The sequence below is a fragment of the Sedimenticola selenatireducens genome (genome assembly GCF_963675335.2).
GTDB lineage: Bacteria > Pseudomonadota > Gammaproteobacteria > Chromatiales > Chromatiaceae > Sedimenticola > Sedimenticola selenatireducens.
Genome location: NZ_CAXXYC010000003.1, coordinates 1,494,485 through 1,552,155, shown reverse-complemented (window position 1 = coordinate 1,552,155; position 57,671 = coordinate 1,494,485). Strand labels below are relative to the sequence as shown.

Genomic DNA, 57,671 nt, shown 5'->3' with positions numbered 1-57,671 from the left:
CTACACCTTGTTGCTGAGGCCTCATCCGGGGAGGAGGGCTTGTCCAGGGCGCAGGAACTGAAGCCGGAACTGATCCTGCTGGATCTTAATATGAAAGGGATGGATGGTCTGGAGACCCTCAAGGCACTGAAGCAGACGGATCTGGAGAGCTATGTGGTGATGTTGACCGTCTCCGATAACGAGAGTGATGTCACCGCCGCACTGCGCCTGGGGGCGGACGGCTACCTGTTGAAGGATATGGAACCGGAGAGTGTTCTGGAGCATATACAGATTGCCGCGTCCGGCAGACTGGCGATCACCGATAGCCTGACTGAACTGCTGGCCCGGGCGCTGCGCGAAGATGCGCGCCCCAGAACTCCCGGAGAAGCGGGCCTGACCCGGCGAGAAGAGGAAATTCTGGACCTGATAGCCACCGGCATGAGCAACAAACAGATCGCCCGCGAGTTGGATATTGCAGAGGGCACGATCAAGGTGCACGTGAAGCATCTGCTGAAAAAACTCAACCTGCGCACCCGCCTGGAGGCGGCGGTCTGGTGTACCAAGAACAGCCCGATCGGGTGAGGCGGCCTGAAGTCCATAGGCATGGGGCGCCCCGTGGGCGCCAACGGATCTTGTACCAATAGTCCGCAGGTTGCGCGCCTCCCGCAAGACCGACCAAACCCCGGAGTCAGGAAAGGGCTGCATCCTCCAGGCAGGCGTCGACCATTGCCTGGGCCGCATTGGATAGGGAACGGTTGGTGTGGGTGACGGCCCCCAGGGTGCGACTCAACTGCAGTTCCGAGATATCCAGTACCTTCAGATCCGGGGCATGGGTCATGGTCTCCGGCAACAGGCTCCAGCCGAGCCCGATGGAGACCATCATCTTAAGGGTTTCGAAATAGTTGGTGGCCATGCCGATTTTCAGGCTCAGCCCCAATGGTTGCAGGGCCCGTTCCAGAATACGCTGTGTATAGGTGCCCTTGGCCACCAGCACCGCCTGGTAACTGACCAGATCGGCCAGTGAGACCCGGCGGCAGCTGGCCAGCGGATGTTCTGTCGATACCACAAACAATAACGGATCGTGCCATATTGGCCGGGTGGTCAGGTTGGCGATCGGCTCGGTGGGCAGGGTGACAATCGCCAGCTCCAGATCCCCCTGCAGTACGGCGCTGCAGGCGGTTTCTGAATCCATGAAGCGGATATCCAGCTGTACCTCCGGATAGTTTCGGCTATAACGTTTGAGTGCCGGCGGCAGACGTCGCAACCCGATATGGTGACTGGTGCCCATGGTCAGCCTGCCGTTTACCTCGCCATTCAGGTTGGAGATGCTGCGACGGATATCCTCCAGTTCGTAGATCATCCGCTGAGCCCGGGGGAGCAGTTGCCGGCCCGCTTCGGTAAGGCTGATCCTGCGGCTGATGCGATCGAACAGACGGGTGTTCAGTTCCTCTTCCAGGGAAGCGACCCGTTTGCTGACTGCCGGCTGGGTCAGGTGTAGCTGTTCGGCGGCGACCGAGAAGGAGGCGGTCTCTGCCACCGCCAGGAAGGCTTTCAATGCATTGATGTCCATGTGAAGTCTTTGTTCCCGTTAGCCAGTGGGTTGAGGTTCGCAGGCTCACCCCGACTTGCGGGCTATATTTCAACCGCGAAGAACGCAAAGAGCGCGAAGGAAAACAACGGCTTGTATTCTCGAGAACTTCCAGCTGCCGGGTTGGGCCGAAGATGAAGATAAACCATTGTATCTCTTTGCGTACTTGGCGTTCTTCGCGGTTAGATCTAATCCGTTGGGGTTCGCGGATTCGCCTCACGGTTTCCGCCCCCAGCCCGAAGAATACAGTATTCCCGCAAAGAATTATAAACATAAAAAAGATGAATTTGTTTTATATTTAGTCGAGGTTTATGCTTTCTGCTCCATTCAAAGGTGGCGGAACGATGAGCGCAAAAACACTCTACGACAAGATTTGGCAGGAGCATGTGGTACGAACCGACGCGGACGGCACCACGCTCTTATATATAGACCGGCAACTGGTGCACGAGGTGACCTCACCCCAGGCCTTCGAGGGTCTGCGGATCGCCGGGCGCAAGCCCTGGCGCACCAGTGCCACCATTGCAACCCCCGATCACAACGTGCCGACCCTGGGCCGGGCCGATGGCATCGATGACCCGATCGCTCGCCTGCAGGTGGAGACCCTGGATCGCAACTGCGAAGAGTTCGGTATTACCGAATTCGGCATGTCCGATGTGCGTCAGGGCGTGGTGCATGTGATGGGTGCCGAACAGGCGCTGATCCTGCCCGGTATGACCGTCGTGTGTGGTGATTCCCATACCGCCACTCACGGCGCCTTCGGCGCGCTGGCGTTCGGTATTGGTACCTCGGAGGTGGAGCATGTGTTGGCCACCCAGACCCTGATCCAGAAAAAATCCAAGTCCATGCTGGTGAGTGTGGACGGTGAGGTCGGCCCCGGGGTCACCGCCAAGGATATCGTGCTGAAAATTATCGGTGTGCTGGGTACCGCAGGCGGCACCGGCTATGTGATCGAATTCGGTGGTGAGGCCATTCGCAATCTCACCATGGAAGGACGTCTGACGGTCTGCAACATGGCAATCGAGGCAGGCGCCCGGGCCGGACTGGTGGCAGTGGATGACACCACCATTAACTATCTCAAGGGCCGCCCCTATGCCCCGAAAGGTGAGCAGTGGGATCAGGCCGAGGCGGTCTGGCGTGGCCTGCAATCGGACGAAGGGGCCGAGTTTGATGCCGTTGTGCGTATCGATGCCGCAGATATCCAGCCTCAGATAACCTGGGGAACTTCGCCTGAGATGGTGTTGCCGGTCAACGGTATCGTGCCCGATCCGGATCAGGAGAAGGATCCCACCAGGGCGGACGGCATGCGCCGTGCCCTGCAGTACATGGGGCTTGAGGCGGGTACGCCGCTAGTGGAGATTCGTCCGGATCATGTGTTTATCGGATCCTGCACCAATGGCCGCATCGAGGACCTGCGGGCCGCCGCCGCCGTCGCCAAGGGTCGCAAGGTGGCGCCCAATATCGTGCAGGCGCTGGTGGTGCCGGGCACCGGTCTGGTGAAGCAGCAGGCGGAAGCGGAAGGCCTGGACAAGATATTTATCGAGGCCGGATTTGAGTGGCGCGAGCCCGGCTGCTCCATGTGCCTGGCGATGAATGCCGACCGGCTGAAACCGGGCGAGCGCTGTGCCTCCACCTCGAACCGTAACTTCGAAGGCCGCCAGGGGCAGGGTGGGCGCACCCATCTGGTGAGTCCGGCGATGGCGGCGGCTGCCGCCGTGATGGGTCATTTTGTTGATGTGAGGGGGCTCTGATGGAAGCTTTTAAAACCTTTGCTGGTGTGGTGGCCCCGCTGGATCGCTCCAATGTGGATACCGACGCCATTATTCCCAAGCAGTTTCTGAAATCGATCAAGCGCACCGGCTTTGGTCCCTACCTGTTTGATGAGTGGCGCTACCTGGATCACGGCGAGCCGGATATGGACTGCAGCAACCGGCCGTTGAACGATTCGTTCGTGCTCAATGATGCGCGCTATGCCGGTTCGCAGATACTGCTGGCACGGGACAACTTCGGCTGTGGTTCCTCGCGCGAACACGCCCCCTGGGCACTGGCGGATTACGGCTTCAAGGTGATCCTCGCCCCCAGCTTCGCCGATATCTTTTTCAACAACTGCTTCAAGAACGGTATCCTGCCGATCCGCCTGAGTGGAGCGCAGATCGATGGCCTGTTCGCCAAGGCAGCTGGTGATCAGGCGCTGCAGATCAGCGTGGATTTGCAGGCCCAGACTCTCACCTTGGCAGATGGCGAGGTGATCGGCTTCGAGGTGGACGAATTCCGCAAGCAGTGTCTGCTGGAGGGATTGGATGATATCGGACTCACCCTGCGGCACAGTGACGAGATCGCCGCGTTCGAGCAGCAGCGCCGGGCCAAGGCGCCCTGGGTCTTTACTTGATAAACCGCTAAGCGCGCCAAGTGCGCTAAGGCAAACACAGGGAGGTGTTTGAAAGAAATTGAAGAGGTTGCAAGTGACGTTTGAACTTCAATGTGAAGCACATGAAAGACGGCATTAAGCGCATGGTGAATAGGCTTTAAGCTTTGCGCACGTGGCGTACTTTGCGGTTATTTTAATAAATCATTGAGAATGAATTGAAGGTTAGAGAATGAGCAAAAATATTCTGGTACTGCCGGGTGACGGCATTGGGCAGGAGATCGTCACCGAGGCAGTCAAGGTGCTGGCCTGCCTGCGCGACGACTACGGTCTGGATATCGAGATGGATGAGGCGCTGATCGGCGGTACCGCCTACGACGCGGCTGGACACCCGCTGCCCGAGGCGACTCTGAATCTGGCCAGGGAAGCAGACGCCGTGCTGCTCGGCGCCGTGGGTGGCCCCAAGTGGGAGCCGCTGGATATCTCGGTACGGCCGGAGAAGGGCCTGCTGGGTATCCGCAAGGAGCTGGGACTGTTCGCCAATCTGCGACCGGCCATTCTTTATCCGCAACTGGCGGATGCCTCCACCTTGCGTCCTGAAGTGGTCTCCGGGCTGGATATTATGATCGTGCGTGAGCTGACCGGCGGCATCTACTTTGGTCAACCCAGGGGTGTGCGTGTTCTAGAAAATGGTGAAAAAGAAGGCTTTAACACACTGATTTATAAAGAATCAGAGGTTGATCGCATTGTCCGCGTGGCCATGGATATTGCCATGAAACGCAACAAGCGGGTCTGTTCGGTGGACAAGGCCAACGTGCTGGAGTGCACCGAGATGTGGCGCGAAGTGGCGGTCAAGGTCGGTGCCGACTATCCCGAGGTGGAGTTGTCACACATGTACGTGGACAATGCCGCCATGCAGCTGGTGCGCGCACCGAAACAGTTCGATGTGATGGTGACGACCAACATGTTTGGCGATATTCTATCCGATTGCGCCTCCATGCTGACCGGCTCTATCGGCATGCTCCCCTCTGCCTCGCTGGACGAGAACGGCAAGGGCATGTACGAGCCGATTCACGGTTCCGCACCGGATATCGCCGGTCAGGGTGTGGCCAATCCTCTGGCAACCATTCTCTCAGTCGCGATGATGCTGCGCTACTCGCTGGATGAGGATGCCATGGCGGATCGGGTTGAGCAGGCAGTGAACAAGACGCTGGACCAGGGGCTGCGTACTCCCGACATCTACTCCGAGGGCACCCGGAAGGTGGGTACCGAGGCGATGGGCGACGCGGTTGTCGCGGCACTTCGGGCAGGATAAGTCAGATCAAATTATTCTCGCCGGGGCGCAAAGTGCGTAGGTTGGGATGAGCGGAGCGAATCCCAACGGATAGCGGTTTTTTTCAATGCCATATGTTGGGGTTCGCAAGCTCACCCCAACCTACAGCATAAGGCCGTTAGAAAAACGGCTTATTTACGATTTTTTTATCTATATAGGTGATAGCAATGAAACGGGTAGGTTTTGTCGGCTGGCGTGGCATGGTGGGCTCGGTCCTGATGGAGCGGATGCTTGCGGAGAAGGACTTCGATCTGATTGACGAGCCCGTCTTCTTCACTACCTCGCAGGTGGGCCAGGACGGTCCCGATATCGGCAAGCCGATACCCGCACTCAAGGATGCCGCCAGCATTGATGAACTGAAGGCGATGGATGCCATCGTCTCCTGCCAGGGTGGCGACTACACCAAGCAGGTCTACAAGGATCTGCGTGGTGCCGGCTGGGATGGTTACTGGATTGATGCGGCGTCCGCGCTGCGCATGGAAGAGAGCAGCGTAATCATCCTTGATCCGGTCAACATGGATGTGATCAGAAATGCCCTGGCCTCTGGCGTCAAGGATTTCATTGGCGGTAACTGTACCGTCAGCCTGATGCTGATGGCCCTGGGTGGCCTGTTCAACCGGGATCAGGTGGAGTGGGCCACGGCCATGACCTACCAGGCGGCATCCGGTGCCGGCGCCAAGAACATGCGCGAACTGCTGAGCCAGATGGGGGCGGCACACGCCTCGGTGCAGGGGCTGCTGGCCGATCCGGCCTCGGCCATCCTGGATATCGACCGCGAGGTGGCCACCGCCATGCGTAGCGAGGCGTTTCCCACCGATAACTTCGGGGTACCGCTGGCCGGTAGCCTGATCCCCTGGATCGATACCCAGTTGCCCAGCGGCCAGAGCCGCGAGGAGTGGAAGGGCGGGGCGGAGACCAACAAGATCCTGGGTCGCGAGGCTAATCCGGTGCCGATTGACGGGCTCTGTGTGCGCATCGGCGCCATGCGTTGCCACAGTCAGGCCCTGACCATCAAGCTAAAGCGGAATCTGCCGATAGATGAGATCGAGGGCATGCTGGCGGAGGCCAACGACTGGGTCAAGGTGATCCCGAATGACCGGGAGCGTACCATCCGTGAACTGACCCCGACGGTGGCGACCGGCACGCTGAGTGTACCGGTGGGTCGTCTGCGTAAACTGGCCATGGGTGAGGACTACCTCTCGGCATTTACCGTCGGAGATCAGTTACTCTGGGGTGCGGCTGAACCGCTACGGCGCATGTTGCGAATCCTGCTCCAGGACTGATCTAACCAATAACGACAGACCGGGAGTTGGCCCAGCGGCATCGAAAGGCTGTTGGGCCAGCTCCTTTTTCTATTATGGTGAGGGTAAATGACGGACAAGAAAGTGGATATCGCGATAGTGGGTGTCACTGGCGTCGTTGGCGAGGCGATGCTTTCGATACTCGAAGAGCGAAAATTCCCGGCTGGAAAGATCCACGTGCTGGCGAGTCAGCGCTCTGCGGGCAAGCGGGTCCCGTTCGGGGAGAAACACCTGGTGGTAAAGGATCTGGCCGAGTTCGATTTTTCCCAGGTACAGGTCGCACTGTTCTCGGCCGGCGCGGCCGTTTCTGCCGAATATGTTCCGAAAGCGGTGGATGCCGGCTGTATCTGTATCGATAATACCTCACAGTTTCGCTATGATGACGAGATTCCGCTGGTGGTACCGGAAGTCAATCCGGAGCGGATTGCCGATTATCGGCAACGTGGTATCATCGCCAACCCCAACTGCTCTACCATCCAGTTGCTGGTAGCCTTGAACCCGCTCCATAGGGCGGTGGGTATAGAGCGTATCAATGTCTGCACCTACCAGTCAGTTTCCGGTGCAGGGCACAAGGCGATCGAAGAGCTGGCCGGGCAGACTGCCCGTCTGCTCAATGGCCAGTCCATCAAGCCGCATGTTTTTCCCAAACAGATAGCCTTCAACGTACTGCCGCAGATTGATCGCTTTATGGAGAACGGCTATACCCGGGAAGAGATGAAGATGGTATGGGAGACCCGGAAGATACTCGGTGATGAGTCAATCCAGGTCAATCCGACAGCGGTGCGGGTACCGGTGTTTTTTGGTCACTCCGAGGCGGTGCATATTGAAACCCGGGAGAAGATCAGCGCGAAACAGGCGAGGGATTTGTTGTTGAATTCTCCAGGCATTGAACTGGTGGATGAGTGTGATGATGGCGGATATCCCACGCCGGTGACCGAATCTGCCGGGCAGGATGGCACCTTTGTCGGGCGTATCAGGGAGGATATTTCCCATCCTCGAGGGCTCAATTTGTGGATTGTGTCCGATAATGTGAGAAAGGGTGCGGCACTTAACACTATTCAGATTGCTGAGATTTTGGAAAAAGACTATTTGTAAGCTATAGTTAGGCAACAATTATTAAGTCCATTCTATGTTGTGGGTATTTGCCGGATTTTCCTGTCTGGAAATTAAGGAAAGTGGGTATCGAAGGGGGAGACATGGTTCGTAAATTATCCTTGGCTGTGGCCTTGGTATTGGGGATATCGCCGTTCAGCACTTTTGCGGTAGGGTTGGGGAATATCCACCTTAATTCTGCATTGAACCAGTATTTTGACGCGGAGATCGATCTGCTCTCGGTTGATCAGGATGAGATCGCGGATATCAAGGTGACGCTGGCCAGTCCCGACGCCTTTCGTCGCTCCGGAATCGAGCGTCCCTTCATTCTCAGCAAGCTCCGTTTTAACGCGGAAGAGACAGCCGATGGTAAAACGGTTATCCGGGTTTCCAGTCGTGACCCAATCCGCGAACCTTTTCTCAATTTCCTCATAGAGGTGAACTGGCCGAAAGGCAAGCTGTTGCGTGAATACACCGTGCTGCTGGACCCGCCGGTCACCCTGGATCGACGGCCGGCACCGGTACAGCAGGCGCCGATGCAACGGGCACCGAGCCGCCAGATGGCTGCTCCGGCTACCCGGACGCCGGCATCCCCCGGCGGTTCAGCAGTAGCCCCTTCGGATGTGGCCTGGGCGGGTAGTCCGTCGGTCAGTGAATATGGGCCGACCCAGCGTAATGATACGCTGTGGGGTATTGCCAAGCAGGTGCGGACCAGCGGCGCCAGCATGGAGCAGATGATGATTGCCCTGCAGCGGGCCAATCCGCAGGCATTCATTAACCAGAATATCAATAATCTCAAGGTGGGGCAGATTCTCCGCGTCCCGAAGGCCGATGAGGTACAGGAGCTGAGTCGTCGGGAAGCGTCGATAGCCTACCGCGAGCAACTGCAGGATTGGCAGGCGGACAGTAAGCCGACCGAAATGCCTGCAGACACGGCTGACGCCGACCAACCGATGGCCACGGAAAGTCCGGTGGAGGTCACGCCCGAGCCCGTAGTGGAGCTGAAGATTGCTTCTGCGCGGCCCTCTGGTGAAGGTGAGGCGGGTCCCAGTGAAGGTGCCAGTCAGGGCGCCGCACTCGAACAGCTGAAACAGGATCTGATCGCATCGGAAGAAGCGAAAGAGGCAGCGCTGCAGGAAGCAGAGAATGTGCGGTCCCGCGTGGACGACCTGGAGTCCCAGCTTGAAGACCTGCAGCGCCTGCTGAGCCTGAAGAGCGAACAGTTGTCCCGGTTGCAGGCTGGCGTCGCGGGAACTCCCGAGGCTGCGGAAGAAACTCCGGTGATGGCCGAAGGCGCAGAGGGCGCGGCAGAGGGAGAGGGCTCGCCGGTGATGGCTGAGCCGGAGCAGGAGATCGCGCTGCCCGCCGAGGGTGAGACAGCAGAGGCAGATGTACCGGCGGTGATGGAAGAGGCGGCTGTCGATGCGGGTGCACCAGAGGAGCCCCCCGTTGCAGCCGAGCCTGTTGTAACCGAAGAGGAGTCCTCGCCTGTAATGGAGGAGGCACCCAAGACCGAAATGGCTGCACAGCCAGCGGAAACCGCAGTTGAACCAGCACCGGAAGAGGATGCAAAACCGACGCCCCAGCCGGCACCTGCCAAGGATGAGGGGTTGCTGGACATGATTACCGGTGACACCACCATGCTTGGTGTGGCGGTGGCCGGTATCGTGGTGTTGCTGGCGCTGCTCTGGGTGGCTGTCAGTCGGCGTCGTTCCAGCAGCGCGGACTTCCAGGAGAGTATCCTTATCAGCACCATCGATGAGGGTGATTCCGAGCAGGTAATGGATGAGATCAGCCAGGAACCGGCGTCGCATCCAACCGAGGAAACCTCGTTCCTGAGTGATTTTTCGCCCAGCGATATCGACGCCCTGCAGGATGAAACCGGTGAAGTCGACCCGTTGGCGGAGGCGGATGTCTACATCGCCTACGGACGTTACCAGCAGGCGGAAGAGCTGATTCGCCAGGCGATAGAGAAGTTCCCGGAGCGGCCGGAACTGAAGCATAAGCTGCTTGAGATTCTCTATGCCACCAAAGACAAAGATGCCTTTGTCGCGCTGGCCGAAAGCGCGGCGGCCGAAGGTCTGGATCGAAAAGACCCGATAGCCTGGGGCAAGATCGTGACCATGGGAGCCCAACTGGCCGCCGGCCACGCACTGTTTGCTGGTGGCGAACAGGCCGGTCAGTCCGAGCTGGATGATGACGAGCTCACTTCCCTGGAAAATGAACTCGGGCTGGATAACGGGCTTGACCTGGATGAGGTGTCGACCACGGTTGACCTGATAGACCAGGATGCCACTGAAGAGTTGGAGTCTGTCAGTGCGCTGGATCTGGATAAGACCTCGGAGTTTTCAGAACTGGACGATCTGGATGATTTCAGCCTGGACAGTGAACTGCTCAAGGCCAATCTGGACGAAATCAGCACGGATCTGGGATTTGAGCCGGAAGGCTCGGAACAGCAGTCTGCACCGGAGGCGGATGAGGAAATGCTCTCTCTTGAGGAGGGCGATAGTCTGACGCTCGATGCCGATACCGATATCAGTATGGTAACTGAGAGCGGGCTGGTGAATGATGATGATACGGATGCCGATCTGACCCTGAGCGAGCTGGATACCGAGGGATTACTGGAAGAGGATAGCGCCTTCTCGATCGAAGATCCCCTGGAAAGTGCTGAAATGGATGATCTGAAACTGGATGCCGAATCCGAGGCCGAACAGTTGGGGGATGCAGTGCTGGATTTCAGTGATTCACTCGCGCTCGAGGAGGGTGATTCACAGATTTTCGACTCACTGGAGCTGGATCAGGACGACGCGGATGCCCCGCTTGAGCTGGACGAGTCGTTCTCCCTGGATGACCTGGACCAGGAGGACGACAGTGATGGGCAGATCGAGGAAGGCGGTGATCTCACTGATGAAATCAACACCAAGCTGGATCTGGCCCGTGCCTATGTCGATATGGAGGACGCCGACGGTGCCAAAAGTATTCTCGACGAGGTAGTGAAAGAGGGTAATGACGGGCAGCAGGCGGAGGCGCGGAAGCTGCTGGATCAGTTATCCTGATTGCCATTCTCGGCAGGAAACGGAAGGCGCACTTCGGTGCGCCTTCCGCGTTTTGATTTCGGTATTCAGCATGCGTATGTCTGCGAAGTAGTTTGGCCCCATAGCGCGGGCTGCGCCGCCGCCACGGTCAATGGCGCCCGTGGGGCGCCTTTTGAGATATCAAGCGTGGCCGCGCGGCGTGCCGTGGTATTCACCCGTTACACGCGCCAACGCGACAAACAGATTCGGTCGATCTTGATCATTTCGAGTAACATACCGTTCCGAATGAATCCTCCAAATACAACCAGGCATCCAGGGAGCAGAAACTGAATGCGTTTGGCCATGGGTATTGAGTACGACGGCTCCTCATTTCATGGGTGGCAATTGCAAAAATCCGGCGTGCGTACGGTTCAGCAGATGCTGGAAGCGGCGCTGGGCAAGGTGGCGGCCCATCCGGTACGCACTCATTGTGCGGGTAGAACCGATACCGGCGTGCATGGTGAAGGGCAGGTGGTCCACTTTGATACCCCCTCGATACGCGCCATGCGGGGCTGGTTGCTGGGGACCAATGTCAACCTGCCGGAGGACGTGAATGTCAACTGGGTCCGTGAAGTGCCGGAATCGTTCCATGCGCGCTTTTCTGCCACCAGTCGCAGCTATCGCTATGTCATCCTGAACCGGTCTACCCGGTCGGCTATCTGGCGCAATCGCGCGGTCTGGATTCACCAGTCCCTGGATGCGGAACGCATGCAGGCGGCGGCCGATCATCTGATCGGCACCCATGATTTCTCCTCCTATCGGGCGGTCGGCTGTCAGGCCAAGAGTCCGGTCAGGACGGTCAGCCGGCTGGTCGTGAGTCGGCAGGAAGATCGGGTGGTGATCGAGGTGACGGCTAATGCCTTTCTGCATCACATGGTGCGCAATATCGCCGGTGTGTTGATCAGTATCGGCAAGGGTGAACAGCCGGTGAGGTGGAGCCGGGATGTGCTGGAATTCAGGGATCGCACCCTCGGTGGTGTCACTGCTCCGCCGGAGGGGCTTTATCTGGTTCATGTGGGATATCCCGCCGAGTATGGTCTGGTTGTGGATCAGACTGCGGAGACGTGATGGAGATGCTTTTCGGTTACCTGCAATATGAGTCAACGACCCGTTTTCAGCGTTCCTTGCGGTTACATTCTATTTGAATCGATTTGTGGCCCGGATGGCGGGTAAAATCTTTCTCAATCAGGCACTATCCTGTATCGTTATTCGTTCTATGAGAACCCGGGTTAAAATTTGCGGTATTACACGTCCAGAAGATGCCATCGCGGCTGTCAGGGCGGGGGCGGACGCCATTGGTCTGGTGTTCTATCCACCCAGCCCGCGTGCAATAACGGCGTCCCGGGCGGCGCAGATCATCCAGGATATACCACCCTTTGTCAGCACGGTCGGGCTGTTTGTGAACGCCACGGCCGATGAAGTGGCGGCGGTACTGAAAACCGTTCCGCTGGACCTGCTGCAGTTTCATGGTGATGAGCCACCTGATGCATGTGAAGGGCATGGGCGTCCTTATATCAAGGCCGTGCGGATGCGACCGGATGTGGATCTGCCCGAGCTGGACAGGCGCTATCAGTCGGCGCTGGGTCTGCTGCTGGACAGCTATCAACCGGGTAGCCCCGGTGGTACTGGTGCTACCTTCGACTGGGGGCGTATTCCAGACACCATGCGTGGCCGGATCATTCTGGCGGGCGGACTGACCCCGCAGAATGTTGCGGCCGCCATTCAGCAGGTCTGTCCCTATGCCGTTGACGTGAGTGGCGGCGTCGAACAAGAGAAAGGTATCAAGGATGAAGAGAAAATCAGGGCATTCATGCGAGGAGTAGAGCGTGCCAACCGAAAAAACGATTGATTTTACCCGTATGCCGGACAGCCGTGGTCACTTTGGCCCCTATGGCGGACTGTTTGTCTCAGAAACACTCATGGAGCCGCTGGAAGAGCTGCGTGACGCCTATGAAAAGTATATGCAGGACGCCGCTTTCCTGGCTGAACTGGATGCCGATCTGGCGAACTACGTGGGACGGCCTTCGCCGGTCTACCACGCACAACGGCTCAGCCGCGAGAACGGCGGTGCCCAGATCTACCTGAAGCGGGAAGACCTGAATCATACCGGTGCGCACAAGGTGAACAATACCATTGGTCAGGCGCTGCTGGCCAAGCGGATGGGCAAGTCCCGTATCATTGCCGAGACCGGTGCCGGTCAGCATGGAGTGGCGACTGCCACGGTCGCGGCCAGGTTGGGACTGGAGTGCGTGGTCTACATGGGTGAGGTGGATATCGCCCGCCAGGAGGCCAATGTCTATCGCATGAAATTGCTGGGTGCCCGCGTTGAATCGGTGTCATCCGGTTCCAGGACCCTCAAGGATGCTCTGAATGAGGCGATGCGCGACTGGGTGACCAATATTGACAATACCTTCTATATCATTGGTACGGTCGCTGGCCCCCATCCTTACCCGGCCATGGTCCGGGACTTCCAGGCGGTGATCGGCCGTGAAGCCAAGGAGCAGATGCAGCAGCAGACCGGCGGGTTGCCGGATGCACTGGTCGCCTGTGTCGGTGGCGGGTCCAACGCTATCGGACTGTTCTACCCTTTTCTGAATGACTCTTCGGTGGCGATCTACGGCGTTGAAGCCGCCGGTGACGGACTCGATTCGGGTCGTCACGCGGCACCTCTCTGTGCCGGTACACCCGGGGTGCTGCATGGCAACCGAACCTATCTGATGGAAGATCCGAACGGCCAGATTATCGAAACCCACTCCATTTCTGCCGGGCTGGACTACCCCGGGGTCGGTCCCGAGCACGCCTGGCTCAAGGATGTCGGTCGCGCCAAGTACGTGGCCGCCACCGACAAGGAGGCGTTGGCGGCATTCCATACCCTGACCCGGGTGGAGGGCATTATCCCGGCGCTGGAGTCGAGCCATGCCATCGCCTATGCGCTGAAACTGGCCCGTGATATGGACGAAAAACAGACCGTGCTGGTCAATCTCTCTGGTCGTGGTGATAAGGATATGCATACCGTGGCAGCACTGGATGGACTGAAAATATGAGCAGAATCAGTGATCGTTACAAGCAACTGGAAGAGCGGGGACGGGTCGCGCTGATTCCCTTTGTTACCGCCGGTGACCCGGGTCCCGCTGTCACGGTACCGCTGATGCATGCGATGGTCGAGGCGGGTGCCGATATTATCGAACTGGGAGTACCGTTCTCCGATCCGATGGCGGACGGACCGGTGATCCAGCGCGCCAGCGAGCGCGCCCTGGAGCACGGCATAAGCCTGCGGGATGTGCTGGCCATGGTGCATAAATTCCGCGAGCGGGATACGAGCACCCCGGTGGTGTTGATGGGCTATCTCAATCCCATTGAAGTGATGGGTTATGAGGTGTTTGCCCTGGCCGCGCATGAGGCCGGCGTGGATGGTGTTCTGACGGTGGATCTGCCACCGGAAGAGGCGGATGATCTGTTGTCATCACTGCGGCCGCGGGATATCGATCCGATTTTCCTGATGGCCCCGACCACCACGGAAGATCGCATGCAGCGCATCTGTGATACAGCCAGCGGTTTTGTTTATTATGTGTCGGTAAAAGGTATCACCGGTGCCGGGCATCTGGCGATTGGCGACGTGGCCGCCAAGACTGCCGAGATCCGCAAGCATACCCGACTGCCGGTCGGTGTCGGTTTTGGTATCAAGGATGCCAAGACAGCGCAGGCGGTGGCTCAGGTGGCGGATGCGGTCATTGTCGGCAGTGTGCTGGTAAAGCGGATCGAGGAGTTGCGAGAAACGCCGGAAGAGATTGCCCCGGCTGTTGCCATGATCCTCTCCTCCATGCGGCATGCAATTGATCTGATTTAGGTACGATGCCGGGTGGGTATTGACATGGGCATCGGTTGGACGGGTTTAAAGAGTATAAACGGGATTTAACCATGAGTTGGTTTGAAAAATTGATGCCGAGCCGTATCCGTACGGAAGGCGGCAGCAAACGGGCCGTTCCAGAGGGGCTTTGGGCCAAGTGCCCCGGCTGTGGGGCCGTCCTCTATCGCGCCGAGATGGAGCGAAATCTTGATGTCTGTCCCAAATGCAGCCATCACAACCGGATCGGCGCGCGCAAGCGTCTGGCGGCATTTCTTGATATGGATTCCGGGCAGGAGATTGCCGCGGAACTGTCGCCAACCGATCCGCTGAAGTTCAAGGACAGCAAGAAGTACAAGGACCGGATTACCCAGGCGCAGAAGGCCTCGGGAGAGAAAGATGCGCTGATTGTCATGCAGGGTACCCTGAAGGGCCTGAATGTAGTCTCGGCGGCCTTCGAATTCAGCTTCATGGGTGGTTCCATGGGCTCGGTGGTGGGGGAAAAGTTTGTCCAGGGAGTGAATGTGGCGCTGGAGCGGCGCATTCCTTTCATCTGTTTCTCGGCCAGCGGTGGCGCCCGCATGCAGGAGTCACTCTACTCCCTGATGCAGATGGCCAAGACCAGTGCCGCACTGCATAAGATGCGCGAACAGGGAATTCCCTACATCTCGGTATTGACCGATCCGACCACCGGCGGTGTCTCTGCCAGTTTTGCCATGCTCGGGGATCTGAATGTGGCCGAGCCGAACGCCCTGATCGGGTTTGCCGGTCCCCGGGTGATCGAGCAGACCGTGCGCGAGACCCTACCGGAGGGGTTCCAGCGCAGCGAGTTTCTGCTGGAGCACGGCACCCTGGACATGATTATTGACCGGCGTGAAATGCGCGACAAGCTGGCGGATCTGTTGAGTATCCTGACCCATCAGCCGAAACCCGTTGCCAAGACTGAAACCGTCGAGGTGGTTTCCAGAACGGAAGAGTAGAAAAGGACCGTAGGTTGGGGTGAGGAACGAACCCCAACATTCTGGCGCACACGCATGCAACACAGTTGGGGTTCGCAGGCTCACCCCAACCTGCGGGCTGCTGGACAGTTTGGGTTTGACTCCGACTCCGCCGATCAAATGTACACTTACGATAATAATCTCCATGCGATTTGAACATCTCGAAGACTGGCTGGACTGGCAGAGTACCCTGCACCCTAAACAGATTGAACTGGGGCTGGAGCGGGTAAGCGCGGTCTGGCGCAGGCTGCACGCCGACCCACTGGCATGCCAGGTGATCACGGTAGCGGGAACCAACGGCAAGGGTTCCTGCGTCGCCTTTCTGGAGGCCATGTTGCGTTCGGCCAGCTATCGGGTGGGTTGCTACACCTCGCCCCACCTGGTGCGGTATAACGAACGAATTCTGATCGATGGTGAGCCGGTACCCGATCGTCAGCTCTGTGAGGCGTTTGAGCGTGTTGATCAGGCGCGTGGAGACAGCCTGTTGACCTATTTCGAGTTTGGCACCCTGGCGGCGCTGGATCTGTTTGCCTCAGCGGGGTTGGACGTGGTGGTGCTTGAAGTGGGGCTGGGCGGACGGCTGGATGCGGTCAATATCATTGATCCCGATGTCGCCCTGATCACCACTGTGGACATTGATCACACGGACTGGCTGGGCCAGACCCGGGAACAGATCGGACGGGAGAAGGCCGGTATCATGCGGCCGGGTCGACCGGTAGTTTTCGCCGGCAACGACATACCGGATTCGATCCGGGAGAGGGCGGAAAAGGTGGGCGCCCATCTGCTGCTGGCGGGTCAGGATTACCAGTGGCGCCGTCAGGACCAGGGCTGGGACTGGCTGCATGCGACCCATCCGCGTCATTCACTGCCGCTGCCCAACATGCGTGGAGAATTTCAGTTGCAGAACGCCGCAGCGGCACTGATGGCGTTGGAACTGTTGCGTAATGAACTGCCGCTGGACCAGCGGGCAGTGCGCTTCGGATTGCAGGAGGCACAGCTTTCCGGTCGTTTTCAGGTGGTCGGGCGTGATCCCCAGGTGATTCTGGATGTGGCCCATAATGCCCAGGCGGCCCAGGCGCTATCGGATAATCTGGGGGATATGTTTTGTCATGGCCGCACCATCGCCGTCTTCTCCATGCTGGCAGACAAGGAGATTGAACAGGTGGTGAAGATCATGTCTTCGCGTATCGATGAGTGGTATCTGTTCCCGATCGATGCGGTACGGGCGGCCAGTCTGTCGCAATTGGAGCAGGCGTTGCAGGCGCAGGCGATAGAGGCAGGGCAGCGGCGCTGCTTTGACGATGTCACTGCCGCCTTTTCAGCGGCCACTAGCGCTGCCGGTGAGGGTGACCGGATCGTGGTATTCGGCTCATTCTATGCGGTGGGAGATGTGGTGAAACTGGTATGATACGCAGCAACCATCGGGTGCAGTTGGACAATTCTCCGCAGGGGACTGGAACGGTGGTTGTATCCATCCCTATAATGGAGCCGACCTCGGAATCGGCGAAGGGTATGCGACGTGGATGAAAAATTGAAAAAACGCCTAGTGGGAGCGACGGTGCTGGTGTCTCTGGTAGTGATATTCGTTCCCATGCTGCTGGAAGATGAGCCGATGGTTGAAACCGGCATTCAAAAAACCAATATCCCACCCAAACCCGAACGTGATTTTTCCTCCCGCGTGATCCCTGCTGAAGATGAAAAACTCTCCATTCCGCCGATTTCGCACCGCCCGGAGATCGTGCCGCTGAAAGCGCCACCGCCACCACCACCTCCGGCACCCGTGGTGGTTGAAAAACCGGAGCCACCCGCACCATCCTCTACACCATCTGATGCAGCCGAACAGACGGAGACGAAGCCCCCGGCAGTGGCGCCGCGTGAGGGACTGACCGCCTGGGTGATTCAGGTCGGCAGCTTCTCCAACCGGGAAAACGCGGAGAAACTGGTGCAGCAGATTCGTGAGATGAAATATGCCGCCTTCATGGAGCAGGCGGATGTGGATGGCAAGACGCTCTACCGGGTCAAGGTCGGTCCCGAGGTTGACCGTAAGCTGGCTGACAAAATGCTTGATAGTCTGAATAAAGATCTTAAACCATTGAATTTAAAGGGCGCTGTTAAATCCTACCCTTGATTTGAAGAGAATTACATTGGTTTGAATGGCATTAATTGCTTCTGCTACTCATGAGCCTCTGATAAAATCGCGCGTTTTCCAAGACAAAAATTCCTCTATGAATTTAAGGTCTAGACCCAGCAGCCAGGTGATGTTCTGAATGATCTGGATTGATTTCGTCATTCTCGGCATTATCGGCCTATCGGCAATCATCAGCCTGATCCGTGGCTTCGTGCGTGAAGCGCTGTCTCTGGCAGTCTGGGTGCTCGCCTTCTGGGTCGCCTGGACCTTTTTCCGTAATCTCGCCCTGCAACTGGACTGGTTCACCGTCCCCTCGGTCCGGCTTGGCGCCGCGTTTCTTATTCTCTTCATAGCGACCCTGATGTTGGGTGCGCTGGTTAACTTTCTGGTAGGTCAACTGGTCGACAAGACCGGACTGAGCGGAACGGACCGGCTGATCGGTATTCTGTTTGGAGCAGCACGGGGAGCTATACTGGTAGCAATACTGGTACTTTTGGCAGGGTTAACACCCTTTCCAAACGATCCCTGGTGGAAGGAGTCACAATTGATCGGATATTTCCAGGAGCTTGCCGTCTGGCTGAAACAGTTGCTGCCTGCGGATATCGGCGAAAAGTTTAAATTTATTTAAATCTTGATTAACGATTGAGAAGACTCTCAAGGGTAGACAGATCATGTGCGGTATTGTCGGAATCTTTGGTTACAGCCCGGTAAATCAGGCGATCTACGAGGCGCTGCTGGTTTTACAGCATCGCGGACAGGATGCAGCGGGAATCGTTACCATGGATGGCAGGAAACTCCATCTGCGCAAGGACAACGGCCTGGCGCGGGATGTGTTCAGGACCGAACACATGATCAACCTCAAGGGAAACATCGGTATCGGCCATGTACGCTATCCCACTGCCGGCAGTTCTTCATCTGCAGAGGCACAACCTTTTTACGTCAACTCACCCTACGGTATCACCCTGGCGCACAACGGCAATCTGACCAATGCCGACGAACTGAAGGGTGACCTCTACCGGGAGGATCTGCGCCACATCAACACCTCGTCTGATTCCGAAGTGCTACTGAACGTGTTCGCCCATGAACTGCACAGTCTGGGTAAACTGCGAATCGATGAAAAAGACGTTTTCAAGGCGGTTGCGGCGGTGCACCGGCGTTCCCGGGGTGGTTATGCCGCTGTCGCCATGATCATCGGTTACGGCATGGTCGCCTTCCGTGATCCCCACGGCATACGTCCTATCGTTTTTGGCAAGCGGGAGACCGATCAGGGCACCGAATATATGATCGCCTCCGAGAGTGTGGCGCTGGATTCGCAGGATTTCGAACGAGTGCGGGATCTGGCTCCAGGCGAGGCGATTTTCATCGACATGAGTGGCAAGCTGCATAGCTGTGTCTGCGCGGCTCCCACCGAGCATACCCCCTGCATCTTCGAGTTTGTCTACTTCGCCCGTCCCGATTCCATTATCGACAACATCTTCGTCCACAAGGCACGCTCGCGCATGGGTACCAAGCTGGCCGGCAAGATCAAGCGGGTCTGGCCCGATCACGATATCGACGTGGTAATTCCGATCCCCGATACCAGCCGAACTGCGGCCCTGGCGCTGGCCAATGCGCTGGGTGTGGAGTATGCCGAGGGCTTTATCAAGAATCGCTATATCGGCCGGACCTTCATCATGCCGGGACAGCAGGTGCGCAAGAAGTCGGTCCGGCAGAAGCTCAACGCCATCGATTCGGAGTTCAAGGACAAGCGGGTGCTGCTGGTGGACGACTCCATTGTGCGTGGCACCACCTCCCAGCAGATCGTGCAGATGGCTAGAGAGGCGGGTGCGGCGAAAGTTTACTTCGCTTCTGCCGCGCCGCCGGTAAAACACCCCAATGTGTATGGCATCGATATGCCTTCGGCCAATGAACTGGTCGCCTTCAACCGGAGCGTGGAAGAAGTGCAGGAGATTATCGGCGCCGACCGTCTGATCTTCCAGGATATCGAGGATCTCATCTCCGCTGTCAAGAAGGAGGACAAGTCAGTGGTCAAGCGATTCGACACGGCGGTATTTGACGGTCAGTATGTCACCGGTGACGTGAGTCCGCAGTATCTGGAGCAGCTGGAACTGATCCGTAACGACACCGCCAAGCAGGGTGAGAGTTCTGCAACCGACGTGGTGATCGGCCTGCATAATAACCAGTAACGACGGAGACCAGCGAGTAGCTATCCTCATTCCCACGCTCTGCGTGGGAATGCATATTGCCGTGCCCTGAATGCTTGGTGCCTGTGCGCCGTTAGCCCATATATGGTCTCCTCCCTCGTTGCAAGGCACCGTGGCTGCATGACAGGGACAGGATTGCGTCCATATATCCGGCCTGTTAATGAAGTGCGTAGGTTGGGGTGACCAAATCGACCTCACGCAACCGACAACCAGGCCCATCGCCAAAAGCGACCACGGATTGGTGACTACCGGAGCGAACCCCAACATGGGCGCTGGACAGAAACGCCGTTTGTTGGGGTTCGCAAGCTCACCCCAACCTACAGACCTTATTGGTTATGTGTCGATCAGGGCAGGCACAGGGGCCTGGACCGGGTCAACCCATCATGAAATGAGCATGGGCGGCGGCTACCGGCCGCTGTGGATCGCTCTGCCACGCCTCCACCCGCACATTCGAGACGCTGCGTCCCTGCTTGATCAGATAACCCCGGGCGAAGGTGTCCTGGTTACCGATGCAGGGACGCAAATAATCCACCGAGATGTTGATGATCTTGGGGAAACGGGCGATATCGCACTCGTGGATGATGTGCATCACCCCGGCGTGTTCCAGCATCGCCCCGACCACGCCACCATGCACTGCCGGAATGGTGGTATTGCCAATATTGCTGGGCTTTGCGCGCAGAATAGTGAGCAGGCCCTGTTCGTCCGAATCCAGCTCAAAGCCGACAAAGGCGCTGTAGGGGATCAAGTCACTGATGGCGGGGAACTCGCCGGCCGCTTTCAGTTTCATGATTTTCTCAAATAATGAGGTTTCACTGTTGTGCATCGGGTGCGAATCCTACCGAGCCAACCATGAAGCTGGCAACAAAATGAGCAATCGGATCGTTTGGTGAGTCGTGATAGGCGTGACCTTTCACGAACGCCACATGCCGGGTCTGCCGGTAACACTCGGCGTAACCGAGGATGGATTTTCCCGGCTCCGCCGGTTTCAGATAATCGATGCGCAGATCCAGGGTGGCGATTGATGCGCCGACCGGGACCACGCTAAAGGCGGCGGCACCACCGGCGCTGTCCATCAGGGTGGTGATGACTCCGCCGTGGAGGACTCCGGTCTCCAGGTTGCCCACCAGATGAGGTGCGTATTCGACCTGGAACAGGCAGGAGCCCCGGTTCAATTCGATGGCCGTGAGTCCCAGCGCCTCGACATGGGGGAGCTTTTCCAGGATCGACCGGATGCCGTTGAGCGGATAGAGTGTGTTTTCGTCAATTGACATGTCCGATGGTTTCCTACTGAGCGGTCCATTCCCGTGTGACCAGCGGTCTATCGCCGGTCAGGATAGTGCCCCTGAATCGATCCCCCCGGTTGAAGGCGCCCACTCCCTTGGGGGTGCCGGTCATGATGATATCGCCGTCCTCCAGGGTGAAGCTGCGGGAGATCTCCCGCAACAGAAGGTCCGGTTTGAATATCATCAGGTCATAACCGCCCTGTTGGACCAGTTTGTCGTTTATTGTCAGCTCCAGCCGCAGCGATTCGACCGGGTTCGCGAGTTTCACAAAATCACTGAACACGGCGGCGCGGTCGAACGCTTTGGCGCGTTCCCAGGGCAGGCCTTTGGCTTTCAGTTCGCCCTGGATCTCCCGGTTGGTCAGGTCCAGCCCAAAGCCAACCCCGGCAATGGCGCCGTCCATGATCAGCAGCGCGATCTCACCCTCATAATGGAGGGGCTGTTCCGTACCGGCATACAACTCACTGCTGATAGCGGAGTTGGGCTTGATGAAAATGACCGGGGAGGTGGGTACCTCGTTGTTCAACTCCTTTGCATGATCGACATAATTTCTGCCGATACAGATCACCTTGGACGGGGTGATCTGTCGCTCTTCAAAGAGGATCGGGTTCATCAGTGCTCCAGGTTGGAAATCGAATGGCCGGCTAGCATGGCCGATTTGCTTCGGATCGGACGTGGCAGTGACATCAATTGAACAACAGGGCGCCGATCACTTTACGACCTTCCGAGGTGAGAATGTTATAGGTGCGACAGGCGGCGGGCGTGGTCATGATTTCAATGCCAATGCCGGCGTCGATCAGCGCGCGGTACAGGCGCGGGTCCGGGAATTGTTGCCGCTGGCCGGTGCCCAGTACCACCAGGTCGGGGCACAGCTCGACAAAGGCGGCAAAGTCCTCCTCGCTCAGCGACTGAAAGGAGTCCGGTCGCCAGTCGGGGATGATACGGTCGGCCATGATCACCAGGCTTTTGGAAAAGGTGACACCGTTCACGACCACGCTGTTGTCCGTGTAGGCGTGAATGGTATTGCCGTTTGATTGGTCTGCAACGGAGAATTTCATGCCGGCAAAGATAGCAGCCCCCGGCACTCCCTGCAAAAAGAATAAATTCTCCTTTACTGCCGGTTTATTACGTTGACATGGCTGTAACCGCTCGGTTACGTTAAACCCTTTTTTCCAGCCACTGAATCAGTGCAGTCAAGAGGTCCCCTGTGTCAACGCCCGAGATGGAAGATTTCAGCAGAATCAAGCGCCTGCCGCCGTATGTTTTCAATATCGTTAATGATTTGAAAGCCGCGGCGCGAGCGCGGGGCGAGGACATTATTGACTTCGGCATGGGGAATCCGGATCAGCCGACGCCACAGCATATCGTGGACAAACTGGTGGAAGCGGCACAACGCAAGGATACCCACCGTTACTCCATGTCCCGCGGTATTCCGCGGCTGCGTCGTGCTATCACCAAATGGTACAAGACGCGCTACGATGTGGATCTTGATCCAGAGACCCAGGCCATTGTCACCATCGGCTCCAAGGAAGGCCTGGCGCACCTCTCGCTGGCCTGTCTGGGCCCGGGCGATTCGGTGTTGGTGCCTAATCCCGCTTATCCGATACATCCCTACGGTTTTGTCATCGCCGGTGCGGATATCCGCCACGTGCCCCTGGTACCGGATGTGGATTTCTTCGACAAGCTGCAAGAGGCGATCGTCGATTCCTGGCCCAAGCCGAAGATGCTGGTGCTCAATTTTCCAGGTAACCCGACGGGTCAGTGTGTCGAGCTGGATTTTTTCGAAAAGGTGATCGATATCGCCCGCCAGAACAATATCTGGGTGGTACACGATCTGGCCTATGCGGATATCGCCTTCGATGGCTACGTGGCCCCCTCGATTCTGCAGGTGAAGGGGGCGGAGGATATCGCCGTCGAATTCTTCTCGCTGTCAAAAAGTTACAATATGCCGGGCTGGCGGGTTGGCTTCATGTGCGGTAACAAGGCGCTGGTGGCGGCCCTGGCGCGGATGAAGTCCTATCTGGATTACGGCATGTTCACGCCGATCCAGGTGGCGGCGATCCATGCCCTGGAAGGCCCGCAAGAGTGTGTGCGGGAGATCCGCGACATGTACCAGCGACGTCGGGATGTCCTGTGCGACGGTCTGAAAGCCGCCGGCTGGCCGGTGGAGCGGCCCAAAGCGACCATGTTCGTCTGGGCCAAAATTCCGGAACAATATCTGGCGATGGGGTCGTTGGAGTTCTCCAAAAAGCTGCTGAAGGATGCCAAGGTGGCGGTGGCCCCCGGCATCGGATTCGGCCAGCATGGTGACGACTATGTGCGTTTTGGACTGATCGAAAATGAGCACCGAACCCGGCAGGCGATTCGCGGCATACGCGAGATGATCCGCAAGGACGCCAAGCTGGCGGTAGAATAAACATTTCCCGCGCAACGGCTGCGCGGAATGGGACAGGAAATTGGGAGAAAGAGTTTGGAAGCGGTCAAAGTAGGTTTATTGGGATTGGGTACGGTCGGTGGCGGCACAGTCAATGTGCTGACCCGCAACGCGGACGAGATTGCCCGTCGGGCAGGCCGGGGAATTCGCATCACCCAGGCGGCGGCGCGTGAATACAACGCCGAGGCGATCAGCGGACTGGATCAGATCGAAGTGACTGATGACGCCTTCGCCGTGGTCAATAACCCCGAGATCGAGATTGTCATTGAACTGATCGGTGGCTACTCGCCAGCCCGTGAGCTGGTGTTGCAGGCGATCGAAAACGGCAAGCACGTCGTTACCGCCAACAAGGCACTGATCGCCATGCATGGGAATGAGATATTCGCCGCCGCCCAGGCAAAGGGCGTCACCGTGGCGTTTGAGGCGGGCGTGGCCGGCGGAATACCCATTATCAAGGCGATTCGTGAAGGACTGGCGGCCAACCAGATCGAATGGGTGGCGGGCATTATCAACGGCACCGGCAACTTCATTCTCAGTGAGATGCGTGACAAGGGGCGCGACTTCGAGGATGTGCTGGCCGAGGCCCAGGCGCTGGGTTATGCCGAGGCCGATCCCACATTTGATGTGGAGGGGATCGATGCCGCCCATAAGCTGACCATTCTCAGCTCCATCGCCTTTGGTATTCCGCTGCAGTTTGAGAAGACCTATACCGAGGGGATTACCCGGATTGAACGGCAGGATGTGGCCTTTGCCGAGGAGTTGGGGTATCGGATCAAGCACCTGGGTATTGCCCATAAGACGGCAAAGGGTATCGAGATGCGGGTGCATCCGACCCTGATTCCGGAGCGACGTCTGATTGCCAATGTGGATGGGGTGATGAACGCCGTGCTGGTCAAGGGCGATGCCGTCGGTCCGACACTCTATTACGGCGCCGGCGCCGGCGCAGAGCCTACCGCCTCGGCGGTGGTGGCCGATGTGGTGGATGTGGTGCGTGCCCTGACCACCGACCCGGAGAACCGGGTGCCCCATCTGGCGTTTCAGCCCAATGAACTGTCCGATCTGCCGATCCTCGGTATGGAGGATGTGGAGACCGCCTACTATCTGCGTATGCAGGTGGCGGATGAACTGGGCGTTATGGCGGAGATTACCCGCATCCTGGCCGACTCTGGTATCAGCATTGAGGCCATTCAGCAGAAAGAGCCGGCGGAGGGGGACACCCAGGTGTCGCTCATCATGTTGACCCATGAAGTGCTGGAACGGCAGATGAACCAGGCGATCGACCGGATGGAGGCGTTGGCGTCGGTAACGGGCCCTGTCATGCGTATTCGCATGGAGCAGCTGGAAGGCTGAGCTTACCCGGGCGGCGGACCTCATGATGCAATGGTGGACGTGCCATCGCTGATCCACCCTATGACACTCCGAGCAGGTAATGACCGAACGGCGAAATCTACATCTGCTTGTTCCCGGTCTGCTGGGACCGATGCCGACGCTGAATCAGGCAGGGGCGCCGCTGGATTTTAAGCTGCTGGAAAGGCTGTTGGCTCGAGCCCATCGCGTGGCGCACCCTGGGCACGACCTGGAATCGGTGCTGTTCCGCCTGTTTGGCATCTCCGCTGATGATGACCGCAACCTGCCCACTGCCGCCTATCGCCGCCTCGGTGACGGCGCAGCCGCCGATGAGCGATATTGGCTGCAACTGACGCCGGTCTATCTGCGTCCGGATCAGGACCGGCTGCTGCTGTTTGACGTGGAAGACCTGGACCTGACGCTGGATGAAGCGAATGAACTGGCTCAACTCTTCAACAGCCATTTCGCCGAAGAGGGGTGGCAGGCGGAGGTAGGTCATCCGCACCGTTGGTATCTACCGCTGGCATCGGCGCCCGCTCTCAAGACCTACGAGCTGAGCGATGTGTTTGGCCGCAATATGGATCTGTTTCTCCCGGAAGGCGAGGAGGGCATTCGCTGGCACGGAGTGCTGAACGAGATCCAGATGCTGTTTTATGCAGCGGATCTCAATGCCCGCCGCGAGCAGGCGGGGAAGGGGCCGATTAACGGCCTCTGGTTATCCGGTGGGGGGCAACTGGCTGGGCAGCCTCGGACCAGCCTCACGATACTTTATGGAAACTCCCCTCTGCTGCGTGGATTGGCCAGCGTCGCCGGTAAACCCGTTGAGCCGCTGCCGGACAGGGTCGATGTGCTGCTCGATTCGACGGGTGGAGAACTCCTTGTCTGTTACGATCGGCTGCAACGCCCGGTGCTCTGCGCCGATCCCTATGACTGGAGTGAACAGATCAATCAATTCGAGCGCTGGATTGAACCACTGGTCGATGCGGTCAGGGACAAGCGGCTCGACTCGCTCCAACTCTACACCTGTAATGGGCAGAAATACCGCATAGACAGGAGCGCGTTGCGCCGTTTCTGGAAACGACCGCAACCCCTCGGTAAATGGCTGGACAGGAACCCGCAGGGCTGAGCATAACGGCGCCCGCTCCGGTGCTCGACGTCACGCCTTGGGGCGTTTGTTCCAATTGCGCCGATTGATGGTATAGCCCGTGCTGTGGCCGGAAAATGGCAGCAGCAACATACCCGGCAGCCGCTCCACCTTGGTCGGGTCACGAAACCGGTCAATACCAATGGTCATCCCTTCATGCCCCGCGTCGGGTTGCGCCTTGTAGGTGCCGAACAGCCGGTCCCACCAGGGCAGGTTGAAGCCGAAATTGCTGTTGGTCTCGTCATCCTCAATGGAATGATGTACCCGATGCATATCCGGGGTGACAACAAACAGTCGCAATACCCTATCCACTTTCACCGGCAGTCGCAGATTGCCATGATTGAACATGGACGTGGCGTTCAGCAATATCTCGAAAATTACAACGGCCAGCACCGGTGGGCCCAGCAACAGGATGGCGGCGAATTTAATCAGCATGGAAAAGATGATCTCCAATGGATGGAAACGGGCGCCCGTGGTGACGTCGAAATCCAGGTCGGCATGGTGTACCCGGTGCAGCCGCCAGAGCAGGGGGATGGCGTGCACCATGACATGCTGCAGGTAGATAATGCCATCCAGCAGGATGACCGAAACGGTTGCCGAGAGCGCCAGCGGCAGATGGTAATAGTTAAACAGACCCCAACCCTGTTGTCCGGCAAAAACCGCCACTCCGACCGCCGCCGCAGGAAACAGCAGGCGCAGCAGCAGCGAGTTGAGAAAGGTGAGGCCCAGGTTATGCGACCAGCGCAGGATCTTGGGCTGACTCAGTAACCGGCGCGGGGTCAGGATCTCCCAGAGAGCCACCAGCAATAGTATGCCGAAGAAAAAGCCGAGTCGTATTGGTACTTCGTTCTCAAGAATAAAGTTGTTCCAGTCCATAAGTATCGATACCGGTTACCCAAACAGGGCATGTCTGCTGATGTTACATCATCCTGAACCAATGTGGCGTATCATCAGCTGGAAGATGCTCCCCCTTATGCAACAGGAAGCGACCCCATGAAAGCAGCATTTATTATTGTGCTCGGTATAACGGTTGCTGTGATTATGCTGTTCTTTATCCTTGCTATGGTTTCCCGCTCGGGAGAGCCTCCGGGACTGGCCGGGGGAATGCTGTCGAAATGTCCCGACAGACCCAACTGCGTTTGTAGTGAGTATGTGGAAGATACTGCGCACCACATCCCGCCGATCCCTATCCCGCCGGACAATCAGCAGAATATTTTGCCTTTATTAACAAGTATTATCGGCGAGATGGGCGGGACGGTGCTTGCCGAGCGCGACGGCTATCTGGCCGCCACGTTCAGCTCTGTCGTTTTCGGATTTGTGGATGATCTGGAGGTCCGTATCGATACCGCCCGACAGCTGATCCATATCCGCTCCGGTTCGCGGGTTGGCTATAGTGATGGGGGTGTCAATGCCAAACGGACCGAACAGTTGAGAACACTGTTCGAGGCGAAGCGCACGGCAAGCTAGGAGTCTGTCGGGCTTGACCGATCGTGGCGAGGGAACGCCGATTTGAGACAGATTTTCCGATCTTTCGAGGCGAATAGTGAACCTATTCAACGAGAAAGATCGGAGAATATGGCCAAATCCGGCTCTTCCGCAGTAGATTAGTGTTAAGTCCGACAGACTCCTAGGCACGGGGGTGATGGAGGCCGGCGGGTTACTGGCTTACCAGTATCTTACGCGTCCGGTATCCACGTGAACGAAATTGGACTGGGTGTAGAGACCGACACCACCTGCTTTCAGCGATTTGGCGGCGCGGTGGAGCTGTTTGATGTCACATCCGGATAGACGGATATCGAGGGCCTTGCCATCCATGTGCAGGCTGCGTTTGGCAACGCCATTGCTGTTTTGGCGCAACATTCTGTTGGTCTTGGGGGAGCGGTAGCCTGAGATGATGTGAAATTCGCCACGGCAGCCGATACGGGCCTGTACCTGGTGCAGCAGGTCGAATAGCCGCGGGTCCATTTTGTGCTGGTCGCCGGTGCGGTGATCACGCAACAGGTGATTGATCTCTTTCAGTCCGTCCCGAATGTACTCGCCATCGGCCCAATAGGTAACCTTGGTGCGTTCTCCCGTATGCAGGTGATGCAGCGCCAGCACGCGTTCAGGTTTCTTGGCAATGTTGGCGAAGGCGTTGGGAACTACCAGAACGGCCGCAGCTGCGGCACAGCCACTGAGGAATCCGCGTCGACTGAGGGTGGGTGTCTGCAGTTCTGATTTTTTTGTTGGCTCAAACATCATGAAGCCGGGTTCCCCAATGCATACGGCTGACTTGCTTGTTTTATATCGAAAAAATTTTGTCGATGCTATACGAAGAGGCCGCTCATTGCCAGCCGTGTGAGCCCTGTCACGCTGTGGGCGTGCCGGATCGAAGAGTTGTCGCTAATTAGGGAAGGAGGTTTCTTCCGCTTCCTGATGGGCAAACTTTTTATCCTGGGAAGGGTATAACTGCCCCAGGCTCAGGATCAGTGGGCGGTCGAGATCGTAGATGTCGGGACGGAACTGGATCTGTCCCGCCGGGTCAACCCAGGCCGTGAAATAGACCAGAAACACATCTATCGGGTTGGCTAGTCTGAAGTAACTGCTTTCACGGGAATCCAGCTGACTGGTGAAGGAAGAGGCTGTTTCGAGATCGCCTTCGGGCAGTAACTGATGAACGAATCCCCTGATATCCTGGACTCGCACACAACCGGAACTGAAGTCCCGGACGGGCTGTTCAAACAGTCTCTGGGCCGGGGTGTCGTGCAGGTAGATGGCATAGGGATTGGGCATGTGGAATTTAATCCGTCCCAGGCTGTTGCCGTCGCCTGGACTTTGGCGCAACTGAAACGGGAAGTTGTATTTGTTGTATTGCCCCCACTCGATCATGGCCGGATCCTGCTCCACCCAGTTGTCCCCCTCCCGTTGTTGGACCTGGATGTTCTTGCGTAAAAGGTATTCAGAATCACGGCGCTGTTCCGGGAGCAGGTCTTCCACGGCTATGCGTCGTGGTATGGTCCAGGTCGGGTTCAGTACCAGGTGAGTCACGCGTGTGGCGAAAGACGGGGTATTGCGCATGGGGCGGCCGATAATGGTGCGCTTTTCCATCTGTATCTGGTCATGCTCCACCAGTTGCACCAGATAGCCGCCGATATTGACCAGAATGTAACGATCACCAAGCTGTTGCGGCAACCAGCGCCAGCGCTCCAGGTTTGACTTTATCTGGGCGATGCGTTGTTCGATGGGAATATTCAGAGCGTTGCGTGTCTCGGGGCCGATGATGCCATCCTGCTTGAGGCCGTGCGATTGCTGAAAGCGTTCGACGCTCTGCTGCAACCGGGGGTCGTAGATTCTGTCATCAATGGGCGATTCGCCCGTTTCAAGTTCTTCCGAGGCGATGAGTCGTTGACGCAGCAGTGGTATCAGGTCGTGATGCTCGCCGGGGCGTATCAAGGGCGCTTCGGGAAGTCCGGGCCAGCCACCTCGGTCGGCTATACGGCGATAGTCAGACAACGCCCGCAGCAACTGGTGATAGCTTTGGGATCGCGGGTTCAGGCTTTGCAATACAGATACCGGGTCCAAATTGACCACCGCCTGATCCAGCAGTCGTGAGGCATCTATCTGTTCCACGGGTATTTTCCACAGCGGGTCCACTTCGCCTGGATCGAGCTGTCCCTGGGCGAGGTGCCGGCTCAGCCGGAGAAATGCATCGGTCAGCAGCAGGTCGTTACGAATGATCTGCTGAATCTTGTCGAGGTGCCGGGCATCGAGGCTTTGGGCGTGATAAAAACCAGGGTCGAACCCGAGCTCCGCACTGCCCATGATATAGCGTTTCAATGCACTGCCCGCCTCACTGATCAGGCCCGCCGCATCATGCCACAACAACCGGTTGCCGTAGTTGCTATAAATCTGCCGCAATTGTGACCAGTCCGGGGAGGGGTGTATCGGCAGCGACTCACCGGTGGTGAGCTGCTCCTGCAACGAGCCAGTGAGCACGGACGTCGTGATCTCTTTCTCATCGGCGCCGCTCGGACCAAGGAAAGCCATCAGTGCCAGTAGTACCAGCAGATGCAGACGGTAGTGAAAGTTAATCTCAGTCATGGTCCTTTGGAACAACAGCGGGTGGAGACATAGGTGCGCAGAAGTGCCTGCTCTGCCTGATAGTATAGATCGCAGCGGGATTGAGTATAACCGGGGAAGTCTCCTCAAAGTGGGCGGGAACTGATTTATATCACGACCGCCAACTGTTGCTATAGTCCCTGATCTGATTCGGCGAGCTCGATCAGCGGCTGTCTGCAGGAGCGGCAGTGGTAGCTTTGACCCTGCAATACCCGGTTGTGGCGGATGCTGCTGAGTTGGTGGGTACGGCAGTCGCAGTGATAGGGATAACGCTTCAATGTGCGTCGGCTGGAGCGGCTGACGTCGTAGTTGTGGCAGCGCGAGGCCTCTGCACCGAACAGCTGCATCACCTGGCGCCACTCCGGGCCGTGAGGTCTGATCTTTTTTCCGAACAGGCGGCGGGCGACGATATGCGCCACTTCGTGCGGCACGGTGCGCTTGAGAAAATCATCCCGGTTCTCGGTCAGCAGCAGCGCATTGAAGCGGATGACGGGGGTGGAACGGGCCGGAAAGATGGCCATCCCGGCTGCCTTGCCGGTGAGGTCAAATCGGACAATCACCTTGCCCGGGTCTCGTTGGAAGCGGTTGCCGGCAGTTGCCAGTAGTTGTTGAGTCAGGGCTTCCACTTCCTGATGCAGTGCGGTCTCAGACATCCGGGCAGATTACACCATCCGGCAAGAGATGGCATTGCCCTTTGTGGGAAGTTGCAGCGGGCGCCATCGACGTCTGTCGAATCTATTCAATCAGCAGCACAATCAGTTCCACCGGGCCGTGCACGCCATAGGCCAGGGTCTGCTCGATATCCGCGGACTTGGAGGGGCCGGAGATCAGCAGGGCATTGGTCGGCATGCCGTCCTGCCAGTTTTCGTTGGCAATGGCATCGGCAAAAGTGTTGTGCAGCTTGTCTGCTTCCACCACCGCGATATGCACCGGTGGCACCAGGGAGAAGGTGCGCGGCTCTTCCGGGGTGGGCCAGAGGATCATCGCCCCCACCTCGGCTATGGCGCTGCGGGTGGAGGTGATGGCGGCATCGATGTCGAAGAACAGCTCCTCTTTCCAGCCATCCACATCCACTTCACGGGTGACCAGTTCCGGCAACTCTTCGCCTGCCCGCCAGGCGCTCTCAATCTTTTCCGCCAGCGGTCCGGCCGGGGCGTAGAGCAGATTTTTCAGCTGTTTCTCTTTCACCAGTTTGGCCAGTTGTTCCGGCCAGTCGGCAGCGGTGACCCGGTGCACTTCGGTCCTCACTGAGCGCATCGCCTTGCAGAACAGTTCGATACGTTGTTGCCGATTCCAGTCAGGTGAATTGAAACCGCGATCCAGATCCACCGGGGGCTTTTCTGCATTTCTGGCGCGCAGCCGGGCCAGAATGTTGTCACGTGCCTTACTCATGGTCAAAACCCTCTTCCCGGGCCAGTTGGTGTAATGATTTCGGGGCGATTTTCGGGGCTGTGCGCACCCGGGTCCAGGGACCGATCTTGTTGGGTATGGCGCCACGGAACAGGCTGGCCAGCCGGGTGCCGCTGCGATACACAGCAGGATTGGCATGCGCCCAGCTCCACAGTTTCCAGATCATCGCCTCCTTGCCGGAACGCTGCGAGCCCTGGCCGTTGGTGGCGCCGGTATGGTCGTCCCGCACCTGCTCATAGCGCAACCGGTGCAGCAGCTTCGGTAGCGGGATTTTCACCGGGCAGACCTCGCCGCAAGCACCGCACAGGGTGGAGGCGGTAGGCAGGACGCCGAACTTGTCCAGGCCGAATTTCTGCGGTTCTATACATGAGCCGATCGGACCGGGAATCAGCGAGCCGTAGGCGTGGCCGCCGATGCGGGTGTAGACCGGGCAGTGATTCATGCAGGCGCCACAGCGGATGCAGCGCAGGCTGTCGAACAGTTCGTCATCCTCGTAGATCTTGGAGCGCTGGTTGTCCAGCAGCACCAGGTGTACCTCCTTGGGTCCATCCCGTTCACCCGGTTTGCGCGGTGAGCTGATCATGTTGAAGTAGGTGGAGATGTGCTGGCCGCTGGCCGAGCGGGTGAGCAGTTTCAGCAGGGGCGGGACATCCGACAGCTTCTCCAATACCTTCTCGATGCCGGTGACGGCGATATGTACCGGCGGTACGGTGGTGCACATGCGGCCGTTGCCCTCGTTCTCCACCAGGCAGAGGGTGCCGGTCTCCGCCACGGCAAAGTTGACTCCGGAAAGACCGATCTCCGCCTCGTAGAACTTGCTACGCAGAACCTGGCGCGCGCTGCGGGTCATGGTCTCGATATCCTCGCTGTAGGGGATGTCGGGATGCTTGGCCTTGAACAGCTTGGCGATCTCCTGTTTGCTCTTGTGGATGGCCGGGGCAATGATGTGGGAGGGCGTCTCATGATCCAGCTGGATGATGTATTCACCCAGGTCGGACTCGATGCAGCTCTTACCCTGGGCTTCGAGGAAATGATTCATCTCCATCTCCTCGGAGACCATCGACTTGCCCTTGATCATGCGCGTGGCGTTATGCCGTTCCATGATCTCCAGCACAATCCGGTTGGCCTGCTCGATGGTCTCGGCCCAGTGCACCTGGATGCCGTTGCGGGTGCAGTTGGCCTCCAGTTGCTCCAGTAGCTCCGGCTGTTTGGCCAGGGCATTGGCGCGGATCTTCGAGCCGAGGACGCGCAGCTCTTCCATGAAGGACTTGTCGGGAAAGGCGTTGCTGCGCTTCTCCATCAGCCCGTCCATGGCGATACGGAAATTGCTGCGTAGTTGCGGGTTGTTCAGCGCCTCCTGTACGCGCTGGTCGAATTCAGCTTTTTGTTGCATGGGTACGCTCCCAGAGGAAACTGGCAATGTGCTGGCCCTTGATGTGATGGTTCCGGGGTCCGATGCCCTGGTGTTCCATGTGCCCGGTGATGTTCATCAGGCAGCCGCAATCGCCACTGACCAGTTGGTCGGCACCGGTATCGCTGATGGCCTGGGCTTTGTCTGCCACCATGGCGGCGGAGATGTCCGGATGCTTGACCGCAAAGGTGCCGCCGAAACCGCAGCACTCCGCCTTGCGAGCCTGCTCCACCAGCTGCACGTTGCCGAGCTGGCGCAACAGCGCCTCGTGCTCATCGGCAACGCCCATCTCGCGACGTGCCGAGCAGGCGGTGTGCAGGGCGACCTTGACGGGTTCGCCGAGATCCTTCAATTCAATCTTCAACACATGCACCAGGAATTCGGTCAGTTCGAACACCCGTTGCGAGAATTCATTCACCAGGGCTTCTTCGGGCTTGCCCTTGAACACCTCCGGGTAGTGGTGACGCATCATGCCGGCGCAGGAGCCGGAGGGGACCACAATGGGATAATCCTTGGGGAAGCAGCGGATCTGGTTCAGCACCACCGCCCGGGTCTCATTGCGGTAACCGGAGTTCCAGGCCGGTTGTCCGCAGCAGGTCTGGTCCTGTGGGAAGATCACCTGGACCCCTTCCCGCTGGATCAGCCGCATGCCGGCCAGCCCGGCCTGGGGATAGAGCAGGTCGATCAGGCAGGTGCCGAAAAAATAGACCTTTTCGGGCCTGTCCGGATAGTGCTGGATCAGAGACATAGTGGCTCCCGAGTAGTGTGAATCAAAAAGTTAATACGCAAATAATAGAATGTGCTGAGCGCAGTTTTGTAGGGTGGATAAGCCGGTAGGCGCATCCACCATTGTTGCGGTGGATGCGCTGTCGCTTATCCACCCTACGAAATCACATCCTACAGGATAACAGCCAATCGTTATGTTGACAGGCCGCGCAGGGAGCGCTGCTTGCGCACCTCTTCACGGTCAATCTGCTGTAGCGACTCCTCCACAAATACCAGATGCTCCTGCGCCGCCTGGCGTGCCTTCTCGGCATCGCCCTCGACAACGCTGTTCATCAGCCGTTCATGCTGGTGACTGAGCGGCTCGAATACCCGGGGCAGGGTGTAGAGCTTGTCCAGATTGTGCGAGATGCTGCTCTGGAGCAGGGTGAACAGCCCGCGCATTACATGCAGCAGCACCAGGTTGTGCGACGCCTCGACGATCGACAGATGAAAGGCGGCGTCGGCACGCGCCTCGTCCATGGGATCGGGGCTGCCGTGGTTTTTTATCATCACATCGAAACAGCGCCTGATCTTCTCCTTGTCTTCACCGGTGCCGCGCAGGGCCGCGTAATAGGCGGCCGTTCCCTCCAGGGCGTGGCGGATCTCCAGTACATCGAAGCGTGATTCCGGCATCTCCCTGAGCAGGGTAATCAACGGATCGACAAACGACGGCTCCAGCGATTCACATACATAGGTCCCGCCGCCATGGCGGGTGCTGAGGAGACCCTTGCTGTTGAGTTTTTGTATCGCTTCACGCAGGGAGGGTCTTGATACCTCCAGTCGCTGAGCCAGGTCACGCTCGGCCGGGAGTTTCTCTCCAGGTTTGAGATCGCCCTCTGCAATCATCGTCTCCAGCTTTTCTGCAATCTGGTCAGAAAGTCGTTGCTGTTTCATGTTGCGGTCTCTGCTTCCTTACAACTGGTAAGACCAATTGTTTTTGAGTTTAGATGGATTTGTTAAAAAAGAGAAGTCCTGGGGGGCTATTTTATCAAATTTTCAACAAAAATAACGCAGTAAGGAGGGTATATATAGGGTGTGAACGGCCTGATATTTTCTCTTTCCGAATGTTTGACATTACAAATTCCATAGGTTACTAATAAATTGGCCTGACCAATTAACCAGTTTGTCAGGCGACAGGATGGCCTTGTCAAATCGTCTCGGGATTGTGATCCGCGCAGGGTAGAAGCCGGAGAGAAGACGGTTGATCGGGAGGCCGTCACCCTGTTTCCCCATTGGAGTGAGAAAAAAACGATGAATCGAAAATTGATCTCTGTAGTGTCTGCTGCTGCCCTAGCCCTGAGTGTTGCCAGCGGTGCCGTATTGTCGGCAGAAAAGAAAACCCTGTTGAAGGTGCCGGTCTATTTCGGCACCCACCTGACCGGTCTGGGCAGTACCCCGAAGTGGCTGGCCGATCACCTGAATGTCGCCAGTGGCGGCAGTGTCAAGATCAAGGTTTATGAGCCGGGCAAGCTGATCCCGCCCAAGGAGATCCTGGAGTCGGTCGCCAGCGGCAAGGTGAATGCCGGCTATACCACACCGGGTTACAACACCGGCGTGCTGGGTGCGAAGGGCGGCATCTTCTCCGCCGTGCCTTTTGGTCCCGATGCCCCGGAATTCCTCGCCTGGATTTATTATGGTGAAGGCCGCAAGCTGTGGCAGGAGATGTATGACAAGAAGGGGTTGAATGTACACTCCATTCCCTGTGGCATCACTGCGCCGGAGACTTCCGGGTGGTTTAACAAACCGATCGATAAACCGGCCGATCTGCAGGGCCTGCGCATGCGCTTCTTTGGTCTGGGGGCGCTGGTGATGGAGAAGATGGGCGTCTCCACCAGCCTGTTGCCATCCAGTGAGATCTTCCCGGCGCTGGAGAAGGGGGCGATCGATGCCACCGAGTTCTCCATGCCGGCAATCGACAAGCTGCTCGGTTTCCACAAGATCCTCAAGTTCAACTACTACCCCGGCTGGCATCAGCCGGCAACTGTGTATGAACTGCTGGTGAATGGCGATACCTGGAAGGGTATGGGTGAGACCCAGCAGGGTCTGCTGGAGATGAGCTGCAAGGCCGCCATGCTGGATGGCCTGGCACTGGGGGAAGCGATCCAGTTCCCGCAGATGAAGGAGAATCTCCAGAAGAACGGCGTGGAGAACCGCTACTGGTCTCCCGAGATCCTGGATGCATTCGAGGGTAAGTGGAACGAGGTTGTGGCAGAAGAGTCGGCCAAGGACCCTGAGTTCAAGGCGATCTGGGACAACATGCAGAGCTTCCGCAGCGACTACGCCATCTGGAACAAGTGGGCCTTCCTGCCCCGTCCGGGCACTGTGCGCGAGCAGTAAACTGCTACAGGAGGGGCCCGGGTTTCGGGGCCCCTCTTTTTTTATCCGCCCCATTTATCCCCGTATCTGCGTGACGATGCGTGGGTGAAATATTCCTGGAATTTATCGAGGCAAGAGATGAATCAACCCAACGATCTGGAATACCGCATTCCCATCGTCGATGCCCTGAATGGATTTGTGCAACGTATCGGCCAGGTGATGGCCTGGAGCAATGTGCTGCTGATCGGCATAATCCTGGTTCAGGTCGTCCTGCGTTACGGCTTCAATCACGGACTGGTTTATCTGGAGGAGCTGATCTGGCACATCTATGCCGTCGGCTTCATGTTCGGCCTCAGTTTTGCCATTACCAATGATTCACACATTCGTGTGGATATCGTGCATATGAACCTCTCCCGCGCCAATCAGCACCGCTGGGAGATCTTCGGCATCCTGTTTCTGCTGTTGCCCTTCATTGTGGTGATCTTTCTGCACAGCCTGGAGTGGGTCTACTACGCCTACGAAACCGGTGAGAGCTCCGCCAACCCCACCGGCCTGCCTTATCGCTGGGTGGTTAAATCGGTCATCCCGCTCAGCTTTGCCCTGTTGTTTATTGCGACCATCGCACGCCTGGTCCGTGAGGTTACGTTGCTGTTGCATCTGGCCCGGGAGCCGGAGGAGGCCTATCCGGGACGCGTCTCCATGCTGCGTCACCTGTTTCAGGTGCAGGAGCAGGGCAGTGGTGACACCAGCGACAACCATCAGCGCGGGGAGGGCTGAGCCATGGAGATGAACGAGATCCTGGTTATCGCGATGTTCGTCAGTTTCATCGCGCTGCTGTTTACCGGTTTTCCGGTCGCCTGGGCGCTGGCCGGTATCGGTGTGCTGTTTGCCGGTGTGGGTTATCTGGCGGACAACCACCTGGATACCATGACCGGCCTGGACTATTCCACCCTGGGCCTCGCGGTGGGGCGTATCTTCGGCATCATGGACAACTGGGTGCTGGTGGCCCTGCCGATGTTTATTTTCATGGGCCTGATGCTGGACAAATCGGGTGTCGCCGAACGCATGATGCACGCCATGCAGGGGCTGTTCGGCCGGGTCCGTGGCGGGCTGGCCATAGCGGTGACCCTGATCGGTATTATCCTGGCCGCCTCCACCGGTATTATCGGGGCCTCGGTGGTGTTGCTCGGTGTGATGTCCCTGCCGGTGATGATGCGTCAGCAATACAGTAAGACCCTGGCACTGGGCACCGTTGCCGGTGCCGGTTGTCTCGGTATCCTGATTCCGCCCAGCATCATGCTGGTGATCATGGGAGATCAGATGGGCCTCTCGGTGGGTGATCTGTTCATGGGTGCCGTGTTTCCCGGCATCATCCTGGGGATCTTCTATATGCTCTATATCCTCGGTTTCTCTTTCTTCCGTCCCGCCGCGGCGCCGCTCGCGGACAATGCCCAGGCGGTCAGTCTCGCGGTGGTCTGGAGCGTGTTGAAGACCATTCTGCCGCCTGCGGCCCTGATCCTGGCAGTGCTGGGTTCCATCTTCGCCGGTATTGCCACGGTAACCGAGGCCAGCGGCATTGGCGCGCTGGGTGCCATCATCATGGCCGCCAGCTATCGTCAGCTCAGCTGGTCGGTCATGAAAGAGGTGGTGATCAACACCTTCAACACCTCGGCCTATATCTTCGCCATCTTTGTCGGTGCCACGGTGTTTGCCCTGGTGCTGCGGGAGCTGGGTGGTGATGAGCTGATCGAGTCTACCCTGACCGGCCTGCCGTTCGGGCCCTACGGTATTATCGCCTTTATTCTCGGCGTGGTATTTCTGCTCGGCTTCTTCCTCGACTGGATCGAGATCAGCCTGATCATCCTGCCGCTGCTGGCACCGGTGATCAAGGGGCTGGGGCTGGATATCGACGGCCACGGGGTGGTGGACAATCCCGAACTGGTCTGGTTTGCCCTGCTGGTGGCGGTGACCCTGCAGACCTCTTTCCTGACGCCGCCGGTCGGATTTGCCCTATTCTATCTAAAAGGGGTCTGTCCACCGGGCATTTCCCTGATGGATATCTACAAGGGGGTGATTCCATTCATTGTGCTGCAGCTGCTGGGTCTGCTGGTGGTGGCCTTCTTCCCCGAGGTGGTGACCTGGTTGCCGTCGGTGGCTTATGGCAAGTAAGGCAAAGGTTTTCTGATGAGTGATGGTTGTGGGTTATTAACCCTTGGATACAGGTAAGACATGTCAGCGGACTACACGGCATTAAAGCGCGAACTGGGATATTTTATCGGCGACGACCGGTTGATTGATGACCCGCTGCGCACCCTGGCCTACGGCACCGATGCCAGCTTCTACCGGTTGATACCGAAACTGGTCGTCAAGGTGAATGACGAGGCCGAGATGGTGCGGATTCTGGCGGCCGCCCACCGTTTCAACACACCGGTTACCTTCCGGGCGGCCGGTACCAGTCTCTCCGGGCAGGCGATCAGCGATTCGGTGCTGTTGCTGCTCTCGGGCGACTACTGGCGGGGCTATAGCATCAGTGACGATGCGGCGATTATTCGCCTGCAACCGGGGGTGATCGGTGCCTGGGCCAATAGTTACCTGGCTCCCTATCAGCGCAAGATCGGTCCTGACCCGGCCTCCATCAACGCGGCCAAGATCGGTGGCATCGCCGCCAACAACGCCAGCGGCATGTGTTGTGGCTCGGCCCAGAACAGCTACCACACCCTCGCCAGTCTGCGCCTCATCCTGGCCGACGGGACGGTACTGGATACGGCAGACCCGCAATCGGTCACCGCTTTCCGGGATTCCCATGACGAGTTGTTGAAGTCACTCTCCGTGCTGGCGGCTGAAACGCGCAACAATCCCACACTCGCCGAACGTATTCGTCACAAGTACCGGTTGAAAAACACCACCGGTTACAGCCTCAATGCACTGATCGATTTTGCTGATCCGATTGATATCCTGCAGCACCTGATGATCGGCTCCGAGGGAACGCTCGGCTTCATTTCGGAGATCGGTTACCGCACGGTGGTGGATCACCCCTGCAAATCCACCGCCCTGATCCTGTTTCCCACGGTGGAGATCGCCTGCCAGGCGGTGGCGCTGCTCAAGCAGGCCCCGGTGACGGCGGTGGAACTGATGGACCGCGCTGCCCTGCGTTCAGTACAGGATAAGCCGGACATGCCGGCCTACCTGCATGCACTGGATGATGAGGTGGCCGCCCTGCTGGTAGATGTGCGCGCCGCCGATCCGGAGACGCTGAAACTCCAGGTGGCGGAGATCCTGGCGGTGCTGAAAAATATCCAACTGGTGCGCGAGGCTGAGTTCACCTTCGATTCGGTGGCCTATCAGGCGTTGTGGAATATTCGCAAGGGGCTGTTCCCGGCGGTGGGGGCGGTACGTACCACCGGTACCACGGTGATTATTGAAGATATCGCCTTTCCGGTACCGCAATTGGCGGCGGCGGTCAGGGGGCTGCATCAGTTGTTCGAAAAGTATCACTATCACGAGGCGCTGATCTTCGGGCACGCCCTGGAAGGCAATCTGCACTTTGTCTTTACCCAGGATTTTGGCACCACCGCCGAGGTGCAACGTTACCAGGGCCTGATGGACGAGGTGTGTACGCTGGTAGTGGGTGAGTACGGTGGATCGCTGAAGGCGGAACACGGCACCGGCCGCAACATGGCACCATTCGTGGAGATGGAGTGGGGCAGTGACGCCTATCGCCTGATGTGGCAGCTCAAACGGCTGTTCGATCCGGCCAATCTGCTCAATCCCGGCGTCATCCTCAACGAGGATGCCGAGATTCATCTGAAGAATCTCAAACCGCTGCCACCGGCTGACCCGCTGATTGACAAGTGCATCGAGTGCGGTTTCTGTGAGCCGATCTGCCCCTCGCGCAATCTCACCCTGACACCACGCCAGCGCATCGTCTCCTGGCGCGAAATCTCGCGGCTGAAAAAGAGCGGTGAAGATGCCCAGCGACTTGCGCGCTTTGAACACGACTTCGCCTATCAGGGGCTGGATACCTGTGCGCTGGATGGACTCTGCGCCATCGAGTGTCCGGTGGGCATCGATACCGGCAAGCTGACCAGGCAGATTCGCCAGTCACAACATGGCAGCGCCGCGGCACGTATTGGTGATTGGGTGGACAGGCACTTCTCCACGGTTGCCGCTACGACCCGTGCCGGTCTCCGGCTGGCGGCACTCTCCCAGGATCTGCTGGGTGACCGGCTGATGGGCAAAACCAGCGGCCTGATGCGACGCCTGAGCGGTGAACGTATCCCGCAATGGAATCCGGCCATGCCGCGCGCCGCCGGCAAGCTGCCGGCATCGGTTACCGATGTCCCCGGGCGCAACGGCACGGTGGTCTATTTTCCCAGCTGTGTCAGCCGCACCATGGGACCGGCCAAGTCCGATCCCTTTCAGGCCGATCTGCATCAGGTGATGCAATCGCTGTTGTACAAGGCCGGCTACCGGGTGATTATCCCCGAACGTCCGGAGGGGCTCTGTTGCGGCATGGCGCTGGAGAGTAAGGGGTTGTTGGCGCAAGCGGACCAGAGTCTGCTGCGGCTGGAGCAGGCTTTGTGGGCTGCCAGTGAACAGGGCCGCTATCCAGTCCTGTGCGATACCAGCCCTTGTACCTTCCGCATGCTCGAACAGATCAGGCAACCGTTGCAGATACACGAGCCGGTGGGCTTCATCAATCGCTACCTGTTGGAACACCTGCGGCGCACATCGCAAATGGCGAGTGTGGCGCTGCACATCACCTGCACCAGCCGCAAGATGGGTCTGGCCGATGAGATGCGCCGGCTGGCGCAACAGTGTGCGCAACAGGTGTTCCTGTCCGAGGACAAGGGCTGCTGCGGATTTGCCGGCGATAAGGGATTCACCCGTCCCGAGCTGAATGCTTCGGCACTGAAACGGCTGAAGGCGTCGCTCCCGGCAGATTGTGAAATGGGCATATCCAACAGCCGCACTTGCGAGATCGGGCTGTCGCTGCATGCCGGTCTCTCTTATCAGTCCATCGTCTACCTGGTTGATCGATGTTTCGAGGCAGAGTATCCCGCTTGATTTGATGGCTGGTCATCAATGGATGAAGTGTGGATACTAGCGCCTTTTAAAATTCAATCAGTAGCATTCGGATCGTCCCTTCCATGCAACAGATATTCAGCATTGTCTTTCCCATTTTCGCCATCGTCCTGGTGGGCTATCTTTATGGACGCCGGCATGCGCCGGATATGGCGGCAGCCAATCAGCTCAACCTGGATATCTTTGTCCCGGCGCTGATTTTTCATGTGCTGTCACAGAAGAGCTTTGAGCTGGGTGCCTACCAGGAACTGGCATTGGCATCACTGCTGGTGGTGTTGGGTTCCGGGGTGCTGGCCTGGGGCGTGGCCCGTTTGCTGAAGTATGAGGCCAAGACCTTTGTGCCGCCCATGATGTTCTCCAACTCCGGCAATATGGGACTGCCACTGGCGCTGTTCGCCTTTGGTGAGGCGGCGCTACCGGCGGCGGTGGTGTTGTTCATTGTCGAGAACACGCTGCATTTCAGTATCGGCATGAAGATGCTGGATCACCGTACCTCGCTGATCGGTATTCTACGAATCCCCATGGTGCTGGCGACGGTTGCCGGTATCGCCTTCAGTCTCACCGGCTGGGTGCTGCCCAATGTGTTGTCGGTCTCCATTGAGATGGTGGGGCAGGTGGCGATTCCCCTGATGCTGTTTTCCCTCGGTGTGCGCCTGACCGGGGTGGATCTTCGGGACTGGCGCATCGGTGTCATTGGTGCCCTGGTCTGTCCCGCCACCGGGCTGATTATTCTATTGATGATCACCCCCTTCCTGGACCTGCCCGCACTGCAGTACGGACAACTGCTGGTGTTCAGTGTATTGCCCCCTGCGGTGCTCAACTTCATGGTGGCGGAGAAGTACAACCAGGAGCCGCGCAAGGTCGCATCAATTGTCATGCTCGGCAACCTCGGCAGTCTGCTGGTGATTCCGCTGGCATTGGCCTATATCCTGGCGCAGAACGGGTTGTGATTCAGCATTGCGGTTGGATTCACTCGACCGGGGCTGCGGTGTAGCTGTTCCGTTTCCCAAAACTTCATCCGACGCCGCTCACCTGCTTCGGCCGGGATCAGGTAGCTGAAACTTGCGGCGATACATTTTCGGTGTCATGCCGGTGATACGTTTGAACAGCCGGCGAAAGAATGCCGGATCTTCGTAGCCTACCCGCCAGCTGATCTCGTCCACCGGGGTATCTGTCTCCTCCAGCTCAGATTTGGCTTGGGTGATTCTCAACTGCTGGACATAGTGGATTGGGCTGAGCCCGGTTGCCTGACAGAAACGGCGGCTGAATGTGCGCGCTGAGAGTCCCGAATTCTGCTGTGCCTGCTTCAACGGACGGGGCAGGTGGCTGTGCGCATGCAGCCATTGCTGGGCGGCGAGGATGACACCGTCGCCATGCTGGCGGTTGTCCTGGAAGATTATGTAGGGCGCCTGTCCGTCGGTGTGGCTGTTGAGCAGGAAAAACTTGGCTATGACGCGAGCGGCCTGCGGCGAGCTGTAGCGGGCAATCAGGTAGAGCACCAGGTCGTGCCAGGCGGCTGAGGCTCCGGACATGATGATGCGGTTGGATGCACCGGTTATGAGCAGTACCTTGTCGATGTTCAACCGCACCCTGGGGAAGTGCTCGCGGAACAGGGCCTCGAAGGCCCAGTGCTGGGTGGCTTCATGGTCATCCAGCAATCCGGTTTCCGCCAACAGCATGGCACCGGTGCAGGCGGAGCAGATCAGGCTGCCCCGTTGATGCATGCGCCTGATCCATTCGGTCAGGTCGGGGTAGGGGTCCCTGGGCCAGTTGGAAGTCAGCAGATAGAGCGATGGAATAATCAGCACATCGGTCTGGTCCACCTTGCTCAGTCGGGTCTGCATCGGCAGAGGCATGCCCATGACGTTCGTAATGATGTTGCCGCCAGGTTCGGCGCACTCCAAAACCGAATCCGGTACTACCACATTGGCGCGGAATGACACTGTATCCGGTACCATGTGAGCGACGCTGTTGAGCACACCGTGTAATCCACCCAGAGCGGAGACATCCACCTCGGGTGTCGCCACCAGACTGACATGGATTGTTCGTTGGTCGGGCATATTCCCTCCCACGCTGGCTGAAATGCCCCGGTTCTGCCCATTTTGCCTCTTACCCCCACGAGACTCAATTGGCATGCTGATACCTACTGTCAGACGAGTCCGCCTGCCCGGTGGGCGGACGGGAGGTTCGCAATGGATGGTCAATATTCGGGATCGTCGGCGGAGATTTACGAACGGCACTTTGTACCCGCGCTGTTTCGCCAGTGGGGGAATATCATGGTCGACCGGTTGGGCGTTGGCCTGGGAGACCGGGTGCTGGATGTGGCTTGCGGCACCGGCGTACTGGCCTGTGCGGCTGCTACTCGCGTGGGGGATGATGGCTGCGTGGTGGGGCTGGATATCAATCCCGAGATGCTTGCCGTCGCCAGACGAAAAAATACCGTCATTGACTGGCAACAGGGACCGGCCGAGGCGCTCCCGTATGAGAACGGGAGTTTTGACCGGGTGGCCAGTCAGTTCGGTTTCATGTTTTTCGAGGATCAGGCAGGCGCCTTGCGGGAGATGCTGCGGGTGCTGCGGCCGGGCGGACAACTCGCCGTTGCGGTCTGTGATGCGCTGGATCATTCGCCCGGCTATGCGGTACTTGCGGAACTGCTGCATCGGCTGTTCGGCAGCGCCGTGGCCGACGCTTTCCGCGCCCCCTTCAGCTGCGGGGACCGGGAGCTGCTGCTGTCCCGCAGTGCGCAGGCGGGCATTACTGCCGCCGGTTGCCGAAGGGTGGCGGTCACTCGACATGACGGACTGGTTGAATTTCCCTCCATTAAGGCGTTGGTTTCCACTGAACGAGCTTGTGTCTGGACCCTGGGCGGGCTGCTCGATGACCGGCAGTTCGAACGACTGACGAGCAAGGCAGAGGAGTCCTTGCGGCCGTTTGTAGAAGCGGATGGGCATGTCCGATTCAACATGCCGGTGCTGATTTTGAGCGCCACCCGTTATGGCGAGGCTTCGGGCTAGTGGTCCGGATTACCTGATGGTAAGGGGCATGCTATTGCGTCAGCATTGAATCTATATACTCTTTTAGTGCAGTTGCGTTGTTGTATTGTCGCTCTTTTGATCCATACAGAAACATGACAGTTGGCTTGTCGAGGTAGTTTACGAGCTCACTTACCGCCTCGGAATTGTTGTCGAGTTCGGCAAAATACCGCTTCTTGAATTCAGGCCACTTTGGGATGTCATGTTGATACCATTTTCTAAGTTCATTTGATGGCGCGACAGCCTTCAGCCAAACATCAATTTTCGCGTCATCTTTTGACAAACCTCTTGGCCATAATCGATCAACCAATATCCTGAATCCGTCCTTTGAATCCGGTTTGTCGTACACACGTTTAACTAGAACTTTCATAGATTGAATTTCATCCTATATTGCATACAACATTAGGACATCCTTCGACTGTTATCGCTGATTTTTGGCGTTTCATTGGCGTAGGCAAAAACGTTTCCCACCCCACCTGGTTATAAATGCACTTTATTAAGTGGTTGCTTCCCATTTTTATAAATGTGAACTGACGCACCGATTGTCTGAAAAGCTTACTGTATTGATAGGTTTACTGGAATTAGACCGGTTCAAAATATGAAGCGGTCAGATAGCAATCAAGGTGCAGGAATCAAAGGGAATTAGAAATTAGTTCCAGCTCGGAGTTATTCAATCAGGGGCGGTATCTCACATTTCCTCCAGAAGAGGACAGATCAATGACAAATAACTTGTCTTACGTGCGCACCCAAAAAGAACTACCGGCATCGAAAAAGACCTTTTCAGAATTTCGTCAGCGAATCAAAGAACTAGCTCCACTTGTATTGATTGCGGTTGCGCTGGCTATCATCATACCAGGCGAGGCCGATGCCTCTGTCACGCTTGATAGTGCCGTATGGAATACAGCGAAAGAGCGGCTAACAGTAAGAGGCACGAGTGATGAGGATTTTGATATTCAAGTGGTCAATGCTTTTGATCACAATCTGGTTATCGGCGAGGATGATCCCAACAGAAGGGGTAGGTGGAAAGTTACAGAGCGTGATCTGGAAATTGTGCCCTGCCGCATTAGCATATTTGAGGCCGGGACCGACAATAATCTGGGTGAAGCCGATGTAACAAACGCGCCGGCAGATTGTTACCCAAAGGTTGTGGTCGAGCCACCACCCGTCGAACCGCCGCCGGTTGAGCCACCTCCGGTTGAGCCGCCAACAGACCCTTCCAGTAACGTCTCTATCAACTCTACCAGCCAGAATGGTTTGCCTTGGACTCCCGTCGAGGAACAGCCACTCATCATCGGACAGAATTACAAGGTCTTCGCCATTAATGACCTGGGAATGCATTGCGGTGACTTCGATACCCGAATCTCAAGTATCCTGCCGCCGTTCAATGTCCTGCATGCGACGGTCATACAAAGGGGCGTGGAGCCGAACGTCCTTACTCCCGCAGACGGTGTGAGTGTGGTTTATTCGGCGGCCTCCAACCCTAATGATCCGATTCTGACAGGGGTTAACTCCGCGGGTACCGGGCCGGTTTATTCGAGCATGCTGGCAGATGGAACGGTCTATAAAACCAATTTCTGGGAGGTGGCGAGAGAGGCATACGACGCCTTCTATCCGCCAATGATACTCCCGGCATTCTACCCGGCGGGTGCCAATATTCTGGACCTGGGATTACCCATGCCCAATGTTGAACGCTTCTATCTCGGTGATGGCGCACTGACAGCCGATCAGCAATCCATGCCGGGCCGTCATGCTCCCTATCTGGATAATCTGGTTGAACTGTTTGAGGCCTACGTGGTGGATCAACCGTTCTTCATGAATCCGGCATTCCGGTTTGGTTATGTCTCGGAGGGTGTCAACTGGTATGAGGCCGCGGGCATTCCTGTATCCGCTTTTGATGACTACGGTCGTGAAAACCCCTGGCCCCTGTATCGGGTGCAGGCCCATGATGCGAGCGGGAATATCCTGGCAACGAATGATACTGTCGTGCCAATCTCCGGCGAGGCCAACTGCGGCGCCTGTCATGGTGCGACCGTTGATGGTGGCAATGGTGCTGCCACGGACCGCCTGGTCCAGGCGGGTATCGAAGTCGCCACGGTTCTGGATGATCCCAAGCTGGATGAGGTTCCGCTGGAAGTGAGCAAGGAGTATGCGGCCGACGTCAATCTGCTACGCCTGCATGACCTGAAGCATGGGTCAGGTATTGCGCAACCCAAATACACACCTGACCTGGTTGATCAGACACCGGTTGTCTGCCAGTCCTGCCACTACACCCCGGCGCTGGACCTGGCTCAACTCGGGCCGCTGGGGGAAGAGAATGATCCTGGAAACTCGCTCCATAATGGACGCGACCAGATAAAAAACAAATCGATGTCCAATGTTATGCACAGCCATCACGGCACTGTCACGGATAAAGATGGCAATCGGTTGTTCCCGGACATGCCGGCGATCGAAAAGGATGAAAATGGTTTCGTGCTCAATGTGGTGGAGCGCCGGCAAGTTCTTGAAGAGACCTGTTACCAGTGCCATCCCGGTCGACGTAGCGACTGCCTGCGCGGCGCAATGGCCAATGGCGGCATGCTCTGTCAGGATTGCCACGGCAGCATGGAGCAGGTCGGCAATGATTTCACCCGAAATGTAACACCGGACAACCCCGGCGCCTTTGAGCTGGGTGGTGACTTCTACACCAATGCCGATCAGCCCCGTGTACCCTGGGCGAATGAGCCGGGTTGTGGTTCCTGTCATACCGGTGATGCAGTGGACAATATGTCTGGGCATGCCGATGTCATGGTTAATCCTGGTAACAGCGCTGGAGCCACTGATGGCATACGGCTGTTACAGGCCTATCTGACCAATGATCCAAAGGCGACCCCTATTGTTCCGACCAACAAGCGTTTTGCTGAAAATGTCATCACCGCAGAGAATCCCGCTGTGATCGCTGCTGCCCAGGAGGCCGGTACCGATCCGGCTGATGATCCACGGGTCGGTAACCCGATGCTCTACCGGGTAAGTACCGGGCATGAGGGTATTTTCTGTGAGGCGTGCCATGGTGCGACTCACGGTATTTGGCCAAACAAGAACCCCGAGGCCAATGACAATGTGGCGGCCGTTCAACTCCAGGGGCATCGTGGGACGATCACCGAGTGCAGCACTTGTCATGACGCACGGGCCTTCGAGGACAGTGGCAAATTCGAGCTGACCATGAATGGCCCCCACGGTATGCATCCGGTGGGCAGTCGTCACTGGAACACGCACCACAAGAAGGCCCAGGAAGATGGTCCGAGGAACAGCTGCCAGGCGTGCCACGGTACTGACGGTCAGGGTACGGTGCTCTCGGCAATGGCAACCAACCGGATTCTGGAATGTAAGGACGACGAGGGGCAATTCTGTGCCGATGAGGGTCCTAAAGAGTTTCCGAAAGGTCACCAGGTCGGCTGCGCGGATTGTCATGAAAATGAGATCTGATTGATCTGTGTAATGAGCAGTCTTACTGCTTATGTCCTATAACACCCCTCTCCCTCAGGGAGAGGGGTGGGTAAGGCCCGCCAGCGCAGGCATATCCATGGCATAAATACTGTCGATATTTTTTACAAAATAGTCTAATTGTTCTTAATAATAAAAATAATTAACTGAGCATCTGTTTGATTCCCAATAGTATATTTTTCTTGGCTCGTTATTTGCTGAAGTGCATGTCAGGCATTAATACTCTAAATCTGAACTGCATTGCGGGAAATAATAATGAAAATACTTTTGTGTGGGGTCATTTGGATAGCAACGCTGCTACCTGTCACTGTTTCGGCTTCTGTAATCTACAGCTTTGGTAACGGAGGCGATGGTAGCACCTCACATACGGTATCGGTTGACGGCCTGACCGTCGAGGTCTCCGGATATGATACCGATTACAATGCAACCACGAACACCGGTACGGCCGCCAATATAAACCGTCATGCCAATGGCTGGGGCATCCAGACCGATCCGGCTGATCACAGGATTGGTCTGGATGAAGCGATGGTATTTGACTGGGCATCAAAAACCGTCTCGCTTTTGTCGAGTGTGGTGTTTGAAAGAGGCGGTACCCCAATCGAATTGTTCGATCTGTATATAGACGGATTACTTGTTTTGAATGATTTTGCCGTCACGCCGGATCTTGCTGGAAGCAATTTTGTTAGCCTGGATATGAGCGGTTTTGCCCTTTCAGGATCCCGGTTTGCCTTTGTCGGACAAACACCAACCACTAACGGTGATGGTAACCAGGGCATTAGAATTCAACAGTTGGAGGTGGCTGTGGTTTCTGAGCCCTCAATCCTTATTCTCATGAGTGTAAGTCTTCTGGGACTTGGTTTGGTCAGGCGCAGAACGCAGGGTTGAATCCCACAGCGCGGGCACGTTTATCGTGCCCGCGTCGCTATTCGCTAAATAGATCACCAGCCGCCGTAAAAAGCCCGATCTGTTTCCGCATTGATGATTCCCGCAACATCGTTGCCAGGTTGTCTATTCCCGAAGTTTGCGTTTCGATCCTTTTATCTATCCGGGACGATTACAGTCCGTCGCACAGGTATTTAGGGTCAGTGAAAAAATGACCCAATGCCAGGCTCGGTTTTACACGGATCCCAATTACTTTGCCTGGCTTGCTATATTTTAGTGGCCAATCGTTCCTGAAAAAATATGAATTACCCCTACGCCCGAAATAATCAGTCCCATACCTATTATGGCGGGGATATCCGGGATCTGTTTATACAGCAATGCACCAGCAATGGTGATCATGACGATGCCGGCGCCTGACCAGATTGCATAAGTAATTCCTACCGGTATGGTTCTTAAAACCAGGGTCATGAAATAAAACGCAAAGCCATAGCCAACAATAACCACCAGGCTTGGATATAGCTTAGAGAACTCTGCGGATGCCTTCAGTGCACTTGTTGCTACAACCTCTGCAATGATAGCAATAGCCAAATATATGTACGCCATATCTTTTTCTCTGGAATCCGGTTTTTGGATTAGGGTCAATCAGGTCGTGTCGGTTGTCATAGGTTCGCCCGACTGTGTTACTTGATAAGCCCGAGTATTTCCTTGAACTCGGTGGCTCGACAATCACCCACCAGCTCATACAGACACATCTCGACACTGGTCTTCCCGGCACCTTTGGAAGTGAGTTTGGAAATGGCGATTTCTTTATTGGATAGTGCTCTGGAAGAGACGCAATCACAAACCAGTTCGATTTCATACCCGAGGCGAATCAGGCTCGATACGGTCTGGTAAACACAAATATGTGCTTCAATACCACATACCAGCCATGTGGTGACATTCGACTGTTTTACGGCTTTGTCAAATGCCTCCGAACCACAACCATCGAACATATATTTGGTTATTGGCTCAAGCGGAGTTAATGCTTCACTAATCTCCGGAATCGTCGCGCCCAGTTTTTCCGGGTTTTGCTCCAGCCACAAAATGGGCATATCGAGGGCCTTCATGCCCTTGATTAAAGCTACCGCATTTGCGACTAGCCTGTCGCTGTCATGAACAATATTTGCCAACTTGCCTTGTATATCTATAACAATAAGACCGGTGTTGTCTCTTCTTAACATGAGTGCCTCTATGGCTTTCGCATTATAACGGTAGAGTCTTGACGGGTGGGCACAGAAGTCGCGTCTACCCCGGCGGTAAATGGGCCTGTTTTTCTGTTACTCACGTCAATCTGGGATTGATTATATAAGTGCCTGTGAGACTGGCGCTGGCCAGCACATGACCTTCAATGGCCGCGAGCGCCTCGGGGCCGCCAAAACGGCCGCTGAGTCCGCAGCCCTCAATATCCAGTGCGTAGAGCGTGAAGTAGTAGTGGTGCACAATACTGTCGTTCCAGGGAGGGCAGGGACCATCGTAGCCGTAATAGTCTCCCGCCATGTCGGCATCACCCGCAAACCAGTCGGTGTAGTTGTTGATGCCACGAATGCCCCCGGCAGGTGAGGGGCCGCCCGGCTTTCCCTTCGCCGTGACCCCGTCGGCATCAGCAGCGGCAGCAATCTGTCGCTGATTGGCTGGAATATCCACCAGCACCCAGTGATAAAAATCGACCCGGGGCAGGTCAGCCGGTACTTCGCGCCCCTCCTGGTTCACGTCATCCGGTTTGCTAGGTACATCCGGGTCGTGGCAGATCAGGACAAAAGAGCGCGTTCCCTCAGGGGCGTCATCCCAGCTCAGGCCCGGATTCTGATTGCCGGCAAGTGCCACGTGACTGTTTTTGTCATGCTTGCCAAAGGCATTGGTTACGGGGATGGGCCGGTTATCCTTGATCTGGTCGCTGGTCAGTTTCATCGAATTCTCCTCTTACTTCTTCCGTATTATAAATGTACCGTGACGCCGTTTTGGCTCACCACTTCTATGATTTTTTCCACATCCTGAGAATCTGCTGGAATTTGCTTGTCGACCGCCGTGAACATTTGGGAAGCTATGCTTCCGGCACCTGTTACTTCAAGCATCTCGCCACCATCGGGACCATATTTGAATGCGTGTATCGTTCCACCGGGAATGAAAACCAGTGTGCCCGGTGTACACATATCCGCCTTCCCGTCGCAGGTGAACTCAACACTTCCTTTAAGCACAAAGAATGCTTCGTCCCAATCATGGCTGTGCGGAGGAGGCCCCATGTTGTTCTCGCCGCTCTGGAAGCTGAATTCCTGTCCTTTCGTGTCCTTGTTTGAGGCAAGCACTGTTACTTTCGTGCCGACGACATTTAGCGCCGGTCCATAATTATTCTGGTTGACGATTAGCGGAGTTCTACTCATTGGCTTGCTCCTGATGGATTTGATGGGCCGGGTTGCAGCATCATGGGTGAGCTCGGTTGACTGGCATTACATAGTGTAGTTCAGCGAATCGACATGATGGCTGGTCAACGTGAGCGATTGGTCTACGTCCGGCAGGGGTATGAACCAATGGGGTGTAAGTCCGTAGAATAACTATGGTTGCTGCGAAAATTATCCAAATCCAGACGGGTTTTTTACACTGACCCCATTACTTGGGTGATCCTTCAATCATTGGAGTCTTTTCCAGGTCTTTGTCCCAGTCTGCCCTGTTGGAAACAAAAATATGCGCATCCGGCCTAATCAGCAAATCGCCATCAAGACAACCGGCAGGTACCACCAAAAGTTTTCCTGCCATTTGGCGATTGGGAAGCGCCGATCCGCAAATAGAACAAAAACATTTAGTGTGCTGAGTTGATGGCAGAGTAAAAATTCTAACTTTATCCTCTCCGGATACCCATTTTAATGTCGCAGTGGTAGAAAAAAGATTGGCTGCATGGGCTGAGCCGGTATCTTTACGGCAACGACCACAATGACAAAGATAGAAACTTTCAAAGTTTCCCTCTATTTCGAAACTTATTTCACCGCAAAGGCACGAACCAACTTTTTTAGTATTCAATGACCGATCTCCAATTTAAGAAACGATGGAACAATCAGGTCAAGTCTGACCCCAAACATCCCCCCCAAACATCCCCCCCAAATATCCCAGGCATCATACCAGTAGGCAGGTTGGACTCAATCGCGTTCATCCAAATACGTATCAAGGTGTCAGTAACGCCCTCAGTTGGTTGACAACCTCGGGTGCATCCCAGTGAATCGCCCCGTTCACGCCGTAAGCGATTTGTCCATTCGGGCCAATCACGAAGGTGGAGGGAAATACCAGCACGTTCCACTTGGCTGACTCCGTGCCATCCTCGTCCAGCAGGACCGGAAAATCGACCTTCACCTGCCCCATGAATTTCTGTACCTGCTCGGCACCCTCAGCGTAGTTTACAGATATCAGTTCGAATGACTCGCCGGCCATCTGTTCCCGCAGGTTATTCAGCGAGGGTATCTCCTCCACGCAGGGACCGCACCAGGTGGCCCAGAAATTGACCAAGGTAACCTTGCCGCGATAGTCGTCCCTGGAGAGGTGCTGCCCTTTAGCGTCAACCAGGTCAATGGGCGGCGGAGCTGGGTTGCCATGGAAGGGTTTCAACTCTAAATCGAGGCCGCTGGTCAATGCGGCGACCTTGTCCGCCAGGGGCAGGGCATGTCCTGGCGTTGGTGTTTTATCGAGCAGCTCCAGGCCTCGGACAATCTGTGCCGGAACCCTCTTCAGCGCGTTAAGCGTGGCGGGTGATTCATCGTCATCGTAGAAAAGGCCAGTGACTCCGGGCATCACCTGCACATACACCGTGGCACCCCCGTTCTCCAGACGCGACAGCAGCTTGCCCAGTTGCCAGCGGTTCCCCCCCTTCTCTGCCTGGTAGAGAATTATCGGCACATTGGTAGCGTCCACAATGGGCTCATAAACCGGCTCCAGGCCCAATGCCGGCACCGTGGCATAGAGTTCGGGTGAGAACAGAATGGCGCCGGACAGATAGGTGGCAGCCTCACCGCTGTTCTGCTGCGCCTGCTGCCAGTGCTGAATCCCGCGCAGGGTCGGAATGGCCGAATAGCCGCGACCGATCACGGTGATCGTCTTACCGGTTCTTGCATGCGCGGCCGCTATCAAGCCTGACACATACTTGCCATCGATGGTCCGCATGGCCTGTGGCCCCCTGATGAGGAACAGGCTCTCCGCCAGATCCACCAGCCAGACCTCCACACCCAGTCCGGCGAGCTTCGTCGCCGTTTCCTGCATGCGTGTCGGCTCACCCAGTCCTGGCATCGGCCAGATGGCCAGACGGGTGCCCTCGGCGGGATAGCGAACAATGGTAAGTTCCTGATCCGCCACCGGAACGAGCAGCTCGCCAGGTGGATCCTGTGCGAATACGCAGAAGGAAACAAGCAAGGCGAACATGAGGGTAATTAACTGCATTGGGTGCCACCGGGTTAAATGACGTGGGCCGATTATAGACAGTTGTACCCGACCCAAACCATTACCATTTACCCGAACCGGTTCAACAGTGGAGTTTGAAAGTTTGGATGGAAGTTTTAGGTCGTATGGAAAGCCACCGATGGAGCTATGTGTGCGACATTTAGTTTTTCATCTGACGCCAGATATCTTGGGTGGCATTGGTCTTTCGGCCATGTTGCTGGTGCGTTTTATTATGGTTTAACCTTTTATTTCATCAGGTTAAGGCATGTTGGCCTGCAATCCTGGAGCCAAACCGGTATACTGTTCCGTCAACTTTGTTCACGGTGCTCCCCCCATGCAAGCGGCTCCCAATCTCTTCTCCTATCGCCAGTACTGGGCCAAGCGGTTCGGTACCGCACCGGTGCTGCCCATGTCCCGTGCCGAGATGGATGCACTCGGCTGGGACAGTTGTGATGTGATCCTGGTGACCGGGGATGCCTATGTGGACCACCCCAGTTTCGGCATGGCGCTGATCGGCAGGCTGCTCGAGGCGCAGGGTTTCCGGGTGGGGATTATCGCCCAGCCGGACTGGCGGTCTGTGGAAGATTTCCAGCGGCTCGGCAAGCCGAACCTGTTTTTCGGTATCACTGCCGGCAACATGGACTCGATGGTCAACCGCTATACTGCCGATCGGAAGATCCGCTCCAACGACGCCTACACGCCGGACGGGGAGGGGGGCAAGCGTCCGGATCGCTCGGTGGTGGTGTACGCCCAGCGCGCCCGGGAGGCGTTCAAGGGTGTGCCGGTCATTATTGGCGGTATCGAGGCGAGCCTGCGCCGCATCGCCCATTACGACTACTGGTCGGACAAGGTGCGCCGCTCCATTCTGCCGGACTCCAAGGCCGATCTGCTGATGTTCGGTAATGCGGAGCGGGCGATCGTGGAGGTGGCGCACCGGCTGGCGCAGGGTGAGGCGATCGGTGACATAACCGATGTGCGGGGCACCGGTTTTATGCGCCAGGAGATCCCCGAAGGCTGGCTGGAGATCGACTCCAGTACGGTGGATGAGCCGGGGCGTATCGATCCGAAACCGTCACCCTATGCGAGCGAACCGGCCTGTGAGTCGGCGCCGGCCGGTGACAGCAAGGTGGTCAGCTTTCATCAGCGGCCGAAAAAGTCGGATCGTGCCCACGCGGTGGTGCGCGTCCCCTCCTATGATCAAGTGGTGGCGGACCCGGTGCTCTACGCCCACGCCTCGCGGGTGTTTCATCTGGAGACCAATCCCGGCAACGCCCGGGCGCTGGTGCAGCAGCATGGCAAGCGTGATGTCTGGCTCAATCCGCCGCCGATCCCGCTGGAGACCGACGAGTTCGACCGGCTCTATGAGTTCCCCTACACCCGCAGGCCCCATCCGGCCTATGGCGAGGCGAGCAATCCCGCCTGGGAGATGATCCGCTTCTCTATTCCGATTATGCGCGGTTGCTTCGGCGGTTGTACCTTCTGCTCCATTACCGAGCACGAGGGGCGCATTATTCAGAACCGCTCCCATGAGTCGGTGATTCACGAAATCGAGACCATCCGCGACACGGTGCCGGGCTTCACCGGTACCATCTCGGACTTGGGTGGACCCACCTCCAATATGTACCGCATGCGCTGCGAGAGCGAGCAGATCGAATCCGCCTGCCGCCGTCTCTCCTGTGTGTTTCCCGATGTCTGCAAGCACATGCAGACCGATCACAGTTCGCTTACCCAGCTTTACCGCAAGGCGCGTGAGGTGAAAGGGGTGAAGCGGGTGCTGATCGCTTCGGGCCTGCGTTACGACCTGGCGGTGCGCGATCCGGAGTACATCAAGGAGCTGGTGACCCACCATGTGGGGGGCTATCTGAAGATCGCCCCGGAGCACACCGAAGAGGGGCCGCTGGATAAGATGATGAAGCCGGGCATCGGCACCTATGACCGCTTCAAGAAACTGTTCGAGAAGTATTCCCGGGAGGCGGGCAAGGAGCAGTACCTGATTCCTTATTTCATCGCCGCCCATCCCGGCACCTCGGATCAGGACATGCTCAACCTGGCGCTGTGGCTGAAGCGGAACGATTTCCGCCTGGACCAGGTGCAGGCGTTCCTGCCAACGCCGCTGGCCATCGCCTCGGCCATGTACCACACCGAGCGCAATCCACTGAAGAAAGTGAAGCGCAACTCAGAACAGGTATCAACGCCCAAGGGCGGGCGTCAGCGACGTATCCACAAGGCGTTCCTGCGCTACCACGACGCGGAGAACTGGCCGCTGCTGCGCGAGGCGCTGAAGCAGATGGGCCGGGCCGATCTGATCGGCAACGGCAAGCGCCACCTGGTGCCTTCATGGCAGCCGGAGGGGACGGGGCGGTCAAAAACGCGTCGCAGTGGCCCGGCCAAGCGTATCACGCGTGGTGCCAGGTCGCCGGTGATCGGGTCCGCGGCCGGTAAGAAAGCGGGCACCAGAAAGCGGCGTTAGCGCTGCTGGGTTTGAAAAACACCCTCACCCCAGCCCTCTCCCTCGGAGGGAGAGGGAACCCGGTGGGCACGCCCTTTGCGCCCACGCGGATAACGCCGTGAAAACCGCCAGACACCAATCCCGCAGACCATGAGCATGTCCGGTCTTCGGTGCACTCCCAGCGGATGGTGTGGATTCATTTAACGTACTTACCCTACAGGCTGTGACGCGGATGGAATTCAGAGTGCCGGGGTATAGCGAAACAGAAAATAGTTGAACTGCTGGTCGGCGCCAGCGGGTGTTTTGTGGGTCTCCTGTCGGGTCTGTTGCAGTTCAAAGGCATGCCCCAGCTCCATGGAAATCTTCCGGCTGTCATATTGAACGATATCCAGATTACTGCACTTTTTCGGTCCCTCGGGGGCGAAGGCGGCGATGATCAGGTGGCCGCCGGGCAGCAGGGTCTTTTTCACGTTGGCGATGTAGGCGTGGCGGTCATTGGCCTGGATGAGGAAGTGGAACACCGCCCGGTCATGCCAGAGGTGCACCTGGTGCGCCAGTTGGAAGTCGGTAGCATCCGCCTCCAGCCAGTCGACCCGGTTGGCCGCCTCACCAAGTCGTGAACGGGCCACCTCCAGCGCCGCCCGGGCAATATCCAGCACCGTGATGGATTGGTAACCGGCCTTGATCAGATGATCGACCAGCTTTGATGCGCCGCCACCTACATCCACAATGGAGTCTTCGGGGGTGAGGTTGCACTGCTCAATCAGCTCCAGTGACAGGGCCGGGGTTGGTTGAAACCAGCTCACTTCATCTGAAGGGCGGGTCTGATAAATATGTTCCCAGTGTGTTTTGCGGTCGGTAGTGGTCATGATGGTCTCTTCCTGTTTGCTACAGGATACCGCCAGTGTGGGGTTAATTCACCGGTCGAATCGTTTATGCGGCCGAATTTTTCGGATTATGCGGTGCTAATCAGGTCTATGGATAAATCTGCCATATCCCGTCGTGTTTTGTCGGATTACGTTGCGCTAATCCGACCTACAGCTGATTTATACAGGGTTCCGTCGGATTATGCTGCGCTAGTCCGATCTGTGGGGCTGAATGCATCGTAGGTCGGGTTAGCCGAAGGCGTAACCCGACAGGAATCGGCGGTTTTCGCTGTGGCCGCTGTTTAACCGTCGTTTGAATCCGATCCCTCGAATGAATAGGGGAAGGCGCTACGGGCATTCTCATCGATACTGATTCGCCGGGAGAGGGGCGGAAAGGCGCGTTGCGGGCAGTCCCTCCGCTCACATACCCGGCAGCTTACGCCGATCGGTTCCACGGCATCCTGGTCCTCCAGGTTGAGACCGGTGGAGTAGATCAGTTTATGGGCATGTTTGATCTCGCAACCCAGACCGATGGCGAACTTGCGCTGCGGCTGCAGGTAGCTGGTGCCGCTCTCGTGCACGGTACGCGCCAGGCAGAGATAGGTTTTTCCGTCCGGCATTCTCGCCAACTGGCGCAGGATAGTGCCGGGAGAGGAGAACGCCTCGTGCACATTCCACAGCGGGCAGACCCCGCCCAGGCGGGCGAAATGGAAACTGGTGGCGCTCTGCCGCTTGGAGATATTGCCGGCCATGTCCACCCGTACAAAGTAGAAGGGGACCCCCTTGTCGCCCGATCGCTGCATGGTGCTCAGGCGATGACACACCTGCTCGAAACTGGTGCCATAGAGTCCGCTCAGGCAGCCGATGTCGTAGCGCAGTCTTTTCGCATTGTTGAGGAACTGGCTGTAGGGCATCAGCAGGGCGCCGGCGAAATAGTTGGCCAGGCCCACCCGGCAGATCGCCTGCGCCTGGCTGCTGACCAGCTCGGCGTCTTCCAGCTCCTGGTCGATCAGGTCATGAAACAGCAGCAGGGCGATCTGATGGGCGATATGAAAGGCGCGCCGGGCCGGTGAAGAGGGTTTTGTCAGGTAAAGAATTTTGTTGCTGGCATCAAACTGTTTCTGCAGTGAGCGCTTCTCTTCAAAACTGTTCAGCCGCACCGCGATGCCATATTCCTGCCGGACGAAATCGGTCAGGTTCTGTTCCAGGTCGTCGATATTGAACTGCTGTTGTTCAAACAGGGATTCGGCGGCGTGGTCCAGTGACTCGATGTGGTTGTTGCGCCGGTAGAAAAAATCCCGCACCTCTTCA

At 57.3% G+C, this 57,671-nt stretch carries 52 protein-coding genes (2 of these 52 running past the window's edge); 29 read left to right on the top strand and 23 right to left on the bottom strand.

The window, feature by feature from the left end; all coding sequences use genetic code 11:
- Nucleotides 1-561: the 3' portion of a two-component system response regulator NarL gene (gene narL, locus ACHZBF_RS10865; RefSeq protein ID WP_321528414.1), read on the top strand. 93 nt of this gene lie to the left of the window's left edge; only the last 561 of its 654 coding nucleotides appear in the window; its start codon lies beyond the left edge, outside the window; its stop codon occupies nt 559-561.
- Nucleotides 562-667: 106 nt separating this feature from the next.
- On the opposite strand, the gene ACHZBF_RS10860 is transcribed toward narL, so the two are convergent.
- Nucleotides 668-1,549: a LysR family transcriptional regulator gene (locus ACHZBF_RS10860; RefSeq protein WP_321528413.1), complete on the bottom strand. Its 882-nt coding sequence runs from the start codon at nt 1,547-1,549 to the stop codon at nt 668-670.
- A gap of 362 nt (nt 1,550-1,911) precedes the next feature.
- On the opposite strand from ACHZBF_RS10860, the gene leuC reads away from it, so the two are divergent.
- The 15 genes from leuC to purF all read left to right on the top strand — a co-directional run bounded on the left by leuC (nt 1,912) and on the right by purF (nt 19,885).
- Nucleotides 1,912-3,315, top strand: a complete 1,404-nt coding sequence (gene leuC, locus ACHZBF_RS10855; protein ID WP_029132620.1) for a 3-isopropylmalate dehydratase large subunit — start codon at nt 1,912-1,914, stop codon at nt 3,313-3,315.
- The gene (gene leuD / locus ACHZBF_RS10850; protein ID WP_029132621.1) at nt 3,315-3,953 is read left to right on the top strand and encodes a 3-isopropylmalate dehydratase small subunit; all 639 of its coding nucleotides are present in this window, start codon (nt 3,315-3,317) and stop codon (nt 3,951-3,953) included. Before leuC ends, leuD begins: the two co-directional genes overlap by 1 nt.
- 208 nt (nt 3,954-4,161) lie before the next feature.
- Complete coding sequence (gene leuB, locus ACHZBF_RS10845) at nt 4,162-5,244, top strand: 3-isopropylmalate dehydrogenase (protein ID WP_029132623.1); 1,083 nt, start codon at nt 4,162-4,164, stop codon at nt 5,242-5,244.
- A 185-nt stretch (nt 5,245-5,429) separates the two neighbouring features.
- Nucleotides 5,430-6,545, top strand: coding sequence for an aspartate-semialdehyde dehydrogenase (asd, locus tag ACHZBF_RS10840; protein ID WP_321528412.1), 1,116 nt, complete (start codon nt 5,430-5,432; stop codon nt 6,543-6,545).
- 87 nt (nt 6,546-6,632) lie between these two features.
- Nucleotides 6,633-7,658 carry an aspartate-semialdehyde dehydrogenase gene (locus tag ACHZBF_RS10835; RefSeq protein ID WP_029132625.1) on the top strand — a complete coding sequence of 342 codons (1,026 nt, stop codon included), beginning with the start codon at nt 6,633-6,635 and terminating at the stop codon, nt 7,656-7,658.
- A 101-nt stretch (nt 7,659-7,759) separates the two neighbouring features.
- On the top strand, nt 7,760-10,711 hold the full coding sequence (locus tag ACHZBF_RS10830) for a FimV/HubP family polar landmark protein (RefSeq protein ID WP_321528411.1): 2,952 nt from the start codon (nt 7,760-7,762) through the stop codon (nt 10,709-10,711).
- Between the two features lie 309 nt (nt 10,712-11,020).
- Nucleotides 11,021-11,797, top strand: a complete 777-nt coding sequence (truA, locus tag ACHZBF_RS10825; RefSeq protein ID WP_029132627.1) for a tRNA pseudouridine(38-40) synthase TruA — start codon at nt 11,021-11,023, stop codon at nt 11,795-11,797.
- A 148-nt stretch (nt 11,798-11,945) separates the two neighbouring features.
- Nucleotides 11,946-12,578 (top strand): phosphoribosylanthranilate isomerase, encoded by a 633-nt coding sequence (locus ACHZBF_RS10820; RefSeq protein WP_321528410.1) that lies wholly within the window; start codon nt 11,946-11,948, stop codon nt 12,576-12,578.
- 10 nt (nt 12,579-12,588) lie between these two features.
- The gene (gene trpB / locus ACHZBF_RS10815; protein ID WP_084609858.1) at nt 12,589-13,773 is read left to right on the top strand and encodes a tryptophan synthase subunit beta; all 1,185 of its coding nucleotides are present in this window, start codon (nt 12,589-12,591) and stop codon (nt 13,771-13,773) included.
- A complete protein-coding gene (trpA, locus tag ACHZBF_RS10810) occupies nt 13,770-14,576 on the top strand; it encodes a tryptophan synthase subunit alpha (protein ID WP_321528409.1) in 807 nt (268 codons plus the stop codon). Before trpB ends, trpA begins: the two co-directional genes overlap by 4 nt.
- Before the next feature lie 71 nt (nt 14,577-14,647).
- Nucleotides 14,648-15,553 carry an acetyl-CoA carboxylase, carboxyltransferase subunit beta gene (gene accD, locus ACHZBF_RS10805; protein ID WP_321528408.1) on the top strand — a complete coding sequence of 302 codons (906 nt, stop codon included), beginning with the start codon at nt 14,648-14,650 and terminating at the stop codon, nt 15,551-15,553.
- Between the two features lie 163 nt (nt 15,554-15,716).
- Complete coding sequence (folC, locus tag ACHZBF_RS10800) at nt 15,717-16,979, top strand: bifunctional tetrahydrofolate synthase/dihydrofolate synthase (RefSeq protein ID WP_273437297.1); 1,263 nt, start codon at nt 15,717-15,719, stop codon at nt 16,977-16,979.
- Nucleotides 16,980-17,102: 123 nt separating this feature from the next.
- Entirely contained in the window at nt 17,103-17,699 is a 597-nt protein-coding gene (locus ACHZBF_RS10795) for an SPOR domain-containing protein (RefSeq protein ID WP_321528407.1), read from the top strand.
- 139 nt (nt 17,700-17,838) lie between these two features.
- Nucleotides 17,839-18,327 (top strand): CvpA family protein, encoded by a 489-nt coding sequence (locus ACHZBF_RS10790; RefSeq protein ID WP_029132633.1) that lies wholly within the window; start codon nt 17,839-17,841, stop codon nt 18,325-18,327.
- Between the two features lie 43 nt (nt 18,328-18,370).
- A complete protein-coding gene (gene purF / locus ACHZBF_RS10785) occupies nt 18,371-19,885 on the top strand; it encodes an amidophosphoribosyltransferase (protein WP_029132634.1) in 1,515 nt (504 codons plus the stop codon).
- 391 nt (nt 19,886-20,276) lie between these two features.
- Here the strand turns inward: purF and ACHZBF_RS10780 are convergent, their stop codons facing one another.
- From ACHZBF_RS10780 to ACHZBF_RS10765, 4 genes are all read right to left on the bottom strand, one after another.
- Entirely contained in the window at nt 20,277-20,690 is a 414-nt protein-coding gene (locus ACHZBF_RS10780) for a PaaI family thioesterase (RefSeq protein ID WP_169720370.1), read from the bottom strand.
- Between the two features lie 22 nt (nt 20,691-20,712).
- Nucleotides 20,713-21,174 (bottom strand): PaaI family thioesterase, encoded by a 462-nt coding sequence (locus ACHZBF_RS10775; protein WP_273437304.1) that lies wholly within the window; start codon nt 21,172-21,174, stop codon nt 20,713-20,715.
- Nucleotides 21,175-21,187: 13 nt separating this feature from the next.
- Nucleotides 21,188-21,799, bottom strand: coding sequence for a fumarylacetoacetate hydrolase family protein (locus ACHZBF_RS10770; RefSeq protein WP_029132636.1), 612 nt, complete (start codon nt 21,797-21,799; stop codon nt 21,188-21,190).
- Nucleotides 21,800-21,872: 73 nt separating this feature from the next.
- Nucleotides 21,873-22,271, bottom strand: a complete 399-nt coding sequence (locus ACHZBF_RS10765) for an Mth938-like domain-containing protein (protein ID WP_273437488.1) — start codon at nt 22,269-22,271, stop codon at nt 21,873-21,875.
- Between the two features lie 137 nt (nt 22,272-22,408).
- On the opposite strand from ACHZBF_RS10765, the gene alaC reads away from it, so the two are divergent.
- From alaC to ACHZBF_RS10750, 3 genes are all read left to right on the top strand, one after another.
- Complete coding sequence (gene alaC, locus ACHZBF_RS10760) at nt 22,409-23,602, top strand: alanine transaminase (protein WP_029132638.1); 1,194 nt, start codon at nt 22,409-22,411, stop codon at nt 23,600-23,602.
- A gap of 54 nt (nt 23,603-23,656) precedes the next feature.
- Nucleotides 23,657-24,970, top strand: coding sequence for a homoserine dehydrogenase (locus ACHZBF_RS10755; RefSeq protein WP_029132639.1), 1,314 nt, complete (start codon nt 23,657-23,659; stop codon nt 24,968-24,970).
- A 79-nt stretch (nt 24,971-25,049) separates the two neighbouring features.
- Nucleotides 25,050-26,093, top strand: coding sequence for a hypothetical protein (locus ACHZBF_RS10750; RefSeq protein ID WP_321528406.1), 1,044 nt, complete (start codon nt 25,050-25,052; stop codon nt 26,091-26,093).
- 30 nt (nt 26,094-26,123) lie between these two features.
- Here ACHZBF_RS10750 and ACHZBF_RS10745 read toward each other — a convergent pair whose 3' ends face one another.
- Complete coding sequence (locus tag ACHZBF_RS10745; RefSeq protein WP_029132640.1) at nt 26,124-26,987, bottom strand: sterol desaturase family protein; 864 nt, start codon at nt 26,985-26,987, stop codon at nt 26,124-26,126.
- Nucleotides 26,988-27,104: 117 nt separating this feature from the next.
- On the opposite strand from ACHZBF_RS10745, the gene ACHZBF_RS10740 reads away from it, so the two are divergent.
- Nucleotides 27,105-27,578: a DUF1499 domain-containing protein gene (locus ACHZBF_RS10740; RefSeq protein WP_029132641.1), complete on the top strand. Its 474-nt coding sequence runs from the start codon at nt 27,105-27,107 to the stop codon at nt 27,576-27,578.
- A gap of 198 nt (nt 27,579-27,776) precedes the next feature.
- Here ACHZBF_RS10740 and ACHZBF_RS10735 read toward each other — a convergent pair whose 3' ends face one another.
- From ACHZBF_RS10735 to ACHZBF_RS10705, 7 genes are all read right to left on the bottom strand, one after another.
- Nucleotides 27,777-28,352: a peptidoglycan L,D-endopeptidase MepK gene (locus ACHZBF_RS10735; protein ID WP_029132642.1), complete on the bottom strand. Its 576-nt coding sequence runs from the start codon at nt 28,350-28,352 to the stop codon at nt 27,777-27,779.
- A 141-nt stretch (nt 28,353-28,493) separates the two neighbouring features.
- A complete protein-coding gene (locus ACHZBF_RS10730; protein ID WP_273437313.1) occupies nt 28,494-30,191 on the bottom strand; it encodes a L,D-transpeptidase family protein in 1,698 nt (565 codons plus the stop codon).
- A 149-nt stretch (nt 30,192-30,340) separates the two neighbouring features.
- A complete protein-coding gene (locus tag ACHZBF_RS10725; RefSeq protein ID WP_321528405.1) occupies nt 30,341-30,862 on the bottom strand; it encodes a SprT family zinc-dependent metalloprotease in 522 nt (173 codons plus the stop codon).
- 82 nt (nt 30,863-30,944) lie between these two features.
- A complete protein-coding gene (locus ACHZBF_RS10720; protein ID WP_029132644.1) occupies nt 30,945-31,601 on the bottom strand; it encodes a LutC/YkgG family protein in 657 nt (218 codons plus the stop codon).
- Nucleotides 31,594-33,012: a LutB/LldF family L-lactate oxidation iron-sulfur protein gene (locus tag ACHZBF_RS10715; RefSeq protein ID WP_029132645.1), complete on the bottom strand. Its 1,419-nt coding sequence runs from the start codon at nt 33,010-33,012 to the stop codon at nt 31,594-31,596. Before ACHZBF_RS10715 ends, ACHZBF_RS10720 begins: the two co-directional genes overlap by 8 nt.
- Nucleotides 32,996-33,778 (bottom strand): (Fe-S)-binding protein, encoded by a 783-nt coding sequence (locus ACHZBF_RS10710; RefSeq protein ID WP_037374757.1) that lies wholly within the window; start codon nt 33,776-33,778, stop codon nt 32,996-32,998. Before ACHZBF_RS10710 ends, ACHZBF_RS10715 begins: the two co-directional genes overlap by 17 nt.
- A 170-nt stretch (nt 33,779-33,948) precedes the next feature.
- Nucleotides 33,949-34,689 carry an FCD domain-containing protein gene (locus ACHZBF_RS10705; RefSeq protein ID WP_288102822.1) on the bottom strand — a complete coding sequence of 247 codons (741 nt, stop codon included), beginning with the start codon at nt 34,687-34,689 and terminating at the stop codon, nt 33,949-33,951.
- 357 nt (nt 34,690-35,046) lie between these two features.
- Here ACHZBF_RS10705 and ACHZBF_RS10700 point away from each other — a divergent pair, with 357 nt between their 5' ends.
- From ACHZBF_RS10700 to ACHZBF_RS10680, 5 genes are all read left to right on the top strand, one after another.
- Nucleotides 35,047-36,132, top strand: a complete 1,086-nt coding sequence (locus tag ACHZBF_RS10700) for a TRAP transporter substrate-binding protein (RefSeq protein WP_321528404.1) — start codon at nt 35,047-35,049, stop codon at nt 36,130-36,132.
- A 117-nt stretch (nt 36,133-36,249) separates the two neighbouring features.
- Complete coding sequence (locus ACHZBF_RS10695) at nt 36,250-36,888, top strand: TRAP transporter small permease subunit (RefSeq protein ID WP_084609829.1); 639 nt, start codon at nt 36,250-36,252, stop codon at nt 36,886-36,888.
- 3 nt (nt 36,889-36,891) lie between these two features.
- On the top strand, nt 36,892-38,280 hold the full coding sequence (locus ACHZBF_RS10690; RefSeq protein ID WP_029132649.1) for a TRAP transporter large permease: 1,389 nt from the start codon (nt 36,892-36,894) through the stop codon (nt 38,278-38,280).
- 60 nt (nt 38,281-38,340) lie between these two features.
- A complete protein-coding gene (locus tag ACHZBF_RS10685) occupies nt 38,341-41,178 on the top strand; it encodes an FAD-binding and (Fe-S)-binding domain-containing protein (protein WP_321528403.1) in 2,838 nt (945 codons plus the stop codon).
- Between the two features lie 83 nt (nt 41,179-41,261).
- Complete coding sequence (locus ACHZBF_RS10680) at nt 41,262-42,146, top strand: AEC family transporter (protein ID WP_157606735.1); 885 nt, start codon at nt 41,262-41,264, stop codon at nt 42,144-42,146.
- Between the two features lie 78 nt (nt 42,147-42,224).
- On the opposite strand, the gene ACHZBF_RS10675 is transcribed toward ACHZBF_RS10680, so the two are convergent.
- Nucleotides 42,225-43,256 carry a GlxA family transcriptional regulator gene (locus tag ACHZBF_RS10675; protein ID WP_321528402.1) on the bottom strand — a complete coding sequence of 344 codons (1,032 nt, stop codon included), beginning with the start codon at nt 43,254-43,256 and terminating at the stop codon, nt 42,225-42,227.
- A 132-nt stretch (nt 43,257-43,388) separates the two neighbouring features.
- Here ACHZBF_RS10675 and ACHZBF_RS10670 point away from each other — a divergent pair, with 132 nt between their 5' ends.
- Complete coding sequence (locus ACHZBF_RS10670; RefSeq protein ID WP_321528401.1) at nt 43,389-44,210, top strand: class I SAM-dependent methyltransferase; 822 nt, start codon at nt 43,389-43,391, stop codon at nt 44,208-44,210.
- Between the two features lie 31 nt (nt 44,211-44,241).
- On the opposite strand, the gene ACHZBF_RS10665 is transcribed toward ACHZBF_RS10670, so the two are convergent.
- Nucleotides 44,242-44,598, bottom strand: coding sequence for a DUF488 domain-containing protein (locus ACHZBF_RS10665; protein WP_321528400.1), 357 nt, complete (start codon nt 44,596-44,598; stop codon nt 44,242-44,244).
- Between the two features lie 347 nt (nt 44,599-44,945).
- Between ACHZBF_RS10665 and ACHZBF_RS10660 the strand changes: the two genes are divergently transcribed.
- Complete coding sequence (locus ACHZBF_RS10660) at nt 44,946-47,690, top strand: cytochrome C (RefSeq protein ID WP_321528399.1); 2,745 nt, start codon at nt 44,946-44,948, stop codon at nt 47,688-47,690.
- Nucleotides 47,691-47,963: 273 nt separating this feature from the next.
- On the top strand, nt 47,964-48,593 hold the full coding sequence (locus ACHZBF_RS10655) for a PEP-CTERM sorting domain-containing protein (RefSeq protein WP_029132654.1): 630 nt from the start codon (nt 47,964-47,966) through the stop codon (nt 48,591-48,593).
- Between the two features lie 270 nt (nt 48,594-48,863).
- Here ACHZBF_RS10655 and ACHZBF_RS10650 read toward each other — a convergent pair whose 3' ends face one another.
- From ACHZBF_RS10650 to ACHZBF_RS10625, 6 genes are all read right to left on the bottom strand, one after another.
- The gene (locus ACHZBF_RS10650) at nt 48,864-49,193 is read right to left on the bottom strand and encodes a DMT family transporter (RefSeq protein WP_029132655.1); all 330 of its coding nucleotides are present in this window, start codon (nt 49,191-49,193) and stop codon (nt 48,864-48,866) included.
- 77 nt (nt 49,194-49,270) lie between these two features.
- Nucleotides 49,271-49,810, bottom strand: a complete 540-nt coding sequence (locus tag ACHZBF_RS10645) for a hydrolase (RefSeq protein ID WP_029132656.1) — start codon at nt 49,808-49,810, stop codon at nt 49,271-49,273.
- Between the two features lie 100 nt (nt 49,811-49,910).
- Nucleotides 49,911-50,537 carry a YbhB/YbcL family Raf kinase inhibitor-like protein gene (locus ACHZBF_RS10640; RefSeq protein WP_321528398.1) on the bottom strand — a complete coding sequence of 209 codons (627 nt, stop codon included), beginning with the start codon at nt 50,535-50,537 and terminating at the stop codon, nt 49,911-49,913.
- A 26-nt stretch (nt 50,538-50,563) separates the two neighbouring features.
- A complete protein-coding gene (locus ACHZBF_RS10635) occupies nt 50,564-51,007 on the bottom strand; it encodes a cupin domain-containing protein (protein ID WP_321528397.1) in 444 nt (147 codons plus the stop codon).
- Between the two features lie 226 nt (nt 51,008-51,233).
- Nucleotides 51,234-51,641: a GFA family protein gene (locus ACHZBF_RS10630; protein ID WP_321528396.1), complete on the bottom strand. Its 408-nt coding sequence runs from the start codon at nt 51,639-51,641 to the stop codon at nt 51,234-51,236.
- Nucleotides 51,642-51,782: 141 nt separating this feature from the next.
- On the bottom strand, nt 51,783-53,045 hold the full coding sequence (locus tag ACHZBF_RS10625; protein ID WP_321528395.1) for a TlpA family protein disulfide reductase: 1,263 nt from the start codon (nt 53,043-53,045) through the stop codon (nt 51,783-51,785).
- Nucleotides 53,046-53,379: 334 nt separating this feature from the next.
- On the opposite strand from ACHZBF_RS10625, the gene ACHZBF_RS10620 reads away from it, so the two are divergent.
- Nucleotides 53,380-55,515 (top strand): YgiQ family radical SAM protein, encoded by a 2,136-nt coding sequence (locus ACHZBF_RS10620; RefSeq protein ID WP_321528394.1) that lies wholly within the window; start codon nt 53,380-53,382, stop codon nt 55,513-55,515.
- A 218-nt stretch (nt 55,516-55,733) separates the two neighbouring features.
- On the opposite strand, the gene ACHZBF_RS10615 is transcribed toward ACHZBF_RS10620, so the two are convergent.
- Both ACHZBF_RS10615 and ACHZBF_RS10610 read right to left on the bottom strand, forming a co-directional pair.
- Nucleotides 55,734-56,363 carry a class I SAM-dependent methyltransferase gene (locus ACHZBF_RS10615; protein WP_321528393.1) on the bottom strand — a complete coding sequence of 210 codons (630 nt, stop codon included), beginning with the start codon at nt 56,361-56,363 and terminating at the stop codon, nt 55,734-55,736.
- Nucleotides 56,364-56,662: 299 nt separating this feature from the next.
- Nucleotides 56,663-57,671: the 3' portion of a helix-turn-helix domain-containing protein gene (locus ACHZBF_RS10610; RefSeq protein WP_029132661.1), read on the bottom strand. The gene runs 437 nt beyond the window's last position; the window shows 1,009 of its 1,446 coding nt (coding positions 438-1,446); the start codon falls outside the window, past its right edge — the gene reads right to left on this strand; it ends in the stop codon at nt 56,663-56,665.

Coding starts and splice junctions, on each gene's coding strand:
- ACHZBF_RS10860 (WP_321528413.1), bottom strand. CDS start 1,549: ATGGACATCAATGCATTGAAAGCCTTCCTGGCGGTGGCAGAGACCGCC.
- leuC (WP_029132620.1), top strand. CDS start 1,912: ATGAGCGCAAAAACACTCTACGACAAGATTTGGCAGGAGCATGTGGTA.
- leuD (WP_029132621.1), top strand. CDS start 3,315: ATGGAAGCTTTTAAAACCTTTGCTGGTGTGGTGGCCCCGCTGGATCGC.
- leuB (WP_029132623.1), top strand. CDS start 4,162: ATGAGCAAAAATATTCTGGTACTGCCGGGTGACGGCATTGGGCAGGAG.
- asd (WP_321528412.1), top strand. CDS start 5,430: ATGAAACGGGTAGGTTTTGTCGGCTGGCGTGGCATGGTGGGCTCGGTC.
- ACHZBF_RS10835 (WP_029132625.1), top strand. CDS start 6,633: ATGACGGACAAGAAAGTGGATATCGCGATAGTGGGTGTCACTGGCGTC.
- ACHZBF_RS10830 (WP_321528411.1), top strand. CDS start 7,760: ATGGTTCGTAAATTATCCTTGGCTGTGGCCTTGGTATTGGGGATATCG.
- truA (WP_029132627.1), top strand. CDS start 11,021: ATGCGTTTGGCCATGGGTATTGAGTACGACGGCTCCTCATTTCATGGG.
- ACHZBF_RS10820 (WP_321528410.1), top strand. CDS start 11,946: ATGAGAACCCGGGTTAAAATTTGCGGTATTACACGTCCAGAAGATGCC.
- trpB (WP_084609858.1), top strand. CDS start 12,589: ATGCCGGACAGCCGTGGTCACTTTGGCCCCTATGGCGGACTGTTTGTC.
- trpA (WP_321528409.1), top strand. CDS start 13,770: ATGAGCAGAATCAGTGATCGTTACAAGCAACTGGAAGAGCGGGGACGG.
- accD (WP_321528408.1), top strand. CDS start 14,648: ATGAGTTGGTTTGAAAAATTGATGCCGAGCCGTATCCGTACGGAAGGC.
- folC (WP_273437297.1), top strand. CDS start 15,717: ATGCGATTTGAACATCTCGAAGACTGGCTGGACTGGCAGAGTACCCTG.
- ACHZBF_RS10790 (WP_029132633.1), top strand. CDS start 17,839: ATGATCTGGATTGATTTCGTCATTCTCGGCATTATCGGCCTATCGGCA.
- purF (WP_029132634.1), top strand. CDS start 18,371: ATGTGCGGTATTGTCGGAATCTTTGGTTACAGCCCGGTAAATCAGGCG.
- ACHZBF_RS10780 (WP_169720370.1), bottom strand. CDS start 20,690: ATGAAACTGAAAGCGGCCGGCGAGTTCCCCGCCATCAGTGACTTGATC.
- ACHZBF_RS10775 (WP_273437304.1), bottom strand. CDS start 21,174: ATGTCAATTGACGAAAACACACTCTATCCGCTCAACGGCATCCGGTCG.
- ACHZBF_RS10770 (WP_029132636.1), bottom strand. CDS start 21,799: ATGAACCCGATCCTCTTTGAAGAGCGACAGATCACCCCGTCCAAGGTG.
- alaC (WP_029132638.1), top strand. CDS start 22,409: ATGGAAGATTTCAGCAGAATCAAGCGCCTGCCGCCGTATGTTTTCAAT.
- ACHZBF_RS10750 (WP_321528406.1), top strand. CDS start 25,050: ATGACCGAACGGCGAAATCTACATCTGCTTGTTCCCGGTCTGCTGGGA.
- ACHZBF_RS10745 (WP_029132640.1), bottom strand. CDS start 26,987: ATGGACTGGAACAACTTTATTCTTGAGAACGAAGTACCAATACGACTC.
- ACHZBF_RS10740 (WP_029132641.1), top strand. CDS start 27,105: ATGAAAGCAGCATTTATTATTGTGCTCGGTATAACGGTTGCTGTGATT.
- ACHZBF_RS10735 (WP_029132642.1), bottom strand. CDS start 28,352: ATGATGTTTGAGCCAACAAAAAAATCAGAACTGCAGACACCCACCCTC.
- ACHZBF_RS10730 (WP_273437313.1), bottom strand. CDS start 30,191: ATGACTGAGATTAACTTTCACTACCGTCTGCATCTGCTGGTACTACTG.
- ACHZBF_RS10725 (WP_321528405.1), bottom strand. CDS start 30,862: ATGTCTGAGACCGCACTGCATCAGGAAGTGGAAGCCCTGACTCAACAA.
- ACHZBF_RS10720 (WP_029132644.1), bottom strand. CDS start 31,601: ATGAGTAAGGCACGTGACAACATTCTGGCCCGGCTGCGCGCCAGAAAT.
- ACHZBF_RS10715 (WP_029132645.1), bottom strand. CDS start 33,012: ATGCAACAAAAAGCTGAATTCGACCAGCGCGTACAGGAGGCGCTGAAC.
- ACHZBF_RS10710 (WP_037374757.1), bottom strand. CDS start 33,778: ATGTCTCTGATCCAGCACTATCCGGACAGGCCCGAAAAGGTCTATTTT.
- ACHZBF_RS10705 (WP_288102822.1), bottom strand. CDS start 34,689: ATGAAACAGCAACGACTTTCTGACCAGATTGCAGAAAAGCTGGAGACG.
- ACHZBF_RS10700 (WP_321528404.1), top strand. CDS start 35,047: ATGAATCGAAAATTGATCTCTGTAGTGTCTGCTGCTGCCCTAGCCCTG.
- ACHZBF_RS10695 (WP_084609829.1), top strand. CDS start 36,250: ATGAATCAACCCAACGATCTGGAATACCGCATTCCCATCGTCGATGCC.
- ACHZBF_RS10690 (WP_029132649.1), top strand. CDS start 36,892: ATGGAGATGAACGAGATCCTGGTTATCGCGATGTTCGTCAGTTTCATC.
- ACHZBF_RS10685 (WP_321528403.1), top strand. CDS start 38,341: ATGTCAGCGGACTACACGGCATTAAAGCGCGAACTGGGATATTTTATC.
- ACHZBF_RS10680 (WP_157606735.1), top strand. CDS start 41,262: ATGCAACAGATATTCAGCATTGTCTTTCCCATTTTCGCCATCGTCCTG.
- ACHZBF_RS10675 (WP_321528402.1), bottom strand. CDS start 43,256: ATGCCCGACCAACGAACAATCCATGTCAGTCTGGTGGCGACACCCGAG.
- ACHZBF_RS10670 (WP_321528401.1), top strand. CDS start 43,389: ATGGATGGTCAATATTCGGGATCGTCGGCGGAGATTTACGAACGGCAC.
- ACHZBF_RS10665 (WP_321528400.1), bottom strand. CDS start 44,598: ATGAAAGTTCTAGTTAAACGTGTGTACGACAAACCGGATTCAAAGGAC.
- ACHZBF_RS10660 (WP_321528399.1), top strand. CDS start 44,946: ATGACAAATAACTTGTCTTACGTGCGCACCCAAAAAGAACTACCGGCA.
- ACHZBF_RS10655 (WP_029132654.1), top strand. CDS start 47,964: ATGAAAATACTTTTGTGTGGGGTCATTTGGATAGCAACGCTGCTACCT.
- ACHZBF_RS10650 (WP_029132655.1), bottom strand. CDS start 49,193: ATGGCGTACATATATTTGGCTATTGCTATCATTGCAGAGGTTGTAGCA.
- ACHZBF_RS10645 (WP_029132656.1), bottom strand. CDS start 49,810: ATGTTAAGAAGAGACAACACCGGTCTTATTGTTATAGATATACAAGGC.
- ACHZBF_RS10640 (WP_321528398.1), bottom strand. CDS start 50,537: ATGAAACTGACCAGCGACCAGATCAAGGATAACCGGCCCATCCCCGTA.
- ACHZBF_RS10635 (WP_321528397.1), bottom strand. CDS start 51,007: ATGAGTAGAACTCCGCTAATCGTCAACCAGAATAATTATGGACCGGCG.
- ACHZBF_RS10625 (WP_321528395.1), bottom strand. CDS start 53,045: ATGCAGTTAATTACCCTCATGTTCGCCTTGCTTGTTTCCTTCTGCGTA.
- ACHZBF_RS10620 (WP_321528394.1), top strand. CDS start 53,380: ATGCAAGCGGCTCCCAATCTCTTCTCCTATCGCCAGTACTGGGCCAAG.
- ACHZBF_RS10615 (WP_321528393.1), bottom strand. CDS start 56,363: ATGACCACTACCGACCGCAAAACACACTGGGAACATATTTATCAGACC.